Raw genomic sequence first — 57671 nt, 5'->3', positions numbered from 1 at the left:
CGGCAGGGCCCGCAGGAGATCGGACACATCGGTGGCGACCACGGTGTTTGACGGGGCCACCGGGGTGGACGGGGCCACCGCAGACGGCACCGAGGGGATCGTGCTCATACCCGGCTCCCTTCTGCCAGTGGTCTTTGGCTGCCAGTGGTCCTTTGCGGCCAGTGGTCCTTTGCGGCTTGTGACCCGGTCAGGGCAGGGGGATCACTCCGCCAGCAGCTTGTCGGCAATCGTCTCCACATCCATCGCCGCTTCGGCGTTGGGGGAGCGGATCAGGATCGGGGTCTGATTGCGGATCGCTTCCCGCACCCGCATATCCCGGCGGACGATGCCGACCAGCGGCGGGCTGAACTTCAGGAAGCCTTCGCAGGCTTTGCGCAGGGTGGCGTAGGTGCGTTCCCCTTCGCGGGTGGAGTTGGCGGCGTTGACCACCACCCGGATATCCGCCCCCGGCCGTTCCAGCGCCGTCACCTTGATGAAGGCATAGGCATCGGTCAGCGAGGTCGGCTCGTCGGAGGTGACGACCAGAATGGTCCCGGCGGCGCGGGCCAGCTGGCGCACGCTCTTTTCCACCCCGGCGCCCAGATCAATGATCACCTTGTGGTAGGCGGTGGCCATCATCGACAGGTCTTCGGCCATCAGTTGCAGGCGCGACAGCGGGATGTTGGCCAGTGACCCGGAGCCGGACCGCCCGGCGATCACATCAAAGCCGCCGCGTTCGTAATGGCTGCATGCCTGCGTCAGCGTCACCTTGCCGGTGACGACACTGCCCAGATCCAGCTGCGGCATCAGGCCCAGCTGAATATCGACATTCGCCAGCCCGAGGTCGCCGTCGAACAGCAGGGTCTTACGACCCCGCAGCGCCAGCGCATGGGCCAGCGTGATCGAGAACCATGTCTTGCCGACCCCACCTTTGCCGGAGGCGACAGCCAGAACGTTACGGCCACGCGAGCGCACGCTGGACCCGGGCGCAAGCGACGGCGCCATCATCTGGGTTTGGTCATTGGGGAGCTGGGTGCTCATCCGCGTGCCTCGTTGGTATCTTTGTCGGTATCAAGGAAAGAGAAGAAATCCGGGCTCTTTTCCGGTTCCGGGTCAGGCATATTACTCATGTCTTCACCCGCTCCGCCATAGCCGGAAGAGATCGGCTGCGGCTGCCGTAACCGGGGCAACGGCGCTGCGGCCCGCGGGCGCTGCGGCCCGGCCGCCGGGGCCGGGGCTAGGGGCTCGGCGGTTGAACGCAGGCGCGGCATCCGGGGCGGATCGGCCTGTGGTGCGGGTTGCGGGGCCTGTGCCGGGGCGAATGCCGCACTGCGTTGACGCGGTGCAGCATAGGAATCCGCCGCCGCCGTCGGTTGCGGATAGGCTCCGCGCCCGCTGGCGGGCTGCCCCCGGCCCGCCGCAGGTGAATTGGTATATCCTGCCGGATCATACCCGTTCTGGCCATAGGGTTGTTGCCCGTACCCGGCCGAGTCGTAATCCGAAGGGCTATAGCCCGCTGCTGCCGGGGCCGCATAATAATCACCGGCATAGGGCTGCGGATCGTCGTGCAGGTCCGGGTCGGCGTAGGTGCGGTCCGCCGGGGGCAGAGGGGGGCCCCCGTAGGCGGTGTCATAGCCCTCTGCGGCATACCCGTCTCCGGTATACCCTTCTCCGGCATATTCGTCCTCGGCATAGCCGGTTTCGCCATACCCGGTCTCGGTGGCATAGGCCTGTGCCTGCTGCGCCGACGACGGGATCGGCGCGGCGGCGGAGCGGCGGGCCGACCAGTCATCGGGGGCGGCGGCCACCGACTCTTCGGTCGGCGGCACCAGCAGGCGGGCCATGGTCACCGGGGTGATCGAACACAGGCCGTTGGCCACATGCGGGTTGATCGACACGTCGCTGAACATGAACTGCCCGGCATCGGCGGCGGCCAGCACCGCGCCCAGACGGCGGGTCATATCCAGCCGGGTGGCCAGCAGGCGGGTGGCCCCGGCCTGTGCGAAGATTTCCGCCACCTCGGTGGCTTCCATCGGGTCGCCCCCGGCGGCCAGCACCAGCACCGCCTCGACGCTGACCGCATGGGTCAGGGTGTTGAGGTAGCCGATATCCTCGCTGCTGAACGGGTTCAGGCCGGGGGTGTCGATATAGACCAGATCGCTGGTGGTGGCGGCTTCGGCGGCCATCGCTTCCAGACTGGAGGCCCCGCGCGCCTTTTTCAGCTCCACGCCGAGGATGCTGGTGAAGGCCGACAGCTGTTCCATCGCCCCGGCCCGCACCGAATCAGCGGTGATGACGGTGACGCTGCGCCCGGCCAGCCGGGCCCGCGCCGCCAGTTTGGCGACGGTGATGGTCTTGCCCGATCCCGGCGGACCGACCAGCATCACCGGCATCGGCGACTTGCGCGACGGCAGCGGCGCGAAGGTGAACAGCTCGTCCATCGCCCCGGCGGTGGCCATGGTGGCGTCGGTGGTGTCGATGGAGCGGGCGGCGGCCAGCATCCGTTCGCACAGGCGCGGCGGCACCCCGTGGTAGACCAGACAGTCGCGGATGGTCTCGTTGACCGGCGACAGCGGCGACCCGTGCAGCACCTCGGCGATTTCCTGATCGCTGGTGTGTTCCTCCAGCGCGGCGGTGATGCGGACGCCCTGTCCGCCGCTGGCGCGCTGGGTGGAGACGATGATGGCATCATCCCCCAGCTCGGCGCGCACCATCGCCATCGCTTCCGACATGGTCACGGCGGAATAACTCTTCAGGCGCATCGGCGGTCTCCCGGTTCCGTCCCCCGCTCAGGGCGGGGGGTGCGCTTGCAGGGCACCGGCATCAGCCGGATCAGGGTCCACGGCCCGGGCATCAGATCTGTCCCAGCGTCTTGATGCGGGCCTTGGGGTGAATTTCGTTCTGGCTCATCACCACCGTCATCGGGCGGAACCGTTCGACGATGGAGCGCACATAGGGCCGCACCACCGGGCTGGTCAGCAGCACCGGGGTTTCCCCCTGCATGGCGAACCGCTCGAAGGTCTGGCGGGTGGAGTTGATGAATTCGTGCAGCTGGGTCGGTGGCATCGCCAGCTGTTTTTCCTCGCCCTGACCGATCAGGGAGTCCGAGAAGTTCTGTTCCCAGTCCGGCGACAGGGTGACCAGCGAGATCACGCCTTCCTCGTCGGCATTGGCATCGCAGATCTGGCGGGCAAGGCGCATGCGCACATGTTCGGTCATCAGCATGACGTTCCGGGTCATGCCCGATCCTTCGGAAATCCCTTCCAGAATGGTCGGCAGATCGCGGATGGAGACCCGTTCGGCCAGCAGGTTCTGAAGGATGCGCTGGACGGCGTTGACGCTGATCTGGGCCGGGATCATGTCGGCGATCAGCTTCTGGTGTTCCTTGTCCAGCTCGTCCATCAGCTTCTGGGTTTCGGCGAAGGACAGCAGTTCCGACATGTTGTCGCGGACCACTTCCGTCAGGTGGGTGGTGATGACGGTGGCGGGGTCCACCACCGTATAGCCACGGAACAGCGCTTCCTCGCGGTTGGATGCCTCGATCCACACGGCGGGCAGGCCGAAGGTCGGTTCGCGGGTCTTTTCGCCGGGCAGGGTGATGTCCTCGCCGCGCGGATCCATCACCAGCAGCATGTTGGGGCGCAGGTCGCCGCGCCCGGCCTCCACTTCCTTGACGTAGATGACATAGGCGTTGGCGGCCAGCTGCATGTTGTCCTGAATGCGGACGCTGGGCATGACGAAGCCCATTTCCGTCGCCAGCGCCCGGCGCAGCGATTTGATCTGGTCGGTCAGGCGCTGGTTGCCGCCGCCGGAGATCATCGACAGCAGGCCATAGCCCAGTTCCAGCCGCACCATATCCAGCCGCAGGGCGGTGGCGATCGGCTCTTCCGCCACCGGGGCCTTCTGCTGTTCGGCGACGGCGGCGGCCTCGGCGGCCTGCATCCGTTCCCGGGTCTGTTTGCGGTCGGTGTAATAGGCGGCGGCACCGGTCAGGCCTGCCAGCAGCAGGAACGGCAGCGCCGGGGTGCCGGGCAGCACCGCCAGCAGTCCGGCAACGGCGGAGGCCATGCCCAGCGCCTTCGGGTACTGGGTCAGCTGCCCGCCGAGGGCCTTTTCCGTGCTTTCCGACAGACCGGCCTTGGAGACCATCAGACCGGCGGCGACCGAGATGATCAGGGCCGGAATCTGGCTGATCAGGCCGTCGCCGACGGTCAGACGGGTGTAGACATCGGCAGCCTGAGAGAACGGCAGGCCGTTCTGCGCCATGCCGATGATCATGCCGCCGATGACGTTGATGGCGGTGATGATCAGCCCGGCGACGGCATCGCCGCGCACGAACTTTGATGCCCCGTCCATCGACCCGAAGAAGTCGACTTCCTTCTGGAGGTCAAGGCGGCGCTGGATCGCCTGCCGCTCGTCGATCACCCCGGCCGACAGGTCGGCGTCAATCGCCATCTGCTTCCCGGGCAGGGCGTCGAGGGTGAAGCGGGCGGTCACTTCGGCGATACGGGTTGACCCCTTGGTGATCACCATGAAGTTGACGAGGACCAGGATCAGGAAGACGATCACCCCGATCACGAAGTTGCCGCCCATGATGAACCCGCCGAACGCCTGAATGACGTGACCGGCGGCGGCGGTGCCTTCATGCCCGTATTGCAGGATCAGGCGGGTGGAGGCGAGGTTGAGCGCCAGACGGAACAGGGTGGTGACCAGCAGCAGAACCGGAAAGCTGTTCAGCTCCATCGCCTTCTGGATGAAGATCACGGTCATGAACACCAGCACCGAGATCGTCAGCGACAATGCCAGCATGATGTCGAGGAACCATGGCGGCATCGGGACGATCAGGATGACCAGCACCATCGCCATACCGATGGCCAGCGCCAGATCGCCGCGCTTCAGCACGCCCATCGCCATGCCGCGCAGGGCTCCGGCGTTCAGCGAAAAGCGCCCGCCACCCGCTGCCGGGGCGCCGCCTTCTCCTGTGGTGCCGGTATCGTCGGCCATTCGGTCCTCATCAACTGTCTGACCCCGGGAGCGGGGTGTTTAAGGGCAGGTCCCGCACAGGGGGCCGGAGCGGGTGGGGATCGGAAAGGTGCCGTCTTACAGGCGGGCGTCCGGGTCACTGCTGGGCGGCGGCGGCACGGTCATGCCCTGATCGGAATAGAGCTTCAGTTTGTTGCGCAGGGTGCGGATGGAAATGCCGAGGATGTTGGCGGCATGGGTCCGGTTGCCCAGCGTGTGGCGCAGGGTGTCGATGATCAGGTCCCGTTCGACATCGGCCACGGTCCGCCCGACCAGCGCCGAAGCCAGCCCGGCCCCGCCCGCTGCCATGGCCGGAGCCGCCGGGGCGGCGGCGGGGGCGGACGGGCTGCCGAACAGGCCATCATTATAGGGGTTGGCGAAGGCAGGGGTTGCCGTATGGCTCTCCGCCGCGCCGAACCCGCTGAGGGATCCGTCCTCGCTGGTCAGCAGGATGGCGTCGGCCTCAATCTCCGGCCCGCTGGCCAGCAGCACGGTGCGGTGCATGGTGTTTTCCAGCTCCCGCACGTTGCCGCGCCACGGGTGACGCAGCAGCAGCGACAGGGCCGCCCGCGACAGCGGCCGTTCCGGCACCCCGTTCAGATCGGCATACTTGCGGATGAAGTGGGTGGCCAGCGCCTCGATATCCGCCGGGCGCTCGCGCAGCGGCGGCAGGGTCAGGGTCACCACGTTCAGGCGGAAGAACAGATCCTCGCGGAAGGTGCCCTTGCGGACCTCGTCCTGAAGATTGCGGTTGGAGGTGGCAAGGATGCGGACGTTGACCTTCACCGGCTGGTTGCCGCCCAGCCGGATGATTTCCTTCTCCTGAATGGCGCGCAGCAGCTTGGCCTGAAGCCGCACATCCATTTCCGAGATTTCGTCCAGCAGCAGGGTGCCGCCGCTGGCTTCCTCAAACTTGCCGATGCGGCGGGCGACGGCCCCGGTGAAGGCGCCTTTCTCGTGGCCGAACAGTTCGGATTCCATCAGGTTTTCCGGGATGGCGGCGCAGTTGACCGCCACAAAGGTCTGCCCGGCCCGCCGCGATTTGCGGTGCAGGTAGCGGGCCATCACCTCTTTCCCGGTGCCGGATTCGCCGACGATCAGGATCCCGGCTTCCGACGGGGCGACCTGATCGGCCAGCCGCATCGACCGTTGCATCACCGGATCGCGGAAAATCAGGGAATTGTCCTGTGCCACCACCGCTTCCAGCACGGCGGCAATCAGGTCGGCATCCGGGGGCAGGGGCAGGTATTCCTTGGCCCCGGCGCGGATGGCGGCAACGGCGGCGCGGGTATCATTGGCGATGCCGCAGGCGACGACGGGCACGGCGAAGCGTTCCGCCTCCAGGCTGGAAACCAATCCGCTGATGTCCAGCCCGACATCGATCAGGATCAGATCCGCGCCTTTACCGCTGCGCAGCAGGTTAAGGGCCGCCGGAATATCGTCCGCCTGGCTGACCTTGGCCCCACGCCGGATCGCAATCTGGCTGGCCGCGCCGATCTGTCCGCCGAGAGAACCGATAATCAGTAACCGCATCCGCACCACTCCTGAACCCAAGGAACCGGTCATCCTGTCGCTGCGCCGCCGCTGCCGGAATCCGGCAGGCTGAGGCCGGAGTCGGGCGGATGCGCAGGCATACAGTCCTGATCCTAGCGTCCAATCCTGAAGAAAGTCTTAGAGACCGGCAAAAAATGCCGGGGGAGCGGAGGCTTACCGGCGGTTACTGGGTGATCGGGCCGGGGGCGGGGATGGGGCTGGCGGGCGGGGTCAGCGCATCCAGCCGGTTCAGGAAGCGGCGGGCGCGGTCGGAGGTGTGGCAGGTGATGACCAGATGGGCGGTCCGGGCCGGGGCCAGCCCGGGGACCGGCACGATCTCCCCGGTCTGCACCTCGGGGATCGCAGGCATGTTTCCGGGGTAAACCAGAATCGTATCGACCCGCCGCGCCTTCAGCAGGCTGACGGTCTGCACCACATCGTTGGTGCCGATCAGCTCGGCGTAGGGGATGCCGTTCAGGCTGGCGGGCCAGTCGGCCATGCCACGGTGCCGGGCCACCCGCACCGGGCCATCCGGCAGCGGGCTGTCGCGCAGGTGGTAATACAGGTACTCAATCCGCATCTGCTCGCGGCTGGACAGGGTATCCGGCCGGGGGCGGGAGGTGTCAAACCGCAGGTCGATCAGGCAGTCGTAGCGTCCGGCCTCAAACAGCGGAACGGCGCGGACCGGCAGTTCCTCCGTCATGGTGACAAGGGGCGACAGCCGGTTGAGGCGGTCGAGCAGGCCCTGTTCCTCCGGGGTGGCGGCTTCCGGTCCGCGCAGTCTGCTGCCATCAAAGAACACCAGCCGCAGGGGATCTTCTTCCCCGGCCATGGCGGGCAGGGACAGCAGCAGGACCGTTGCGACTGATACCGGAAGGACTGAGGTGAACGCCATAACGCCGTGCCCCATCACAGGGATCCCGTAGCGGGATCACCCGCACAGTCTGGACCGCTGCGGCCAGAAAGCAAGCGGCAGGCGGTGGGCTGTGACAGCCGGGCAATAGGGCGGGCAATAGGGCGGGGGGAGGGAACGGTAAAGCGGATTATTGCAGTCCTTCCACCCGCTGGTCAGCGGGCAGCAGGCTGTTGACCTGCATTTCCAGACGGCGCGGGCTGTCCTTGCGGCAGATCGACAGCACCCCAAGCAGATGGATGTGCTGGATCAGCTGGTCTTCGGCGCTGTTGCGTTCCATCTTCGAGGCCAGCGGCGAAAACACCATGTTGGACAGGATGGCGCCGTAGAAGGTGGTCAGCAGCGCCACCGCCATGCCGGGGCCGATGGCGGAGGGGTTGGACAGCTGGCTGAGCATCTGCACCAGACCGATCAGGGTGCCGATCAGGCCCATCGCCGGGCTGATTTCCGCCGCCCGGCGCAGCACGGTGGCCGATTTATCAATGCGGCTCTGCTGGGCGGCGATATCCCGCCGCAGCAGGACTTCCACCTCGGTGTCCGGGGTGCCCTCGATCACCAGCTTCAGGCCGTTCTGGAGCACCGGCTGGTCCTTCAGGGCCCCGACGATGTTGCCCTGAAGGGTCAGGATGCCGTGGCGGCGGGCAAAATCGGCCAGCCGCAGCACATCCCGTGCCGCATCGGGGCCGGAGCGGGTGCGCTGGCGCACGGTCTGGCCCAGATCCTGCGCCGCCCGCAGCATATCCCCCCACGAGAAGCTGGCGGTGGTGATCAGCACCGTACCGCAGATGACGATCAGCACACTGGGGAAGTCGAAGAACGCCAGCACTGATCCGCCCAGCACGATCGCCAGAGCCATCAGCAGGAAGGCCCCGGCGATGCCGAACAGGGTGGCACCGTCGATCAGGCCCCAGCGCCGGCCAATCCGCAGAATGGGGGGGCTGCTGGGGCGGGTCTCTTCGGCCATGCCGGGCTCCTGATGGGACAGAGGAAAAACAGGGGAAAAACGGGGAGGAAAACGCGGAAACCGGCCCGGAAAGGGGCCGGTTGTAACCGGGTCAGTTACGGTCGGTCTTGATGATTTCCGTCATGGTGATCCCCAGACGGTCTTCCACCACCACCACTTCGCCACGGGCGACCAGACGGTTGTTGACGTAGATGTCGATCGCTTCCCCGACCTTGCGGTCCAGTTCCACCACCGCACCCCGGCCCAGCTTCAGCAGCTGGTTGACCTGCATCGACGACTTGCCGAGCACCGCCTGCACCTTGACCGGAATATCATAGACCGCTTCCAGATCCGCCGCCGAGCGCGGCTTATCGGGAACGGCCTCCCCCATCAGGGTGTTAGCCATTTCATCTTCGGCCGAGGGGGCAGCGGCACGGGATGCGGCTTCCCATTCATCCAGTTCAAGGTCCTGATCGGCCATTGTGGCATCTCCTGTAGGGTCTGTCCCGGGGGCGTCCGTGGAATATACGGGGCCGCCGGGGCGGTTTTCAGTCTGTTATGGCACGGAAGCCCGGCGGGCGTCACCGGGGTTGTCTCCGTGAACGTCTGTGTGAACGTCTGTCTGAACGTTTCTGGGGAAGCTCCGGCGGAGTCCGCCTGCGCGGGCCGGGGAAACGGCAGTGCGGTCATGGCGGTCCTCATTCAGCGGGGATGATCGGGGGCGGCTGATACCAGCGGCCGGTATCCATGGCGGGCCAGACGTCTTCGTCCATCGGCACCACCGGGGGGGTGGGGGCCGGTTCGGGGACCGGGTCCGGGGCGGCGTCAGCGTCCGGCTCCGGCAGGTCCAGCGCCTCGCCCCGGGTAAAGCGGGGGATGTTGCGCTCCACCAGCTCCTCCACCTGATCCCACAGGCGGGTGGTGTTGCGTTCGGCCCCGCCGTCAGCCCATTCCAGCCGGGCATCGGACAGCACCATCGAGGGGTCCTCGACGGTGACGATCCGGCCTTCAAAACCGGCGCGCTGGGCCACCTGCGTGATCTGGTCGCGCAGCAGCGGCACCATCTGCGGATGAACCCGCAGCATCAGGCGCGGATGGGCGTGCAGTTCCGGCATCAGGGCGGCGACCAGCGCGGTAATTTCCGCCGCCGCGTAATGGCTGCCGGTATGGGGCAGCAGCTTGCGGCAGACTGCCAGCGCCACCTGTGCCGCCAGTTCTGCGATCTCGCCGGTGGCGCGTTCCAGCCCCGGCTTCAGCCCGGCAATGCCTTCGGCGCAGCGGGTCAGGGCACTGACCATCGCCTGTTCCAGCGCGGCGGAGGCCTCTTCCAGCGCGGCGGTATGACCGGCGACATAGGCTTCCTCGCGCGCCAGCTCCATTTCCTCTTCGGTATAGAGCGGCGGCGGCGGTTCCGGCTCGGCATCATAGACGCCGTCGGCGGCCAGATAGTCGGCCTCGTCGGCCTCGGTGCCGACAAAGTGGCCGGTCGGCCCCGCATACAGCAGGTCCGAGGCCACGGTCTGCCCGGGATCCTCCGGCTCGTCGAAGCGGAGGTCAAAGGTAAACTTGCGGACGGTCGGAGCCGACATGAAGGGGATGGATCCTTCTCAGATAACAGGGACGGGGCAGGGAGACGGGGGCAGGGGGACAACGGCGGCGGATCAGTAGACCAGCTCGTCGTCGTCCTTGCCTTCGGAGATGACAATCTGGCCGGAGTTGGCGAGTTCCTTCGCCAGAACGACGATGACGTTCTGGGCTTCGTCCACTTCGCGCAGGCGCACCGGGCCAAGGGCTTCCATGTCTTCGCGCAGCATCTTCCCGGCGCGTTCGGACATGTTCTTGAAGAAGATTTCCTTGAGGCCGTCGGACGCGCCCTTGAGGGCCAGACCCAGCTTGTCCTTTTCCACATGGCGCAGCAGGGTCTGCACGCCTTGCGTATCGAGGCGGGTAAGGTCCTCGAAGGTGAACATGAGCTGTTTGATCTTTTCCGCGCTTTCGCGGTTGCGCTCTTCCAGCGCCCCCATGAAGCGGGCCTCGGTGTTGCGGTCGAGGTTGTTGAAGATGTCGGCCATCATCTCGTGGGCATCGCGGCGGGCGGTGCGGGCGAGGTTGGACATGAACTCGGTGCGCAGGGTCTTTTCCACGCCGTCCAGCACTTCCTTCTGCACCGCTTCCATGTGCAGCATGCGCATGATGACTTCCATGGCGAAGCCTTCCGGCAGCAGGCCCAGCACCCGGGCACCGTGGTCGGCCTTGATCTTTGACAGCACCACCGCCACGGTCTGCGGGTATTCGTTCTTCAGGTAATTCGCCAGCACCTGCTCGTTCACGTTGCCGAGCTTGTCCCACATGGTGCGGCCGGCCGGACCACGGATTTCTTCCATGATCGCATCGACGCGGTCCTTGCCGAGGGACTTCAGCAGCAGGCGTTCGGTGGTGTCGTAGGACCCGACCAGCGACCCGGTGTTGGAAATGGCATCGGCGAATTCGACGAACAGACGCTCGACGATATTGGACGACACCGTGCCAAGGTTGGCCATGATCTGGGAGATTTCCTTGATCTCCTCGTCGTCCATCATCGAGAAGATCTTCGCCGCGTGCTCTTCGCCCAGCGACAGCAGCAGGATGGCTGCCTTCTGGGGGCCGGTGAGGCTGCGGTAGTCTTCCTTTACGCGACCCAAGGCGCGAACTCCCTAAACTGTGGCCTCGGCTGCCGGGGCAGGGGGGCCGGAGATGACGGACGGAACCTGTGGGGCAGATCATGCCGGGCGGGGGACAGCGGCCCCGGCCCGGCGGTCAGCCTCAGGCCTCCTGATACAGCCAGTTGCGGACGATGGACAGGGCTTCTTCCGGATGCTTCTCGACGATTTCGCCGATCTTGCGCAGGCTGGAGGCCTTGACGCGGCCTTCGACCTTGTCGATGTCGATCAGCTCGTCGGAAATGTCTTCCTCTTCCGGGATCGGTGCCGGGCCGGTCAGCTGCGGGGTGCCGGGCAGGCCCTCGGCGGTCAGCAGCTGGTTGTCGGCCGACGCGGCGGCCCCTTCGAAGGCACGGGAAATCAGCGGGCGCACCACCAGCAGGATCACGAGAATGGCGACGATCGCCACCCCCAGCCCTTCGGCCATGCGCATGACTTCCTCCTTGGTGAACCCAAGGAACATCCACGGTTTTTCGCCTTCCAGATCAATCACCTGGAACTGCATGTTGACCATTTCAATCTGGTCACCGCGGTTGGCGTCAAAGCCGATGGCGGAGCGCACCAGCGCCGACAGCTTGTCCATTTCCTGCTCGGAGCGCGGCTGGTACTGCTTCTGCTCCCCGGTGCCGGTGTACAGGCCGTCAATCAGCACCGCCACCGACAGACGGCGCACGTTGGGGCCTTCCTTCACCTGATTGACCACTTTCTTCGAGATTTCGAAGTTGGTGGTTTCCTCGGTGCGGTTTTCGCGGCTGCTGGCCGCCGGGCCGCCGTTGTTGGTCTGGGCGTTGGGCAGGTTGTTGGCGACGCTGACGGTGCCGGGGTCGTTTTCGGTCGACTGGGTGTTTTCGTTACGGGTGACGGTGGAGCGGGCGACCTGCTGATCGGGGTCGAACACTTCCTGATTGGTCACCACCTTGTCGAAGTCCATATCGGCGCGCACTTCCGCCCGCACCTTGCCGGGGCCGAGCACGCTTTCCAGCAGCTGTTCCACCGACCGGGCCAGACGGTTCTCGGCCTTCAGGCGCATCTGCTCCTGATTGCTGATCATCGCCATGGCATCGGTATCATCGGGGGAGGACAGCAGGGCCCCGTGTTCGTCGATCACCGCCACATGGCCGGGCTTCATCTTCGGCACCGAGCTGGCGATCAGGCGCTGGATCGCCATCACCTGTTCACGCTCCAGACGGCCCCGGGCCATCTTGACGTAGACGGAGGCGGTCGGATCCTGCGTTTCGCGGGTGAACATCTCGCGCTTGGGCATCACCAGATGCACGCGGGCGGCCTTGACGCGGTCAATCGCCATGATGGTGCGCGACAGCTCGCCTTCCAGCGCCCGCACCATATTGATGTTCTGCATGAAATTGGTGGCACCGAGGCTGTCCATCTTATCGAACACCTCGTAGCCCACCGAGCCGCCGATCGGCAGGGCCTTTTCCGCCATCTGCACGCGCAGCTTCAGCACCTGATCGCCGGGGACCAGCACTTCGGTGCCATTGGCGCGCAGCTCGTAGGGGATCTTGCGGGCATCCAGATCGGCGATGATCGCCTTGGAATCCTGCGGGGCGAGGTCGCCGAACAGCAGCTCCATCGGCTGGGAGCTGAAGCGGGTGGCGAAATAGATCAGGAAGCCGAGCATCCCGATGGCAACACCGGCAAGGGCGGCCAGACGGGCAGGGCCGAGATTGCGCATCTGTGCAAGGAATGAGTCCACTGCTTCCGTTCCTGTTCGTTTACGCCGCCCGAAAGGGCTGGTCGGCGTCCCGTCACAACACTGGTTTGATCAGACCCTATGCCTGCACGGTGAAAAAGGAGTTAACGGTAGGCAAAACCTGCCGGGACAGACCGGAAAAATCCGCCGGAAACAACCGGCTGGACCGGCCCGGACCGGGCGTGGGCGCTGGATTTTCAGGGTGTTCCCGCCCGGACCGTGAATCAGCGAAAAAGCATACTGCGGTGCGGGGGAGGCCGGTAAAAATGCCCCGGGACTCGGCAGACTCTGACGGCATTTCTTTCCGTTCTGCCCCGCCCGGTCAGAAAGACTCCAGTGTGCGGTCTCCCCGCAGGGCAGGACCGGTTAACGGTTTTCAGCCGGCGTTTCGATCGACTGGCCGAATTTCAGCAGGTTTCCGGCGTTATCAAGAAAATAGAACTCCCGCATGCCCCAGTCCCGGTCAGCCACCGGGGAAAACCCGGGTTCGCCGCTGGCGGTCATCGCCCGGTGCCAGGCATCGACATCCTCGCAGCGGATATAGGAGGCAACACAGGGCGGCTGCGGCACGGCGCTGACCATGGAGAGGTGGAGTTCCACCGGCCCCAGCCGCAGGATGCCGTAGTTGCTGTCTTCATAAACCGGGGCAAACCCAAGCCGCCGGTACTGGCTGAGGGTCTCGGCAAAGGTGGCGGTGATCAGGATCGGCAGGGCAACGGCCACCGACGGGGCCGGGGGAACGGTGTGAAACATGGGGAGATCTCCGGAGAGAGGGAGGGGGGAATAAGGAATGGGGCCGCACCGGAAAGACCGGTGCAGCCCCACGCCGATGGGCAGGAGAAGGAAGATCAGAAGCGGACGGTGCCGCCGACCTTAACGGTGCGGCCCTGCTCCAGAGAGTCAGTCTGGAGGCGGTCGCGGTATTCGGTGTCGAACAGGTTATCGACCGAAGCCCGCAGGGTCAGGCGGTCATCCAGCTGCGGCGGGGTGTAGCTGACATACAGCCCATGCAGCAGGTAGCCGCTGGCCTGTGCGCCGTCGGCGGAATCATGCACATCCTGAAGGCCCAGACGGCCATCCATCTTCCAGCCGCCGTCAATGCCGTTGCTGCGGTCGCGGGCCCCGAGGGTCAGGCTGGCGCGTTCGCCAAGGCCGGAGGTCAGCTTCTTCCCGGTCTGGGTGTTCTTGCCCCGGGCACTGGTCAGGGTCAGCCCGGCATAGGCGAATCCGGCATCATAGACCAGTTCGGATTCAACCCCGTGCAGGGTGACTTCGGCTTCGTTGCGGTAGCCGTAGGTGGAGGCGGAGAAATTGGGCGCGCCACCGGCCCCGAACACCATGTTGAAGTATTCGCTGATGTAGTCGTCCACCTCGGAGCGGTAGACTGAGGTTTTCCACTGGAGGCGGTCGTTGGCGAGGGCGATGTTGTCAAACTTGACGTTGGTGCCGATTTCCATGTTCTCGGCGGTTTCCGGGCGCAGCCCCGGATTGGGGACGAAGCGGAACGGCGCCGGGGCCGGGTGGGTGCCGTTGATCAGGGTTTCGGTGATCGACGGGGCGCGGAAGGCCTGTGCCCACGAGCCGTAAACCTGCACCCCCGGCGTCACCACGTAACCCAGCGTCAGCTTCGGCGACACGGCGGTGTCTTCCACCGTCTGGGAGCCGCTTTCCATCTCGTAGGTGTCAAACCGCACCGCGCCGATCAGGCTCAGGCGTTCATTCAGGGCGATTTCATCCTGAATATAGGCCCCGGCGATGGTGCGTTCGCCGCCGGGGGTGAATTCCAGCGCCCCGGTGCCACGGGTGGCGGTGACCTCATCATGGAAGGCATCGCCGCCGATGGTCAGGGCGTGGCCGACGCTGCCGGTCTCAAACCGCGAGGTGTTGAACAGGTCGATGCCGGGGGTGGTGACCTGCACGTGGGTCTTGCGGCCGTTGGAGGTGCTGCCGGTCCGGGTTTCGTTCTGGTCGGTGTCGGTATAGGTCAGGTTGGTGGTCAGGTCGATCAGCCGGGTGCTTTCCGGCGTGAAGCGGTGCCGCAGGGTGAAGGTGTCGGTGTCGGTTTCCAGTTTGTCGGCGGTGGCACCGCTGCCGGCGGTGTAGTCGAAGCTGCTGCGCATGGCCGACACCCGCAGCTGGTGGGCGTCGTTCGGGGTCAGGGTCATCTTGGCCAGACCGCTTTCGCTTTCCCAGCCGGAGGCGTTGACCTTCACGCCGTCGCCGCCCTTGAAGTTGCCACGGTCACTGGCGGAGACGGAGGCGACGACATCCACCCAGTCGGCCACCGCATAGCCGCTGACCGAGCCACGCCGTTCGGCGGCGTTGTCGCCGTAAACGGCGGTGACCTGTCCGCCGAAGGTCTGGCCCTTGCGCAGCAGGTCCTTGGCATCCTTGGTCTGGAAATTGACGACGCCGCCGATGGCCCCGGAGCCGTAGACGACGGCGGACGGGCCGCGCACCACGTCCACCTGCCCGATCAGGTCGGGGTCGATGAACACCACGGTGTTCTGGCCGTGGCTGCTGCGCTGGAAGTTCTGGCGGGCCCCGTCAACCATCACGTTGACGCGGCCAAAATCCTGAAGACCACGGATGTTGATCTTGGTGCCCGGCTGCCCGGCGGTCTGATAGGCGGTGACGCCGGGAATGCCGCTGAGCATGTCGGAGACGCTGGAGGGCATGAACCGCTCCAGTTCCTCGTTGGTGCGGACGGAGACCGGGGCGGCGGTGTCGATCGCGGCCTTTTCCGTACGGTCGGCGGTGGCGGTCACCGCGCCCATCGAATAGGTCGGGACCGCCGGGGCGGCTGCGGTGGTGCTTTGGGCTGTGGTGCTTTGGGCAAGGGCCGGGGATGCGGCCAGCAGCGGTGAAACCAGCGCCATGGCAGTGGAGGCACGCAGGAGGCGGGAGAAGGGGGTCATGTCAGTTCGATCTCTTGACCAGACAAAGGGGGCGGGGGCTGCCTGACACCGCCGCGCAGGGGCACGGCAGACAGCAGGCGGCGGACCCGGCCAAAGGGAGGGCCGGGCGGTGATTGGTCTGGGAAGGGGTTGGGGCGGGCCGGGTCTCTCGTCCGGTCCGTGGCCTGAGACAGGGAATACCGGCCCCGGATCACGAATGCAAGTCATTTTCATTTGCATAACAGGAATGGCCTGATTACTATGCCCGACATCCCAGCCAGCCCGGACGCCCTGCGTCCTTCTGCCAGCCCGGATCAGGCCGCCGTCCGTTGAGGGGAGTCCCTTCCGGTGCGGTCTGAGGGTTTTCACCCCCGGACCTGCCGTGTGGCAGCCGGGATGGCACGGAGAGGCGGCAATGGCGCAGGCCATGGCGACGGCACAGGGATTTTCAGCACCGGCTTTTGGCGGTGCGGCGGGTTTGCCGCCGCTGGCCTGCCCGCTGCCCGGCGAGGCACAGGGCCGCAATCCGCGCATTACCACCGCCACGGCGCTGGCTTCGCTGCTGGTCCATGCCGGTGTGGCCCTGCTGTTGCTGCGGGATCCGCTGCCGACCCCGTCCGCCCCTGCCCCCCAGATCATTGCTCCCGCAATTTCCCTGACATGGACGGCACCGCCTGCTGCCACGCCCGCTCCGGCTTCTGTGCCGGTCCAGTCTGCCCCCGGGATCCCCCCGGAGCCGGTTCCGTCGGAGGCCGTTGAGCCTGCGGCCGAGGTGCCGCCCCCGGTGCTGACGGCGGCAGCGGTGACAGACCTGTCCGTCCCGCCGCCGGTCCCGAAGCCGCAGCCCCGGGATAAGGCGTCGGCTGAAAAGACTCAGGTTAAAAAGACTCAGGCTGAAAAACCCCCGGCCCGGCCCCGGCCCGTGGCAACGCCGGTGATGAAGACGGTTCCGCCGTCACCGGCTCTGGCCCCGGCTCCCGTTCCGGCCCCCGATCTTCCTGCCGCTGCGGCACCGTCGGCCCCGATCGGTCCGGTCGCCGCCGCGCCCTCTTCTGTTTCCCTTCCAGTCCCGGCGGAGCCGTCTCTCCTCCGCGGGGAGGACGGTGTCCCGGTCAGCCGGGATGCCCGTTACCTTGAACCCCCGAAGCCGCCGGAGTATCCGCGCCGCGCCGTTCAGCTTGGTCTGGAAGGAACGGTTGTGGTGCGGGCTCTGGTCGAAGGGGGCGGGGTGCCCCGGACAGTCCGTATCGTGACCGGCAGCGGGGTGGACAGCCTCGACGCCGCCGCCGTCAGGGCGGTGTCCGGCTGGAAATTTGCCGTCTCCGACCACGGAAGCCTGTGGGTGGAGATTCCGGTGCAGTTCCGTCTGCGCTGATCCGTTCCTTCCTTTCTTTCCTTCTCATCAGACAGGACCCGTCATGACTGCCTCTGCCTTTATTGCCGCGCCCGATGCGGCCCTGACCGCCACCCTGACCGGCCTGTGGACCGCCGCCGCCGCCGGAACCGGCAATGGCCGCCTGCGCGATGTCGCCGCCCAGCATCACGTTTCCGAAGCCCATATCGTCGCCTGTGGCTGTGCCGATGGTTCGGTCCGCCGCCTGACCACGGAGTGGAAGACCCTGCTGGAAGGCCTGCCGGCCTGTGGCGATGTGATGGTGCTGACCCGCAATGAATGGGCGGTGCATGAGAAGGTCGGCACCTTCGGCAACATGACCATTTCCCCGGCGATGGGGCTGGTGCTGAACCGGACCATTGACCTCCGTATGTTCCTCGGCAAGTGGGCGGTGGCCTTTGCGGTGACCACCCAGACCAAGACCGGCCCGCGCCACAGCATTCAGGTGTTTGACGCCCACGGCGATTCCATCCTGAAGATTTTCGCCCGGGATACCACCGATCTGGCGGCGTTTCAGGCCCTGACCGCCGCCCATGTGGCGGACGACCAGACCCCCGGCTTCATCGCCGATCTGGTGCCGGACCGCGCCGCTGATCCGGCGGATGACGCGGTGGATGTCGATACCCTGCTGTCGGCGTGGCGCGGCATGACCGATGTCCATCAGTTCCATGGCATCGTCAAGAAGGCCGGTGTCGGCCGCCATCAGGCCCTGCGGCTGGCCCCGGAATTTGCCGAGGAAGTGCAGCTGGATGCCCTGCGGCAGGTGGTACAGGGCGCGGTGGACGCCGAAGTACCGATCATGGTGTTCGTCGGCAACCGCGGCAACGTGCAGATCCACACCGGCGCGGTGAAGACCGTCCGCATCATTGATAACTGGTTCAACATCATGGACCCCGGCTTCACCCTGCACCTGCGCGAAGACGGCATCGCCTCCGCCTGGGTGGTGCGCAAGCCGCATGCCGACGGCCATGTGACCTCGCTGGAACTGTATGACGCCAACGGGGACAACTTCTGCATCCTGTTCGGCGAGCGCCGGGAAGGGGAGCAGGAGCGGGACGACTGGCGCGCCCTGCTGGCCGCCCTGCCGCGCCGCGCCGTGGCGCAGGCCGCTGAGTAAGGAGGGTACCGCGATGACCGTCTCCACCCGGCGGGATCTGTCCCGTCTGTCTCTGCTGAACCACAGCCTGTCCCGCCGGTCCCTGCTGGGGCTGGCGGCGGCCGGGGGCGTCCTGCTGGCGGGCGGCGGGCTGTCTGCCCGTTCTGCCCGGGCGGCGGTGGCCCCGCAGCGGGTTGTCACGCTGGGGGGGCCGGTCTCGGAAATTGCTGAGGCGCTGATCGGGGCGTCGCGGATTGTCGGGGTGGATACCACCACCACCACTCCGGCGACGCTGGCCGACAAGCCGCGCACCGGCTATCTGCGCCAGCTGGCGGCGGAAGGGGTTCTGGCCCTGCGGCCGGACCTGATTCTGGCCCAGCATGATGCCGGTCCGCCGGAGGCGCTGGCGCAGGTGCGGGCCGCCGGGGTGCGGGTGGAACAGTTGCCCCCCGCCGTCGATGCCGCCGGTCTGGTGGCGGTGGTCCGCCGCTGCGGCGCGGTTCTGTCGGCTGAGGCGGCGGCGGCGGCGCTGGCGACCCGGATCGGGGCTGATCTGGCCGCCCTGCCGGTGGCCGGGGCCACCGGGCGGTCGGTGCTGTTTCTGCTGATCGGTCATTCCACCCCGATGGCAGCCGGGGCCCAGACCCCGATTGACGGCCTGATCAGCATGGCCGGGGCCCGCAATGCCTTTGCCGGACAGGGCGGCTGGAAGCCGGTGTCGGCGGAAGCCCTGCTGCCGCTGAACCCCGATGTGCTGCTGGTGTCGGATCAGGCCCTGAAGCAGATGGGCGGTCTGGCCGGATTGCAGGCGCTGCCGTTGCTGGCGGGCAGTGCCGCCGCCCGGGCCGGGCGGGTGCTGACGGTGGAGGCCAGCCTGTTGCAGGGCCTTGGCCCGCGCACCCCGGCGGCGGCGCGGGATCTGGCCGAGCGGCTGGCCGAGGTGCCGGTATGACGGCGCTGGCCTTTGGCCGCCGCTCCGGCGGCGGTCTGGCCGCCCTGCGGTCCCCACGCGCCTGGGTGATCCCCGGGCTGGCGCTGGGGGTGGTCGTGGTCGTGGTGGTGGCGGGCATGACCGGGGCGATGGCGGTGCCCGCCTCGGCGGTGCTGCACATGCTGTTCGGCTGGACCGGCCTGTGGGCCGGGGCCCCCTTGGATGAAGCCACCGTCACCGTGCTGTCGGTGATCCGCCTGCCGCGTGTGGCGATGGCCGCCCTGATCGGGGCGACGCTGGCGGTGATGGGGGCGGTGATGCAGGCGCTGTTCCGCAATCCGCTGGCCGACCCCGGGCTGATCGGGGTGTCGTCCGGGGCGGCGGTGGCGGCGGCGGCCTCCATCGTGCTGGGCAGCAGCCTGCCGCTGTTCGGGGCGCTGCCGTCCGGGATGGTGCTGCCGGTGGCGGCCTTTGCCGGGGGGCTGGCGGTGACGGCGCTGGTCTATACCTTTTCGGTCCGCGACGGCCAGCCGTCGCTGTCGCTGATGCTGCTGGCCGGGATTGCCATGAACGCCCTCGGCGGCGCGGTGATCGGCCTGTTCGTCTATCTGGCCGATGATGCGCAGATGCGGCAGCTGACCTTCTGGACCATGGGCGGGCTGGGGGCGATGACGCCCGGCACCCTGATTCCGGCGGCGGTGCTGATGGCGCTGGCGCTGGGCGGGGTGCTGTTCACCGCCCGGGCCCTGAACCTGCTGCTGCTGGGCGAAGCCGAGGCCTATCACCTTGGCGTGCGGGTCGAGGCTCTGAAACGGGTCTGCATCGTGCTGGTGGCGCTGGGCGTCGGGGCCGGGGTGGCGGTGGCCGGGACCATTGCCTTCGTCGGTCTGGTCGCGCCGCATCTGGTGCGGCTGATGGCCGGGCCGGACCACCGCCGGGTGCTGCCGGGGGCGGCCTGCATGGGGGCGATCCTGCTGACCGGATCAGACCTGATCGCCCGCACCATCGCCGTTCCGGCGGAAATGCCGGTCGGGCTGGTGATGGCCGGGATCGGCGGACCGTTCTTTCTGGTGATGTTGCTGCGGGTCCGTGCCGCAGGCGGGGTCTGAAAGGGCCGGACGATGCTGACAGTACAGGGTGTGACGGTGCGCCGGGGTGGCCGGGCGCTGATCGAGGACCATCACTGGACCGTGCCCGACGGGGCGGTGACGGTGGTCCTTGGCCCCAACGGGGCCGGGAAGACCACAGCCCTGAAGGTGCTGTCCGGCGACCTGCGGCCCGATGCCGGGCAGGTGTGGCTGAATGACCGCCCGCTGCCGGACTGGCCGGTGCAGGAACTGGCCTGCCGCCGGGCGGTGGTGCCGCAGGCCGGGGCGCTGGCCTTCCCCTTTACGGTGGAGGAGGTGGTGACCATGGGCCGCGCCCCGCACCGCAGGCGGTCGTGGGCGGCCCGCGATGCGGCGGTGGTCGCCGATGCGCTGTCCGCCACCGACCTGACCGCACTGGCGCAGCGGCCCTATCCCGGCCTGTCCGGCGGCGAGAAACAGCGGGTGCATCTGGCCCGGGCGCTGGCCCAGTTGGATGGGGCTCCGGACGGGCAACGCACCCTGCTGCTGGATGAGCCAACGGCGGCGCTGGATCCGGCGCACCAGCACCAGTGTATGCGGCTGGCGCGGCGGATGGCCGATGACGGGGCGGCGGTGGCGGTGATCCTGCACGATCTGGCGCTGGCGCTGCGCTATGCTGACCGGCTGGTGCTGCTGCGGCAGGGCAGAGTGATGGCGGAAGGCCCGGTGGCCGACACGGCGACGGCAGACATTCTGTCGGCGGTCTATGACTGCCCGGTCCGCCTGCTGCGGGTGCCCGGCGAGGCGCTGCCGGTGGTGGTGACCGGTTAACGTTGACCGCCCGGTCACTCTGTCCCTATGGTTTCTGTCAGGCGGTGGAGACTGCCTGCTTCATTGTCTGTGGGGGCCCCGGATGGTGACCGTTGGCATCATTGGGTGCGGGGTGATCGGCCGCACCCTGTATCAGGAGTTTCTCGCCCATCCGGCGTTCCGGGTGGTTGCGGTCTGGGATCCGTCCGCTGCGGCGGTGGCCGCCCTGCTGACGCAGGGGCCGGAGGATGCCGCCGCCTGTGCCGTTTCCGGCCCGGAGGCGGTGGTGCAGGCGGCGGATCTGGTCTATGTGGCCTCGCCCCCTGCGTTTCATGTGCCGCAGGCCCTGATGGCGCTGGCCGCCGGAAAGGCCTGCCTGTGCGAGAAGCCGCTGGCGGTGGATCTGGCCGAAGGGGCAAGGCTGGCGGCGCAGGTGGCAGCGGGAAGCGCCCCGGTTGCCGTACATTATCCACTGGCGACGGCCCCGGCGGTTCTGGAGATCCAGCGCCGGATTGCCGCAGGCGGGATCGGCACCGTGACCGGGGTGCGGATTGAGGCCCGCTTTGCCCGTTGGCCCCGGGGCTGGCACACCGGGGGCGACTGGCTGACGGGGCGGGCCGAGGGCGGTTTTATCCGCGAAGTGCTGTCTCACTTCCTGTTTGTCACCCTGCGGACCTTTGGGGCCTTGTCCATCCACTCTGCCAAAGCGGTCTATCCGGCTTCCGGCGGCTGCGAAACCCGGCTGGATGCGCTGCTGTCCGCCGGGGGCATCCCGGTGGAGCTGACGGCCTGCGTCGGCGGGGACGACGATGATTATAATGTCTGGCAGATCGACGGCACCATGGGGCGGTTGCGCACCACCGGGTGGTTTACCGGACAGGTCTGGCAGCAGGGGCACTGGCAGCCGCTGCTGCCGGGAACGGTGGCGGAGGGGGATGCCCTGACCCAGCGGGCGGTCCTCGACGGGCTGGCGGCGATGATGGCCCGGCAGCCGCACCGGCTGGCGACGGTGGCCGAGGCACTGGACGTTCAGCGCTGCGTTGAGGTGTTGCGACAGGCGGAATAGGCTGTTTTCTGGGTGGGCACCCTCCGGCCTGCGGTGACATGGCTGTTCTTTATAAAGAGGACGGGGAAAGAGATCTGGCCGAATTCAGCCGCAGAACCGCTGTTGCGGCGATGGCAACAAAAAACCCCTCCTCCGTTGCCGGGGGAGGGGTTTTCCGCGTGAGGGGCGGAAGATGTCACCAGATCAGGCGACAGCGTCCTTCAGGGCCTTGCCGGGCTTGAACTTCGGCTGCTTGGAGGCAGCGATTTCCAGCGGCTCGCCGGTGCGCGGGTTCTTGCCGGTGCGGGCAGCGCGCTCGGACACAGCGAAGGTGCCGAAGCCGACCAGACGCACTTCGTCGCCCTTCTTCAGGGCGTCGGTCACAGCGTTGAACAGCGCGTCAACGGCCTTGGCGGCATCCGCCTTGGTCAGACCGGACTCAGCAGCGACGGCATCGACCAGATCGCTCTTGTTCATGCTCAAGGTCTCCTTGGGTTTATCAACCAAATGGAAAAGAAAAATCTGAAACCCGGAAACGGTCCCGCAGGATGATCTCCCCTCTGCGGTCCGGCCCTGCCCAGCAGTGCCGTCCGCAGTATCCTGTCCTGCGTGCCCCAGATCCCCGGTGCGGCCGGAGTTTCATCCGCTTCCCGCCCTAAAGCAAGCGTTTCCGCCATTCCTGCCTGCGCTTTATTTTCTTGACAGGTCCGCGCAAACCCGCACAGCAGGCCGGTTTGCGGGGAAGAGGCGGTGTTTTTCTTCGCGGAGGAGGGCAGGTTACCTTCTTCATAAAAATATCAGGCCCCGGATACTCTCCGCGCGATGAAAAAGCAATGAAAAGGGGACTGTATTCAGGCGGCCCCACCGCAGGATCCGGCCTGCGGTGACATATTCCTTTCTGCGAAACGCGGGGTCGGGGATTGACCGTCTGTTTTCGTTCGCTCCCCGCCCACTCTGCCTGAACCATTCAAAGCCCTTCCGGGCGGCGTTACCGGACAGTGCCCGGCGTGGCGCAAAAGCGGCCCCGGAGGCGGGGCAGCGGTGGATAACTGGCGGAAATCCACGTCTGGCCCGGAATTTGCTTATCCGGTCTGGCTCTTTCTTTTATCTGTGGCACCGGGGGTCCGGCCGCCGCTGAAGCATACAGCGAGGATATGACCATGACCATTCGTGGCATCCAGCGTGGGCAGCAGAGTGTTCCCGGCCTTCTGCCGACGGACGCAACCGCCGACGCACAGGCGTCTGAGGGCGCGACCGCCGAGTTCTCCGCCCTGCTGTCACAGATGGCGTCTCAGGTTGGCACGTCGGTTCCGGACAGTGCCGGGGCGACGCTGATGAACACCCTGAAGGCGACGGCGGCCACCCGGCAGGATGCCAAGGCGGCGGAACCGGCCCGTCCGCGGGCGGACCGCGACCGTCCGGAGCGGGCGGAACCGGCGGCCCGGTCTGCTGACAAGGCGGCGCGCAGGGATGACCGTGCGGATGCTGAGGATGCGGCCCCGGCAGAGCAGGCCGCTGATGTTCCTGCAACCAACAATACGCCTGCGGTTGATCCGGCGGCGGCGCAGGTTGCTGTTCCGGTTGTACCTGTTGCGCCGGTGGTGACCGACGCAGCCGCTGCCGCTGCGGCGGCTGCCGTCACCGATCAGGCCGTGGTGCCGGAGCAGGCGGCTGCCGCTCAGGCGGTGCAGGCGCAGACGCAGACCGTGTCTCAGGATGCCAAGGCGGCGGGGCCGGCCCAGCAGGGTCCGGCGCAGCCGGGCCGGGGGGCGCGGGATGAGGCTCAGACCCAGACCGCGCAGGCGGTGCAGGCTGTTTCCGACGGCCAGCAGCAGGCCCAGTCGGGGCTGACCGATGACGGGGCCGCCGGGCAGGATCCTTCCGCCAACCGGTCGCCTCTGGCGGACCATCAGGCCAAGGCGGCAAAAACTGCCCTGACCGCTGAGCAGGCGGCAACTAATGCCGGTGCAGCGGCGGAGGCGGCCAAGCCCGCCGAAGGGCCGCTGACCACGGTGAATGCTGAACAGTCCAAGGGGCTGGCCAAGGCGATCGGCGATGACCGTCCGGTTTCGGTGCAGGTGCAGACGGATACCGCCGTGCGTCAGCCGGTGGCGCAGGCCGATGTGGCGACCGATAGCGGTCCGACCAACTGGTATGATCTGGCCAAACAGGGGCCGCAGACCCCGGCCAACGGGACGGCGGCCTCTGCGCCGTCCACCGATGGATCGCAGCAGCAGCCGTTGCTGGGCTTGAGTGCCATTGCGGCGGCGGCCTCTCCGGCCGGGGCGGCAAATTCTGCCGTGATGGCCTCGGCGGCTGAGGGCGTCAGCGGAGTTGACGGGGTCAAGGGGACCTCCGGCACCGGCCAGACCGGCGCAACCTCGGCTCCGGCGGCGGCGCAGTCGGCGTCCGGGCCGCAGCAGGCCCAACAGGCGGCGAAGGCGCAGGCTGCCAAGGCGACCGCCCGGCCGCAGGCGGCTGAGGAGCAGGATCCGGTCGAACAGATCCGGGTCCGCATTCAGCAGGATGCCACCAAGGGCGAGACCATCAAGATCGCCCTGCGCCCGGATAACCTCGGCAAGGTCGAGGTCAAGCTGGATATCCGGGACGGCAAGGTGAACGCGCAGGTGGTCGCCGAGACCTCCGAGACGCTGGAAATGATGAAGACCGACGTCAAGGGGCTGGAAAAGGCCCTGAATGATGCCGGGCTGCGGGCCGATCCGGGCAGCGTCACCTTTTCGCTGAAGGATGGCGGGGCCCAGCAGCAGATGGCGCAGCAGGATCAGGGCCAGAATGGCCGTCAGGGTCCGGGCACCCCGTATGACAGTGTCGGTCATTCGCTGGAAGACGATCTGTCCCCGGAAATTGGCACGATTGATGCAATGCGGTCTGCGCAGGCTGCCGCCCGTGGCGGGGTTGACGTCAGGATCTGACGCCGCTTCGCCCGGGGCCGGAGTTGCCCCCGGTTTTTTTAAGGCTGGTTTTTAAGGCCGGTTTTCAGTCCTTGCCGTTTTCGCCGCTTTTAAGGAATTCGTCCCATGCCTTCAGTCAACGCATCCGCAAACGACAAGGCCCTGTACGATCAGGTCACCAAAAGTAATGGCGGGACCTCCAGCGATTCCCGGAATAAGCTGGCGAAAGACCTGAATACCTTCCTGACCCTGCTGACCAATCAGCTGAAAAATCAGGATCCGACCTCGCCGATGGACTCTTCGCAGTTCACCCAGCAGCTGGTGCAGTATGCGCAGGTCGAGCAGCAGATCAGCCAGAACGAAAAGCTGGATAAGATCCTGACCGCCAACAACAACACCCTGTCGGCGATGGGCGTGAATTACATCGGCAAGTATGTCGAGGCGGAAAGCTCTGCCGTGCCGTTGCAGGACGGGCTTGGCCGCTTCGCCTACGGCGTTGCCTCCACCGCCAATACGGTCGGCATCCTGATCAAGGATTCCACCGGCAAGGTGGTGCGTGGCCTTGACGGCGATCCCTCGGCCGGGGTGCATGAAGTGCGCTGGGATGGCAAGGACGACAGCGGCAAGCAGCTGCCGGACGGGTCCTACACCCTGTCGGTCACCGCCCTCGGGGATAACGGTACCATTGAGACCTATACCACCGCCTTCGGCCGCGTCACCGGCGTGACCAATAAGGATGGTGAGGTCAACCTGATCATGGACAAGCTGGCGGCCCCGATGTCGAAGATCCTGTCGGCCTCTGACAGTGTCGCCGCCAACACCCAGTCTCTGGCCAGCTCGGCGATCCAGTATATCGGCAAGACCGTGGAGCTGAAGACCAACGTCCTGCCGTTGCAGGATAAGGCCGCCACCTTCCACTACACCATGCCGGACCGCACCGACAAGACCACGATTCTGATCAGGAATGCCGCCGGGAATACCGTCCGCACGCTGGAGGGCAGCACCAGCAAGGGGGATGCCTCCGTCACCTGGGATGGCAAGGATGATGCCGGGAACCAGCTGGCCGATGGCAGCTACTCGGTCTCGGTGTCCGGCAAGCTCGGCGCCCAGACCCTGACCCCGAGTGTGCTGACCACCTTCGGCAAAGTCACCGGTGTGGTCAGCCGCAGCGGTATCGCCACCTTGCAGATGGGTACGGCAGAATCTGCCGTGTCGTCGGTCGTCGGGGCCACCTGATCCGCAGCCTGAGCCATCTGGCACGGTTTGTGCTTAGAAAATAACACGATAAATAAAAACTGCGGCAGGCCCAGAAGGCAGCGTCCCCGGAGAAACCGGCCCCCCACGGGTATGACGTGACCGCGCAGAACCAAAAGAATTCCTTGGGCAAGGAGCCACACGATGTCGCTTTACGGAGCCTTGTTTGCCGGCGTTTCCGGGCTTGCTGCGCAGTCCAGCGCCATGGGGGCCATTTCCGATAACGTGACCAACGTCAACACCATCGGTTACAAGGGGTCGAAGGTTAACTTCCAGACTCTGGTGACCAAACAGGTGTCCACCACCGCCTACAGCGCCGGGGGCGTGCAGTCCCGTCCGCGGGCGGGGGTTGACGTGCAGGGTCTGTTGCAGGCGACCACGTCGTCCACCGACGTCGGCATTTCCGGCAGCGGCTTCTTCATCGTGTCGGAACAGGCCACCAGCCCGGTCGGTTACGCCTATTCCCGCGCCGGGTCGTTCAAGGTCGACAAGGACGGCTACCTCCAGAACGTCGGTGGGTCTTACCTTCAGGGTTGGCCGCTGGACAACTGGGACGGCACCGCCACCGCTTCCATCGTCAATAAAGACGGCAGCGTGTACATGAAGTCGTACAAGAACGCCGCCGGTGAAACCTACTACATGAACGACAACGCGGTTGACAGCGTCAACCTGCAACCGCTCAACCTGACCAACATCGGCGGCACCGCCCGTGCCACCTCGACGCTGGGGGTTGCCGCCAACCTGCCGTCCGGGGCGCTGGTCGGGGCGACGGAAAAGACCAACGCGCTGATTTATGACAGCCTTGGGAACGCCCATAACCTGAACTACACTTGGTCCAAGCGTGCCTCCAACTCGTGGGACTACGAAGTGATGCCGCCGGCCGGGTCCACCTATGTGGCGCTGGATGATCAGACCTCGGCCCGCCAGACCTCCTTCGCCGCCGGGCGTCTGGACTTCAACAGCGTGCCGAAGGCCGGGACCAATATGACGCTCAAGCTGGGCGGTCAGGATTACACGTTCAACTTCGTCAACACTGACGACAGCAACAACAACTATCTCCAGAACGGTGGTACCAACGCCAGCACCGTCGGCACCACCGGGGCTGCCGGGGATACCGTGGTGATCGGTGGCGTGACCTTCACGCTGGTGTCGGGGGCTGCCTCCAACACCACCGAAATTGATATCACCGGTGTCACTGCCGCCACCGACCTTGCCAGCCGTGTTGCGCAGGCTGCTGAGTCGTACTTTGATACCCGCCTTGGCGCCGGGAACTGGGTGAAGGCCAACGGCGCGGTGATCCAGAGCTCGCTGCCGCTGACCGCTGTCACCGGTACCACTTTCGGTGCCCCGGCGACCGATGCCACCATCAACGACAACGCCACCAACTTCCCCGGCGACCGCGTTTTCAACATCAACGTCACCGCCAAGTCGCTGAGCCAGGTGCTGGATCAGCTGGGGGCGCAGGTCAACACCGCCTTTGCCTTTGAGTCGATCAACGGCGGCTATGGCCTGCCGCCGAGCCCGCCGTCCAACCTCGGTGGCCGCGTCGCCGGTGAAAACGCGATCTGGTTCCGTCAGTTCTCGTCCAACAGCAGCCAGGGCATTGAGGTCAACGCCTCCGGCCTGACCGATGTCAACGGCGCCAAGTCGGTGCAGCAGAACGTCACCTACACCGTTCCGCCGCTGTCCAGCAACGTTGCCTGGAACCGCACCAGTGTGACCGGTAATAACGCGCTGAAGTTCAACGGCGACGGCACCATCGACAAAATCCATGGCTACGATGAGACCTCGGCCAACGATCCGCGTCTGCGGGTGCGCATCGGCTGGTCCAACGGGGCGCTGAACATGGACGGCTCGACCGTCACCTCCGGCGGCAGCCCGGCGATCAGCCTGTTCCTCGGGAACTACAACTCGTCTGCGGGCGGGATGCAGCAGAAGGCCGGTGACTATCAGCTGACCAGCCTGACCCAGAACGGTAACAAGTTCGGGAATTTCGCCGGGGTGACCATCGGTGAGGACGGCATCGTCATCGCCCGCTTCGACAACGGCGTGACCACCCCGATCTTCATGATCCCGGTTGCCACCTTCGTCAACCCGAACGGCATGTCCTCCTCGACCGGTAACGTCTTCAACCAGACCAGCCTGTCCGGCCTGCCGACCGTGCGCGAAGCCGGGTCGGGCGGATCCGGCAAGATTGCCGGGGGCTCTCTGGAAAGCTCCACCGTCGACCTCGGGGAAGAATTCACCAATATGATCACCACCCAGCGCGCCTATTCGGCTGCTGCCAAGATCATCACCACCTCTGACCAGATGCTGGAAGAGCTGGTGAACATCAAGCGGTAAGTCCGGCGGTTTCGCTGACCTTTCTGATCTTTTTGCTCAAGCACAGACTGCCCCGGAGGGAAACCCCCGGGGCTCTTTTTTGGACTTGGTTCTTTTTTGGCGGGGCTCTTTTTTGGTGGGAGGGGCCGCTTTCAGCGCCCGGCTTCGTCCATCAGCCAGCGCCGCATCAGGTCGGCCTCTGTGGTGGGGGCAGGGCGGCCCAGCAGCCAGTAATCCTTGGCGGTGTCGATGGCGTGGTCAGACACCAGCACCAGTGATCCGTCCCGCAGCTGGTCCTCCACCAGCGCGGTGGGGCACAGCCCGATGCCGAGACCGGCCAGCACCGAGCTGACCAGCAGGCTGAAATCGGCAAAAATCGGCCCGGTGCCTTGCGGCATCATCAGCCCATGGCCGGAAAACCACGACCGCCAGGCCTCTTCGGTGGCGTCATGCAGCAGTTCCGCCCGCAGCAGATCGGCCGCAGTGTCGAGGGGGCCGCTGCGGTGCAGATAGGCCGGGGCAGCGGTCGGGCGGGTGGCTGCCGACAGGATGGCATCGGCGGAGCGGTCAGGGCGAGGGCCGTGGCGGATCAGCAGGTCTGCCCCGGCGTCCTCCGGGGTGCGGGCCCCCAGCGGATAGACGATGGAAACCTGAATGTCCGGGTGCTCCGCCCGGAAGCGCGGCAGGCGGCGGGCCAGCCACAGGCTGACGATCGACGGCTGACAGGCCAGACTGACCCGCCGGGCCCGGCCACGGCTGTTCAGGCGCTCGGCGGACCGGGCAATCTCTTCCAGTCCCCGGTGGCAGGCGGCACCGAACTCCTGCCCGGCGGCGGTCAGGGTGACGCCGCGTGGATGGCGGTCAAAAAGGGCAAGCCCCAGCCAGTCCTCCAGCGCCTTCACATGCTGGCTGACGGCGGCGGCGGTCATCCCCAGCTCCTGCGAAGCCCGCAGGAAACTGCCAAGGCGGGCGGCGGCCTCAAACGGGCGCAGATGGGTCAGGGGCGGAAGTTTCATCCTGATATGGCTAAGTCAGGCTTGGTCATCGGTCAAGCAGAAACCCGGTTGTCAGACCCGGTCCCGGCAGGCAGGCTGAAGGACATGACGATGCACACCGGACTCCCCCGGTTTTCTTTCTCCCCCCAGTTTCCTTTACCAAGTTTCTTCCCCGAACCCTGCCCGGAGACCCCCCCATGACCGTTTCTTCCCGCGTGACCGAGCCTGCTGATGCCGCTGCCCGCCGGGCCGTCAAACCGGTGGTGGTCTACCCCAATGGCACCCTGCCGCAGCCGGATATGGCAACGCTGGAGCGGGTGCGGGCGACGCTGGAAAAGACCGATGAGGTGATTGTGCCACCGCGCAGTGGCCGCACCTTCCGGGTGCCGAAGGGGCACTTCTTCCGGATTGTCAGCATCGAAGGGCCGCAGGTCGGCGACCTGAACCTGTGGAATGCCGATAACCTGTCGGAACGTTTCTTCAGCGGCAAGACCCGTGCCCTGCATGCCACCCACGTTTCCACCGGGGACCGGCTGTGGAGCAACATGCCCAGCCTGCGGCCGATGGCGACCATCACCCACGATACCCTCGGCTGGTACGGCTTTGATGCCGATGGCGGTGGCGTGCATGATGTGATCGGCACCCGCTGTGACCCCTATACCCACCGGCTGCTGTCGGGTGGCACTTATGACCACTGCTGCCATTCCAACCTGACCGATGCCCTGTCAGAGGCAACCGGCCTGCCGTTCAAGGAGGCCGAACCGTTTGTGCATGATGTGCTGAACGTCTTCATGTGCACCGGTTTCACCAAGGACACCAAGCAGTACTTCATGAAGGCCAGCCCGGTGCGCCCGGGGGACTTCATCGAGTTCTTCGCCGAGATTGATCTGTTGGGCGGCCTGTCGGCCTGTCCGGGCGGCGATTGCAGCAGCACCCATTCCAGTGATATCGCCGCCTGCTATCCGCTGAAGGTGGAGATCTTCCGCCCGGATCTGTCACTGCTGGCCGACTGGCCGTTCCCGGAGGTCAACGGCTATCAGCCGCCGTCCTGCCGCTGATCCGGCAGCCTTCCCGCTTCCGGGTTCCGGGTCCGGCGCTCCTGTGACCGTTGTGTGCGCGTTGTGACACGGAACCGGCCCGGTGGGGGTTTTCCCCATCGGGCTTTTTATGGTTCAGCCCCGGCTGGTGGGGACGGGAGGGGCTTGCTGCCTCAGAACAGCTCCCGCTGACCGCCGAAGCTCAGGCGGTGGTGTGGGCTCAGGCCATGGATCCGCATGGCCTCGCGGTGTTCGGCGGTGCCGTAGCCCATGTTCTTTGCCCAGTTGTAGACCGGGAAGGCGGCGTGCAGGCCCAGCATCAGCCGGTCGCGGTGCACTTTGGCAACCACCGAGGCGGCGGCGATTGACAGGCTGAGGCCATCGCCCTTGATCACCGCCTGCACCGGGCAGGGGAAACTGCGCGGCATCTGGTTGCCGTCGATCAGGGCCACCGTCGGGCGCACGCTCAGGGCTTCCACCGCCCGCTGCATGGCAAGGTGGGTGGCGCGCAGGATGTTCAGGCTGTCGATTTCGGCGACGCTGGCCTCCCCCAGTCCCCACTGGACGCCGGGGGTGGCAGGGTCGGTCAGCAGGGCGAACAGCCTCTCCCGCTTTTTGGCCGACAGCTTCTTGGAATCATCCAGTCCGTCGCGCAGGGCGTCCGGCAGGCGGGCCGGATCCAGCACCGCCGCCCCGGCCACCACCGGCCCGGCCAGCGGGCCGCGTCCGGCTTCATCGACGCCGCAGACCACCACCGGGTCAGCGGAGGCCGTGCGGCAGGCGTCTTCCAGTGAAAAATCAGGCATCGGGGGATCGGTTCCTCTCCGGGGCAGGGGGCGCGGCCTCTGGGGCCGCCGCACTGTTGCCGGAGGAGAGGGTGGTGTCCAGTGTTTCTCCTGCGGGGGGCGGAGAGGGCAGGGCGGCCGGATGTTCCAGCCCCGGATATTCCAGTCCCGGGCGGCCGCGCCAGCGCTGCCGCAGGCGGACCAGCAGGCGGCGGGATCCGCCCCACATCAGGCCAACCCGGCGGGCTTCCGGCCCGTAGACGGCACCCAGCAGCTGCCCGAGGGTGGAGAAGCCGTTGCCGGAGGCCTCCAGACGGCGGGCACTGGCCAGCCACAGCGGACTGATCATCAGCGACAGCACCGTCACCGCCACCACCAGCTGGGCCTCGCTGCCGGTGATCACCTTGCGGGCGACGCCGGTGCTGGCCAGCAGGAACGAGAATTCCCCGATCTGGGCCAGCGCCACCCCGACCAGAAAGGCCTCGCTCCAGCCAACGCGCTGCACCCGCAGGGCGGTGATGTTCAGCACGGTCTTGAACAGGGTGACCGCCGCCAGCATCAGCAGCACGGTGCCGAGGTTGTTCCACAGGAACTTCAGGTCCAGCAGCAGACCGACCGACAGGAAGAACACCATCAGCAGCAGGGCCTGAATCGGGTGGGCATGATGGCGCAGGCGTTTGCCGTCGCCGGAATTGCCCAGCACCATCCCGGCCAGAAAGGCCCCGTAGCCGGGCGACAGATCCAGCAGCCCGGCCAGCGTGGCGGCCCCGAAGCAGGCGGCAAAGGCGGCCAGCGGCCCGAGGTCGGAATGGGTGGAAATCATATGCATGAACGGCAGGCGCACCGTGCGCTTCAGCAGCAGGAACACCACGGCGGCCAGGATCAGCACCGATCCGGCAACGCGCAGGCCGTCCATCGGGTCCAGCCCCTTGCCGGTCAGGGCCGACAGGGACAGCAGCATCGGCACCACCGCCATATCCTGCGCGATCAGGATGCCGACGGTCATCCGCCCGGCCGGGCTGTTGGTTTCCCCCAGCTGCTCCAGAAGTTTGATCACCACGGCGGTGGAGGACAGCGCCACCGCAAAGCCCAGCAGCACGGCGGCCCCGGTGCTCCAGCCCAGCAGGCTGCGGGCCAGCAGCATCAGGCCGACGCTGCCGCCGATCTGGAGCAGTGTGGTGGCCAGCGCGATCCGCCAGACCTTGGAAAAGCGCTGGACCGACAGTTCCAGCCCGATGACGAACAGCAGCATGATGACGCCGAGTTCGGCCAGCAGGGAGATGCTCTTGCGGTCGGACACCAGCCCCAGCAGCGACGGCCCCAGCAGCACCCCGGCCAGAATATAGCCGACAATCGCCGGCTGCTTCAGGCGCACGAACAGAATGCCGCAGGCCATGGCGGCCATGGCGACCGTGGCAATGCCGGTGAAATCGTGATGAACGTCCATGACCCCCGTCCGGTCGGTTGATCCTGCGGGTTGGGTGCCGCCGGATCCGTATCAGTCTGACGCAGCCGTCAGGCCGGTGTAAAGGCAGCCCGGCAGGGCCGGGGCCGGAAAAAGCGGCAGAATGCAGACCACCGCAGAAAGGTGGCGGCAGTATGGCGGCTTTTTCCCGGCTGTCTGTGATGGCGGTTACGCAGGGGGGGGGCTTTGAGGGAAAGGATCAGTGGGCGTCCTTGCCGGCCGCCCCCAGATCAACCTTGCGCATCAGCGGAATGAACAGAAGGCCGGTGACAAACGGGATCGCCATCAGCTGGAAAATATCGCCGAAAGACAGCACCCAGGCCTCGCGTTCCGCCAGCCGGGCCATGGTTTTCACCGCCACCTGATGGGCATCGCTGCCCACCGCCGGGCCGAGCATCATCGTCATGCTGTTCAGGGCGTTGACGACGCTGTCGCGGGCGGCGGTCAGGTTTTCCTTCAGGTGCCACAGGTGCAGGTCATGGCGGTTGGTCAGCAGGGTGTTGATCACCGCCAGACCGATCGCTCCGCCCAGATTGCGCATCAGGTTATACAGCCCGGCCCCGCCCTTCAGCAGATGCGGCGGCAGGGTGCCCAGCGCCAGCGCGTTGACCGGGATGAAGATGAACATCAGCGAGATGCCGCGCACCGCCTGCGGCAGGAAGAATTCCCAGTAACTCCAGTCGGCGGTCAGGGTGTGCGACAGGTACAGGCCCAGCCCGAAGAACACCAGCCCCAGCCCCAGCATCAGCCGGGGATCCAGCTTTTTCGACAGCGCCCCGGCCAGCGGTGCTGACAGAAACTGGAAGCCCCCGGTCACCATCAGCACCCAGCCGATTTCCAGCGCGTTGTAACCGCGCACCATCGACAGGAACAGCGGCATCACATAGACCGATCCGTACAGGCCGATGCCGACGATGAAGCTGAACAGGCAGCCCAGCGCAAAGTTGGGGTTGGCGAAGGCCCGCAGGTCCACCACCGGGTGTTCGGTGGTCAGCTCCCGCCAGAAGAACAGCACCGCCGACACCGCGCAGACCAGACACAGCAGGGCGATTTCATCGGATTGCAGCCAGTCGTCGCCGGGGCCTTCTTCCAGCACATATTGCAGGCAGCCGAGGAACAGGGCGACAAACAGGATGCCCGGCAGGTCAAAGCCCTTCAGCAGGCTCAGGTTGGGGCGGTCCACATCCAGCTGGGTCCACACCACGATGGTGACGATGATGCCCGGCACCACGTTCATCAGGAACAGCCAGTGCCACGAGAAGGTGTCGGTCAGGTATCCGCCCAGCGACGGGCCGATGGTCGGGGCCATGGTGGCGACCAGACCGATGAACACCGTGACCATCCCCTGTTTGGATCCCCGGAACAGCAGGTAGGAGGTGGCAAACACGGTGGGAATCATCGCCCCGCCGAGGAAGCCCTGCAACACCCGGAACAGCACCATGCTTTCCAGATTCCACGCCACCGCACAGGCCATGGAGGCGATGGTGAACATCCCCGCCGACACCGCGAACAGCACCCGGGTTGACAGCAGGTGCGACAGCCAGCCGGACAGCGGGATCATCACCACTTCGGCGATCAGGTAACTGGTCTGTACCCACGAGATTTCCTCGCGGCTGGCTGAAATCCCGGCCTGAATTTCTGACAGGGAACTGGCGACGATCTGAATATCCAGAATCGCCATGAACATCCCGACCACCATCGCCACGAAGCCAAGGGTGTTGGAGGATTTTCCCTCCGGGTGATCGACAAGGATCGTGCCCTCGTCGTCGGTATGAGTGGCCGCGGCGGTGTCGATGGCGGTCATGACGGCGCTCCTGCCGGGAGAAGAGGGGGATTACCGTTCCGAGGCCTGGGCGCTGCCGCCCTTGCCGGTCTGCACATCCACCACCACCGACAGGCCGGGGCGGAGCTGGCCGCGCAGCGGATTGTCACCGGACAGGCTGATCCGCACCGGAATCCGCTGCACCACCTTGGTGAAGTTGCCGGTGGCATTTTCCGGCGGCAACAGGCTGAACTGCGCCCCCGACGCCGGGGAGAAGCTGGCGACGGTGCCGTGCAGCGGCCGGTCGGGGTAGGCATCAACGGTGACGGTCACCGGCTGGCCGGGGCGCATGGCACCGATCTGGGTTTCCTTGAAGTTGGCTTCCACCCACACGGTGTCCAGCGGCACCACGCTCAGCAGGTGGCTGCCGGAGGCGACAAACTGGCCGAGCTGCACAGCCCGGTTGCCGACCACGCCATCGACCGGGCTGGTCACTTCGGTATTGGCCAGATTGATTTTGGCGGCGTCCAGCTTGGCGCGGGCTTCACCGACGGCGGCCTGCTGGCGCAGACGGTCGGCTTCCAGCACCGCGATCTGGGCGCGGGCGGATTCCACCTTGGCGCGGGCCTGATCCAGACCGGCCCGGGCCTTCGACAGGGTTGCCTGTGTGGTGTCCAGCCGCTGCCGCGATGCCGCCTCTTCCCGCACCAGACTGACGGTCCGGCCCTGTTCCCGCTGGGCGAGATCCAGTTCCGCCTGCCAGGTCCGCAGCCCGGCTTCGGCCTCTTCGACGGCGGTCTTCTGGGCGGCAATCCGCTTGTCAGTGCCGGTGATGGCGGCCTCGGCCCCCAGCAGGACGGCCTCGGATTCCTCCACCTTTACCTGAAAGTCACGGGCATCAATGCGCAGCAGGATCTGACCGGCGCGGACCGGCTGGTTGTCTTCCACCGCCAGCTCCACCACGTGGCCGCTGATCTTCGGGCTGATCACCGTCAGATCGCCGTGGATGTAGGCATTGTCGGTATGTTCATGCCCCTGCCGTGACATCCAGAACCAGCCGGATCCGCCGATCAGGGCGGTCAGCACGCCGGTCAGAACCAACACTCGTACAGCACGCTTGGCCATCTGTTTGCTCGCGGTGGCATCCGGCGGGAGGGCCGGGGGAGGAAAGGGGGAGTCCGGTTCCGGCCTGCCTCCTCCGTCCGGGGTCCCCGCTGCGGGGGATGCGTGAAGACGGTTGACAGGTGAAACTGAACGGTTCAGTTTTGTCGACAGTGCCGATTCACATGCCAACAGTCAAGGAAAACCTGAACTGATCAGTTCAGTTTGACGAAAAATTCCCTCAGTCTTCCCGATCCGGACCCTTTCGCGAAAGCCGGGGATGGATTCGCCGGAGGGCAGATGTCATAACGGAGGGAACCCGTCCGCAGGCTTTTACATCTGCGCCCGTTCCCCAGACAGGAAAGGAAACGCCCGATCATGGCGGAGTCCACGCCGAATCCCGATTTTCCCGCAGCGGATCCGCAGCGGGATGACTGCTGCGGTGATGATGCCGGATCGGTCTCGGATTCAGCCGCTGCGGCGCTTGACTGCGGCGGCAGCCGCCCGGCCCGGCGTTCGAAAAAGCGCGAGGCGATTCTGGATGCCGCGCGGGCCCTGTTCTGTCAGGAAGGGGTGACCAATACCAGCATGGACGCGGTGGCGGCCCGGGCCGGTGTCTCCAAGGCGACGCTGTATGCCCATTTTCCGTCGAAAGTTGATCTGTTTGGCGAGGTTCTGCGCGCGTTTTCGGCAGCGCGGATGCCAGTGTCGGAAGACCTGCTGTCCCTGCCGCTGGAAGATGCGCTGCGGCGTCTGGCGTGGCGGTTCCTTGATCTGGTGCTGACGCCGGAGGCGCTGGCGACCTACCGCACCCTTTTGGTTCAGGGGCAGCATTTCCCCGAGCTGGTGGCCGCCTACCGGGCCGCCGGGCCGGAAATCGTCTGCGCGTCGGTCGGGCGTTTCTTCGATGCGCTGGTTCAGCGCGGGGATCTGGTGCTGGAGAACCCGGTGCGGTCGGCTGAGATTTTCCTGCATCTGGTGAAGGGTAATCCCCACGCCCATGCGTTGGTCGGCGCGCCCCTCAGCCGCGAACAGACGGCCTGCTGGGTCGATGAAGCGGTCTGGGTCTTCCTGCGCGCCTATGCCACCAAACCCGCCTGAAGGCGGGTTTGGTTTTTTGTTCGGCCCCTCAGGCGGCGGGCGCGGGCAGTCGGTCTGCTGCGCAGCCCTCCATTTGTCTGTCCCTCAATCGCCGGGCGCGGGCGTCCGCCCGCTTGGCTTACGTGCCCACGCGGGCACGGGGCCTCAATGGCCCAGTCGCTGCGCTCCGCTTTTTTTGTTCGGTGTCTCACGCTGGGGGGATGAGAGGAGCGCATGAAAAAAGCGGACCTGCGAGGGTCCGCTTTTCTTATGTCTTGCACCGAACCCCACGACGGCGAACCGATCTCAGGACGCGGCCTCCACTTCCCGGCGGGCGGCGCTGATCGCCTTGGCGCGGCTGTTGACGCCAAAGGCGCGCAGGATGGCTGTCACATGCACCTTAATGGTTGCTTCTGCCACCTGTAGGCGGTCGGCAATTTCCTTGTTCGACATGCCTTCAATGATCAGGTCCAGCACATCGCGCTGACGCGGGGTCAGCGAATGAACGCCCCGGCTGCTGCGGGTGCCGCTGTCGGCAGCACCGCCGCGCGGCATCAGGCCGGGGATTGAGGTCGCCACGGCCGGGGCGGTGGCGCGGCTGGTCACCAGCGGCGGAACATAGGTTCCCCCCGCCAGAACCAGCGACAGGGCCGCCCGCATCACGTCTTCCGGCAGCGATTTCGGCAGATAGCCTGCGCCGCCAAGGGCCAGAACCTGAAGGGCAATATCCGGGGATTCTTCCGCCGACACCACGGCAACCGGGGCCGGGGCGGCGACCCGCAGCATTTCCTTCACCCCGTCAAGGCCGGAGGTATCGGGCATTGACAGGTCCATCAGCACCAGATCGATGTCCGGGTGCTGACCCACCACATCCAGCGCAGCCTGAAGGCTGTCGGCCTGGAGCAGGGTGACATCCGGAGACACCTTTTCCAGCGTCAGCGCCAGCGCCCGCCGAACCAGAGGGTGATCATCCGCAACAAGAAACTTCATCTGTTTTTCCCCACTTCTCAGCCCGGACCCTTAACCATTGTGCCATCCCGGAAACCGGAGCCCGCCGGATGTCCGCAACTGCTGACTGCCCCCTCAGGAAAGACCTACCGCCACGATCCGTCAAGATCAGCCGAACGGCCTATATCAAGCAGCAGAGTCTTTTGCATATTGAGAAAATTATTGTCAGACAATATCAGGACTCTCCGATCCGCATCCGCGCCGGAGGCAGCGGGAAGAACAACCACGGATTCATAATTCTCCTGTAGGTCGGGCGTGGACAGGCGGAAAACCTCGGGACCATCCAGAACGCCGTTGCTGTCTTCCCAGACCGAAGGGCCGAGTCGCCGCACCCGGGTGATGAAGGTCAGCGGAAAATCCCAGTCCCGTTCCACCAGCAGCACCGCCCCTGACGGCAGCACCGTTGCCCCGCTGACATCAAAGCTGCCAGAGGCGGCAATCCGCCGGGATTTCCAGCGGTAATGCAGGGGGGCTCCGGGTTCGGGGGTGCCGACCCAGCCGCGCAGTTCATCGGTGCCGTTGGGGCCGGTGATGTGATCCTCCTGCACCAGCAGCAGGCGTCCGTCCGGGTGGACCGCCATTGCCTCGATGCCCCGGTTATTCGGAACGGTTCCGAAATCATCGGGCAGGGGAACGGGCACCGGGGGTGTGGCCGGATCGGGGCCGTAAGCCCACAGCCGGTGCTTCTGTTCAAAAGAAATCAGCAGGGTGCCATCAGGCAGGGCGGTGATTTCTTCAGCATCGCGGAGATCATTTCTCAACACCGGTTGAAGATCGGGGCCGGTCAGCGGGGTCACCACCGGCAGTGTTTCCGGATCCGGGCTGCCATCGGCGCGCAGGAAAAACCGGACCAGTGCCCCCCGGTCGGACACCGCCAGCAAAGCCTGCCGTCCGGGGGGATCGGCGGGCAGGGGCGGGGGCAGGGTGATCCCGGAGAGCCCGCCGAACCGCAGGGAAGGGTGATGCAGATCCCAGCCGCGTCCGGGAGGATCGTCCGGCCGCAAGGCGTTGACCACAGGCACGGTGGCCCGGGCCTCCCACGGCTGGGTGGCCGGGCGGGGGGCGAGGGAGGTCGGCAGGGCGCAGCCGGAGAAGGATGACAGCGTCAGCCCACAGGCCATGACGGTCAGAAGATGTGCCAAGGCCCGCAGGCGGTGCGGCCGGGGAGGGCAGAGTGGCATCAGCGTTCCTCGACGGGGCCGGTCCGGAACGGGCGGCTGTTCAGGGGGCAGAATACAGTTTAGCGGTTCTGAAAAACAGAAACCCGGCCCAAAAAACAGAAACCCGGCCCAAAAAACAGAAACCCGGCACGGAGACGGACCCCGGCCGGATTTCAGATGCCTCTCTGTCCGGGCATACCCGGGGCAGCGGCTTACTTGCTCAGGGCGGCCAGACCTTCGTTGAAGCCCTTCAGCGAGATCGTCGCGTTGACGGTCTGCTGGTTGGCCAGCGTGAAGGTGAAGTTCATCTGCTTTCCGGCCTTCATGCGGTCAATGGCCTGGGGGGCCAGCGACACCACGGTGGAGCAGCCGCCGGGCAGGCAGGTGGTGAACGGCAGGTTGGCCGGTTCGTTGCCGTCGATGTTGATCACCAGCGGCTTCAGCAGCAGAACGCCCAGCGGGGCGATGACCCGCAGCGACGGCGACGGCGGATTGCCCTGCATGGCGATATCAACCCGCAGCATCGGGGTCTTGCTCTTGGCGTCAACATAATCCTGTTGCAGCAGGCAGGCCTTTGGCTGCTTGGGATCGCAGCCCATCGACCAGCTGCCGAACTTCTGCACCTTGGCACCTTTATCGTCTGCGGCGAAAGCCGGAACAGCGGCGCAGAGAACGGCAGAAGCAATAAGGGATACGCGGAGAGCCTTGGAAAACACGATGCAATCCTGAGCTGGGGCCGACAAGGGCAGGCCAGAGAGCGGGGGTGAAACAGGCTGCCGGGATCAACCCGCCAGCCCGGGAAAACCTGACCGGGGAAACCTGACGCAGCTGCCGTTCGGGCCGCATCGGGCCGCCTGACCGGCGACATGACGCAGCGCCGGGTCGGACAGCCCTGATCCCCCGGTGAGGGCGGAGCCTGCGACGGAACGGAACGGAATGCAATCATCATTTTTGCATACGACATGCGCTTTGTGTCGGTTTTATGCCACCGGATCGCGCAGATGTGAGGCCCGCTCCCCTCGCAACCATGGCAGTCTGCCCCCATACCAGATGGGGCACCGGACCGTTCTCCCCATTCTGATACCCCGTCCGGTGCCTTTCCCCCTGATCCGATCATGCCGGAGTCCTGATCATGCTGCTGCGTCACCGCCGCCCCTGGGATCTGACAGAAAACGACACCACGCCGGAGGCCCTGTGGGCCAGCCGCCGGTCCTTCCTGCACGGCGGGGCGGCCCTGCTGGCCGGGGCGGGGGTGGTGGTGGCGGCCTCAGCGCGGGCGGCAACGCCTGCGGGAGCAGGGGGGATTGCCGATCCCGGACCGGGACTCGGCGGGCTGCCGTTGCCGGGGATCACTCCGCGCCCCGATCTGGCGGCCCCGGAGCCGCTGACGCCGTGGCAGGCGGTGACCACCTACAACAACTTCTATGAATTCGGCACCGGCAAGGACGATCCGGCCCGCAATGCCGTTGGGTTCAAGACCGAACCGTGGACGGTGACGGTTGACGGCGATGTGGCGAAACCCGGCACCTATGATCTTGGCCGCCTGCTGTTCGGCATCGGGCAGGAGGAACGGATTTACCGGATGCGCTGCGTTGAAGGCTGGTCGATGGTGATCCCGTGGGTTGGCATTCCGCTGGCGGAGCTGCTGAAGCGGGTGGAACCGACCGGCGATGCAAAATTCGTCCGCTTTGAGACCCTGCATGACCCCAAACGCATGCCGGGGCAGGCGTGGAAGGTGCTGGACTGGCCTTATGCCGAAGGGCTGCGGCTGGACGAGGCGATGAACCCGCTGACCCTGCTGGCCACCGGTGTTTATGGCCGCAGCCTGCCGCCGCAGAACGGGGCACCGCTGCGGCTGGTGGTACCGTGGAAATACGGGTTTAAGTCGGTCAAGTCGATCGTGCGGATTTCGCTGGTGCGGGAAATGCCGGGGACCTCGTGGGCGCGGCAGGCCCCGCAGGAATACGGCTTTTATGCCAACGTCAACCCGCAGGTGGACCATCCGCGCTGGAGTCAGGCCAAGGAACGCCGCATCGGCGAGTTCTTCCGCCGCGATACCCTGATGTTCAACGGTTATGCGGATGCGGTGGCCGGGCTGTATGCCGGAATGGACCTGCGGAAATGGTACTGATCCGCCGTGCCCCGGCCCGTCCGCTGATTGCGGCGGGGTGGTTTCCCCGCTGGCTGAAGCCGCTGGTGTTCCTGCTGGCCCTGTCGCCGCTGCTGTGGTTCGTGCTGCGGCTGGGGCTGCTGCGGCCGGGGGATCCAGTCGCGGTCAACCCGATTGAAACCGCCATCCGCTTTTCCGGCGATCAGGCCCTGACCCTGCTGCTGGTCTCGCTGGCCGTCAGCCCGCTGCGGCGGCTGACCGGCTGGGCCGGGGTGATGCGGCTGCGGCGGATGCTGGGCCTGTTTGCCTTCTTTTACGCGGCGGTGCATCTGCTGATCTACGCCGGGGTCGATCAGTTTTTCGATTGGGCGGTGATCTGGGCCGACGTGCTGAAGCGGTGTTACATCACCGTCGGCATGGTTGCGGTGGTGATCCTGCTGGCCCTTGCCGTCACCTCTCCGAAGGGGATGGTCCGGCGGCTGGGCGGGCGGTGGTGGAAACGGCTGCACGCATTGGTTTATCTGGCGGCACCGCTGGGGGTGTTGCATTATGCGATGATGGTCAAGGCGGATCTGCGGACACCCCTTCTCTACGCAGGGATATTGGCGGTTCTGTTGCTTCTGCGGCTTCCGGTCCCGCTCCGGCGATGACCGGGTATCGCATCCATCGGTTGTGATCTGGTGTGTTAAACCGTGTCCGGAAAGGTTGCAACGCCGGTCAATGCGTCGTACCTTCCGGCTGTGTCACTTCCCCATATGACAGAATAAAGTCCGTGCCCTTAAGCACGGCAGGGGAGAGGGTCAGGGAGACGAACGGTCCGCGCGGGACCGGGAGTCTGAGTGCAGGGTCCGCTGGCGGGTGCCGTTCCGGTGCCGCGGCGTCGTATCCGCACAGGGGATTAAGGGGGGAAGCCGCTGTCGCCGATGACGGTCCTGTCGCACATATATGCATCGTACCGGCATCTGATGGGGTGCCTGCCTGACCCGGCTTTTCTGTGTCAGGGCGGGCAGATTCTGTCGGTGAATGCGGTGGCGTTGCAGGCCCTGCGGGTCACGGCGGAGTCGGACCTGCTGGGGCGCAGCTTTGCCGAACTGACCGGCGGCGATTACCGCCCGGTGTTCGAGGACGGGCTGGCCGATGTGGCGGGGGAGGGGGCAATCCCGATGCTGCTGCTGCGCAATGACGGCAGCCAGATGGAGTGCGAGGTCCGGGTCACGGTGCTGGAGGGCGAGTCCGACCTCTACTTTGTGCACGCCCGCGACCTGACCGACCGCATGAAGACGATCCGCGAGGTGATGGCCAGCGAGCAGCGTTACCGGGCACTGGTCGATCTGGCGCTGGATGCGATGGTGGTGATCACCAACGGCCGCATCACCATGGTCAATGCCTCGGCGGTGCAGGTGCTGCGCCTGCCGTCTCTGGAGTCGGTGGTCGGGCAGACGCTGGACCGGATCATCCACCCCGACTACCACGCCCTGCTGGACCTTGGGCTGGATACCCTGAGCGAGGAACCGGGTCTTCTGCTGCTGAAGCTGATGACCGCTGACGGTGAAGGGCTGGATGCCGAGGCCCGGGTGGTGGCCCTGCCGGGCACCCGTACCCATGTGCTGGAGGCCCGCGACATCAGTGCCCGGGTCCGCGCCGCCGAAGGGGTGCGGGAGCGCGAGGCCCGCCTGAAGGGAATTCTCAACACCGTTGCCGATGCCATCGTCACCATCGACAGTGCCGGGGTGGTGCAGACCTTCAACGTGGCGGCGGAGCGGATGTTCGGCCTGCGGGCGGATGAGGCGATCGGCTCCCCGGTCAGCCGGTTTCTGCCGGAACCGGACGATTCCGTGGTGCTGCCGATGCCGGGCATGGAACTGGACCACATGGCCCGCCGGGCTGATGGCACCCTGTTCCCGGCGGCGGTGACCTTCAGCGCCCTGCGGCTGGGCCGTCAGAGCTTTCAGACCGGGGTGATCCGCGACATCACCGACCGCCGCCGGGCGGAACAGGCCGAGCGCCGTTATACCGAGGATCTGGAACGGCAGGTGGAGGAACGGACCCGCGAGCTGCGTCGCCTGACCCATGAAAGTCAGGGCGTGCTGAATGCGGCCGGGGACGGGATTCTCGGGATCAACGCCGACGGCATCGTCACCTTCGCCAATCCGGCGATGACCGGCCTGCTGGGCTGGGTCCACGGTGATGTGATCGGCCGGTCGGCAACCGAGGTGTTCCGCCACGGGGATGGCGACCGGGCCGGGCAGCCGGTGCGGGTGCGGGCGGCCTTGCGGCGCGGGGTGTTCCACGACCGGGTGGAAATGACCCTGATGCGCCGCGACGGCAGCACCTTTATTGCCGAATATACCTCCAACCCGATTCCGGGTGGTGCGGGGGAGGACGTCACCGGCGCGGTGGTGGTGGTCCGCGACATCACCGAACGGCGGATGGTCGAGGAACGCCTGAAGATCGCCGCGACGGTGTTCGAAACCACCGCCGAAGGCATTCTGGTCTGTGGTCCGGATGGGATCATTTCGGCCTCCAACCCGGCGCTGGACCGTATTGTCGGGATTCCGGCGCGCTCCGGCAGCACGGTGGACCGGATTCTGTTCACCGGATCGGAATACGGCTGGGCCGCCCTGCTGGAGGCACTGGCCCGTGCCGGGCATGCCGAGGAGGAATTCTGGGCGGAACGTCCGGACGGACGGCGGTTTGCCGCCCGGCTGGCGGCGTCGGGCATCCGCTCTCCCGGCGGGGATATCCGCCACGTGGTGCTGGTGGTCAACGACATTACCCAGCGCAAGCTGGATGAGGAGCGGATCCGCTATCAGGCCACCTATGACAGCCTGACCGGCCTGCCCAACCGCGTGCTGTTCCACGACCGTCTGGGGCAGGCGGTGCGGACCATGCACCGCAGTGGCCAGCCGATGGCGCTGATGTTCATTGATCTCGACGGCTTCAAGGCGGTTAACGACACGCTGGGGCATGACGCCGGGGATGTTCTGCTGCGCGAGGCGGCGCGGCGGCTGTCCTCCAGCGTGCGGGAAAGCGATACCGTCGCCCGGCTGGGCGGCGATGAGTTCACCGTGATCATGGGCGGGATTGAGGATACAGCCTGCGTGCGGGATGTGGCGGACCGGATCCTGCGCAGCCTGTCGGTGCCGTTCGAGCTGGGCACCCACGAAGGCCGCCCGCTGACCGGGGCCGTTTCCGCCTCAATCGGGATCGCGCTGGCCCCGGAGCATGCCGGGGATGCGGAAACCCTGCTGCGGCTGGCCGATGCCGCCATGTACCGGGCCAAGGATCAGGGCAAGTCCCGCTATGTGGTCAGCACCGGTCCGGCACCTTCCCACACCTAAGGGCGGGGCGGGCGGAGGTTTCTCCGTGTGTGCAGCTTTGCTCATGCTGATCAGGGTGGAAACCCGGGGCAGGTTTAGGGTAGTGTACACCCTACCAAAGTGGGGAGGGGACCGTGCCGGGGCCGGTCCAGTGTCCGCTGCGGGGCAGGGTCAGGCCGGGTATCGGTGACTGGCCCGGCACCACCTGTTCTGGCCGCGCAGTCTTCCTGCGCCGTTTGGGTATGTGAAAGTTTATTGGGCATGTCCGAAGAAACGACCGACAGCACCCGGGATGGCTCCGGCAAGCGCCGCCGCCCTATCGAAATCGTCATCGCGGAAAAAAATCCGCTGCTGATGAGCAGCCTGATCAAACTGTTTGCCGGGGACGACCGCTTTGCGCTGGTCGGCACCACGCCGGACGGCGAACGTTTTCTGTCGTCGATTGACCGGGTCAGCTTTGATGTCGGCATCATCGGCTGGGAAATGCCGTATCTGGATGGCCGGGGAGTGTTGCAGGCCCTGCATGGCCGCGCCGATATGCCGCGCCTGATCGTTTACACGGGGTCGAGCAACCCGGATATTCCCCGGGTTGCCATGGCGCTGGGGGCGGCGGGGTTCTGCTCTAAATCCGACCCGCCGGCGCAGCTGCTGGAGACAGTGGCGGCGGTGGCCGACGGGCGGATGATGTTCCCGTTCGTCGATGTGTCGCAGCTGGCCTCTGACCCCTTTATCGGCCTGACCCCGCGCGAAAAGGAACTTCTGGCGGCGCTGGCCGGGGGGCTGACCAATGCCCAGATTGCCGCCCAGCTGGATATTTCATTGAACACCGTCAAGTTTCATCTGAAGAACCTGTATGATAAGCTTGGTGTTTCCAACCGGGCACAGGCTGTTGCGCATTACCTGAAAGGGCGCGACGGCCGCTGAAAAGGCGGCAGAGTGGCGGAGCAGGGCACAGGTGTGGCGCGGGATCCCGGTGCGGATTACCGGAAACAGCTTCGGGAACAGTCCCGGAAACAGCCAGGGGTCATGGCGGCGCTGCGACAGCGCTGTGGGTTTTGGGTTCTGCGTGCTGCGGCTGCCGGTCTGCTGGGTCTGCCGGTCTGGCCGGATGTCGCATCTGCCCAGACCGCTCCGCTCCAGACCTCTCCCCTTCAGGCTCCTCCGCTGCGGATCGGTCTGTCCGAAGGATCCGCCCCGCCCCGGGCCGGGATTGACGGGGACCTCGGTAACGGCCTGTTGCCGGATCTGATGCGGATGGTGGCGGAACGGCTGGGCCGCCCGGCAGAGGTGGTGCCGGTGTCGCGCAAGCGGGTGATTTCGGCGTTGGCCGGGGGGCAGGTCGATGTTCTCTGTACGCTGGCGGAAGGGTGGATCCCGGCTGACCTGCGGCCGGGGGTGGTGCTGTCGGTTCCGTTGTTCAGCGAGCAGAATGTGGTGATCACCATGGCCCCGGGGGCGGTGGTCAACGGCGTTCCGGCGGAAACGCTGGCCGATCTGGCCGGAACCATCGCCACCGTGCGTGGCTATCTGTATCCGGAGCTGGAGGAGGCCTTCGCCTCTGGCCGTCTGTCCCGGGCTGATGCCCCGGATGAAGGGTCCGCCCTGAAGATGGTGGCGCGCGGGCGCACCCGCTATGGCATTGTCAACCGGATGACGTACGGCTGGAGCAGCCGGTCGGTTCCGCCGCAGGAGCCGTTTCCGGTGCCCTTGCTGCTGATGCGGCCGGAGCCGGTGTCCTGTGCGGTTCCGGCGCAGGGGGAAAGCCGGGAGGCGGTGCTGGAGGCGCTGCGCCAGATTGCCGCCAGTGGCCGGATTGAAAAGGCGGTGCAGGCCCTGCGCGCGGTATCCCGCTGATCCGGTGGTCTCCTCTGACCGGGCCTCCTGTGACCTTTGGGTCCTGTGACCTTTGGAAAAGGATGGTTTTTTGTGGCATCCTGCCCGATGGTGTGGTTCTCTCCCACCCGGATGGGGTCTTCTACCTGATGGTGTGTGTCTGGTCCTAAGGAGTTTGGCGTGAGCAACGCGGAACTGTCGGTTCTGGGGTTCCGGATGCGTGCTGCCACCGAGGCGGCGGCGCGGGCGGCCTATGACTGGATCGGGCGCGGCGACAAGGTGGAAGGCGACCGCGCCGCCATGGCCGCCATGCGGGCGGAGCTGGCAAACCTGCCGGTGCGCGGCACCGTGGTGGTCGGTGAAAGCGGCAGCGACGGGCAGGGCGACGACGGCACCAGCCTGCTGGCCGGGGATGTGATCGGTGCGGCTGGCTGTCCGGCTTTTGACATTGCGGTTGATCCGGTCGAAGGCACCTCCTACCTCGCCCGGGGGATGACCAATGCACTGGCGGTGCTGGCGATGGCCCCGCAGGGCACCCTGTTCCGCCCCGGTCCCTGCTTTTACATGGAAAAGTTCGTCGGTCCGCCGGCGGTGCGCGGCCGGATCGACCCAGCGATGACCGTGGCGCAGAAACTGGCGGTGCTGGCCCGCGAAACCGGTAAGCCGGTGCACGACCTGACGGTGTTCGTGCTGGAAAAACCCCGTCATCGGGATCTGATTCAGGATATTTACGCCGCCGGGGCCCGGGTGGCCCTCTATCCGGCCGGGGACATTGCCGGGGCGCTGATGGCGGCGATCCCCGATTCCGGCATTGATTGCCTGATGGGCACCGGCGGCACCCCGGAAGGGATTATCACCGCCTGCGCCATCCGGTCGCTGGGCGGGGTGTTTTATGGCCGGATGAATCCGCAGCTGAACGGCGAGCGGATGGCGGTCAAGGACGCCGGAATCGACACCAACCGCTGGTACGCGGCGGAGGATCTGGCCCGCTCCGATCAGGTGGTGTTCTGTGCCACCGGCATCACCACCGGCCTGCTGTTGCAGGGGGTGGAACGGCAGGGCCGCAGCGTGCGGACCGAAACCCTGCTGCTGTGTGGCGAAGGCAGCGGGCGGCAGGTGGTCAGCAACTGGCAACCGGTGGCCCCTGTTTCCGTGGCTGCTTCTGGAGCCGGGATGCCGCAGCCATGATGTCCTCGCGTCTGCCCCCACAGCTGCCGCTCTCCACCCTGCCGGTCCGCCCGGCCGGACAGCCGGTGATTCTGGGGATCGTCGGCGACTCCGGGGCCGGGAAGACCACGCTGGCCGCCGGGATCGCCGCCATTTTCGGGCCGGAGCGGGTGACCCTGCTGTGCACCGATGACTACCACCGCTATTCCCGCATGGAACGGGCGGAGCGCGGCCTGTCGCCGTTTGATCCGCAGGCCAATTACATGGACATTCTGGAGCAGCACCTCCAGCAGCTCCGCGCCGGGCGGGCGATCCTGAAGCCGGTCTACGACCATTCCGACGGCACCCTGCGCGCCCCGGTCTATGTGGAGCCGAAGGACTACATTCTGGTCGAGGGGCTGCTGACCTATTCCACCCGGGCCATGCGCGACTGCTTCGACGTGAAGGTCTATCTGGAGCCGGAAGAGGAACTGCGCACGGCGTGGAAGCTGCGCCGCGACATCGCCAAGCGCGGCTATACCGAGGACGAGGCCCGCCGCGAGCTGGACCGCCGCCTGCGCGACTCCCTGACCCACATCCGCCCGCAGCGGACCTTTGCCGATCTGGTGCTGTCGTTCCGCCGCCGCGACGGCTCGGTCAGTCCGGTGCGGACCAACAACCTCAATGCCCGCCACATTCTGCGCCCGACCCTGCCACACCCGGATCTGACGCCGATCGTCGAAGGGGCCAAGAACGGTATCCGGCTGGAACTGGCCCGCGACATCGACGGCAAGCCGGTGGATGTGCTGGAGATTGAGGGCGATGTCGAGGACCGCCGCGCCAAGGCGATGGAGGACCTGCTGTGGGATCTGATCCCGGAGGCCGGGCATCTGCGCGCCAACCTCGGCCAGTATCTGGACGAGGACCAGCACACCCGGATGAGCCATCCGCTGGCCCTGTCGCAGCTGCTGATCACCTATCATTTGATCAAAGCGGCAATGGGGCACTATGCGATCTGACCCGAATCCGGTATCAGACCGCACAAACCGTCTTCATGACGCCATAATCAAGACTGCACACTCAGCGCAGATCCGCCAACCGACACGCCGCGTTTTTCCGCCCGCACCCTCCGCACCAGAGAGTCACTGAAGAGCCCCCGGACAATGACCATGCAGACCCTGAACGCCAAGATGGCCAACGCGATCCGTTTCCTGTCCGCCGATGCGGTGCAGAAGGCCAAGTCCGGCCATCCCGGCATGCCGCTCGGCATGGCCGATGTGGCCACCGTTCTGTTCACCCGCTTCCTGAAGTTTGACGCGTCGGCCCCGCGCTGGGCGGACCGCGACCGCTTCGTGCTGTCGGCGGGCCATGGGTCCATGCTGCTGTACAGCCTCGGCTACCTGCTGGGCTATTCCGACATCACCCTCGACGAAGTGAAGAACTTCCGTCAGCTGAACGCCAGGACCGCCGGTCACCCGGAATACGGCCATGTCTCGCTGGCCGAAACCACCACCGGCCCGCTGGGGCAGGGCATCACCAACGCCGTCGGCTTCGCGCTGGCGGAAAAGATGCTGGCCGCCCGTTACGGCAAGGCTGCGGTGGATCACTTCACCTATGTCATCGCCGGGGACGGCTGCCTGATGGAAGGCATCTCGCAGGAAGCGATTGCCATGGCCGGGCACTGGAAGCTGAACAAGCTGATCGTGCTGTGGGATGACAACTCGATCTGCATCGACGGCGACGTGGCGCTGGCCACCTCCGAAGACCAGCATGCCCGCTTCCGCGCCGCCGGCTGGAACACGCTGGCCGTTGACGGCCACGATCAGGACGCTGTGGCCGCCGCCATCGAAACCGCCCGCAGCTCCGACAAGCCGACCATGATCGCCTGTAAGACCGTGATCGGCTTCGGCGCCCCGACTCTGGCCGGGACCGAGAAGACCCACGGCGCGCCGCTGGGCGACACCGAACTGGCCGGGATGCGTGATAAGCTCGGCTGGCCGCATGCCCCGTTCGAGATTCCGGAAGACGTGCTGTCCGCCTGGCGGGCTGCCGGGGCCCGTGGCGCTGCCGCCCGTGCCGAATGGGATGCCCGCGTGGCGGCCCTGCCGGCCGACGTCAAGGCTGCCTTCGATGCCGCCCTGTCCGGGGCCCTGCCGCAGGGCTGGGATGCCGGTCTGACCGCGCTGAAGGAAAAGGCCATCGCGGAAAAGACCAAGGTCGCCACCCGCAAGGCCAGCCAGATGGCGCTGGAAGTCATCGTTCCGGCCCTGCCGACCATCGTCGGCGGCTCTGCCGACCTGACCCATTCCAACCTGACCGTCACCAAGGACATGAAATCGGTCCTGCCGGACGCCATGGGTGGCAATTACATCCACTACGGCGTGCGCGAACACGGTATGGCCTCGGTGATGAACGGTCTGGCCCTGCACGGCGGCTTCATCCCCTACGGCGGCACCTTCCTGGTGTTCACCGACTATGCCCGCCCGGCGATCCGCATGGCGGCGCTGATGGGCATCCGCACCATCTATGTCATGACCCATGACTCGATCGGTCTGGGTGAAGACGGCCCGACCCACCAGCCGGTGGAACATGTCGCCAGCCTGCGCGCCATGCCGAACCTGCTGGTGTTCCGCCCGGCTGACGTGGTGGAAACCGCCGAGTGTTGGCAGATCTCGCTGGAAAACGCGACCGGCCCCAGCCTGCTGGCCCTGTCGCGCCAGAACCTGCCGTGCCTGCGCGATGACGCTTCCGTCAACCTGTCGGCCAAGGGCGCCTATGTGCTGTCCGAAACCGACGGTGCCCGCGATGTCACCCTGCTGGCCTCCGGCTCTGAAGTGGAAATCGCCGTGAAGGCCCGCGATCTGCTGGCCGCCAGGGGCGTGAAGGCCGCTGTCGTCTCCATGCCGTGCTGGGAGCTGTTTGATGCCCAGCCGGTGGCCTACCGCAAGGCCGTGCTGGGCGATGCCCCGCGGGTGGCGGTGGAAGCCCTGTCCACCTTCGGCTGGGACCGTTACACCGGGCTGGACGGCGCGGTGATCGGCATGACCGGCTTCGGCGCTTCGGCCCCGGCGGAAAAGCTGTACGAGCTGTTCGGCATCACTGCCGACGCCGTCGCCGCCAAGGCGGAAGAGCTGGTGAAGGCTTAACGTTACAAAACCGACATCCCGGGGCGGAGGCCATGCCGCCCCGGGGTGCATAAACCGCAGACCGCTTTAGGAGAGACTGCAATGCCCGTCATTACCCTGCGCCAGCTGCTGGACCATGCCGCCGAATATTCTTACGGCATGCCGGCGTTCAACGTGAACAACATGGAACAGGTGCTGGCGATCATGAACGCCGCGCGCAAGACCAACGCGCCGGTGATTCTTCAGGCCAGCCGCGGTGCCCGCAAGTACGCCGGCGACATCATGATCAAGCACATGATTCTGGCGGTGACCGAAATGTACCCGGAAATCCCGGTCTGCATGCATCAGGACCACGGCAACAGCGGCTCCACCTGCATGTCGGCGGTGATGAGCGGCTTCACCTCCGTCATGATGGACGGCTCGCTGGAAGAAGACGCCAAGACCCCGGCCTCCTACGACTACAACGTCACCGTCACCGCTGACGTCACCCGCATGTCGCACATGGTCGGTGTGTCGGTGGAAGGCGAACTGGGCTGCCTCGGCTCGCTGGAAACCGGGCAGGGCGACAAGGAAGACGGCCACGGCTTCGAAGGCACCCTCGACCACTCCCAGCTGCTGACCGATCCGGATCAGGCCGCTGACTTCATCGCCCGTACCAAGGTCGATGCGCTGGCGGTGGCCATCGGCACCAGCCATGGCGCCTACAAGTTCACCCGCAAGCCGACCGGCGATATCCTCGCCATGAACGTGGTGAAGGCGATCAACGCCAAGTGCCCGAACACCCATCTGGTGATGCACGGGTCTTCCTCGGTGCCGCAGGATCTTCAGGACATCATCAACCAGTACGGTGGTGAAATGCCGCAGACCTTCGGCGTGCCGCTGGAAGAAATCGAAGAAGGCATCAAGTACGGCGTCCGTAAGATCAACATCGACACCGACAACCGCATGGCGATCACCGGGGCGATCCGCAAGGTCTTCGCCGAGAAGAAGTCGGAATTCGATCCGCGCGGCTACATGAAGCCGGCGATGGACGCCATGGAAAAGCTGTGCGCTGACCGCTTCGAACGCTTCCAGGCGGCCGGTAAGGCCTCCAAGATCAAGGCGATCCCGCTGGCGGATATGGCCAAGCGGTACGCTGACGGTTCTCTGGATCCGAAGTTCGCCTAAGGGTCCGGTTCCACGGGAAAGGGCTGCCCCCTGCGGGGCGGCCCTTTCGCCGTTTCAAGTCTGACCCTATATCCCGTTTCTCCCCGACGCCGGATCCTGCCATGACCGTCAAGATTTCTCCCAGCATCCTGTCTGCCGATTTCGCCCGTCTGGGCGAGGAAGTGCGCGCCATCGACGCCGCCGGGGCCGACTACATCCATATCGACGTGATGGACGGCCACTATGTGCCCAATATCACCATCGGCCCGGCGGTGGTGCAGGCGCTGCGCCCGCACACCGCCAAGGTGTTTGATGTGCATCTGATGATCGACCCGGTTGACCCCTATGTCGAAGCCTTCGCCAAGGCGGGGTCGGACATCATCACCGTGCATGCCGAGGCCGGAAAGCACCTGCACCGCACCCTTCAGCTGATCCGCTCCTTCGGCAAGAAGGCCGGGGTGTCGCTGAATCCGGCGACTCCGGAATCGGTGGTGGAATACGTGCTGGATTCCGTTGATCTGATTCTGGTGATGTCGGTGAACCCCGGCTTCGGCGGCCAGTCGTTCATCCACTCTCAGGTGGAAAAGATCCGCCGTCTGAAGCAGATGATCGGCGACCGCCCGATTGAGCTGGAAGTGGACGGCGGCGTGACGCCGGAGACCGCCCCGCTCTGTACCGCTGCCGGGGCCAACGTGCTGGTGGCGGGCAGTGCCGTCTTCAAAAACGGGACCTATGCCGCTAACATTTCGGCGCTGCGTGGCTGAGGCCTTGCCGGAATCCCGGCAGGGCTGCCGTTGCGGCGCTGACTGATCATAGTGCTTCCGGGCCGGGGTTGTGCGTCTCCCGGGTCCGGCGGACCACCCTGACGGCCGATCTTTCGGGATTGGCCCCGGGGATGGGAAACGGCCCCGTACTTTGGCCAGTACGGGGCCATTTTCATGGCCCCGTACATGGTTTTTCAAAGGACGCGGCCCGTGGGGCCGCCGGACGGGGCCATTTTCATGGCCCCGTACAAGGTTGGTTTAGAGTGACCGTGGATCTTCGGAGAAGACGGTCCTTTCGCTGTCGCGAACGGGCGACTGCCCGGACCCGTCTGGAGGCGGAAGCCTCCAGACCTCCCCTTTGTTTTCTGAAAAAAGAAACAGGGATCTGGGGATATCATCCCCAGAAGGGATCGGGCGGTTGTCCGACGCAGGCCCCTCCCGGTCCCGCCCTCAGAACGTGGTGACAACCGTGGTGCCGGTGCCCCGGAACGAGTCCATGCTGATCAGGGCGTCGATGGACTGTTCCAGACTGATTTCCGCCCCGATCAGCCGTTCCGGTTTCAGTTTCCCGGACAGGATCATCGGCATCATCACGTCATAGCGGTGGGCCTGCATGCCGTGGCTGCCGAGAATTTCCAGCTCATGGGCAATCACCCGGCTCATCGGCACCGCCGGGGTGCTGTGGTCGGCCAGCATCAGCCCGACCTGCACATGCTTGCCGCGCCGCCGCAGCGACAGGATGGAGTTGAAACAGGTGGTCGGGTGGCCGAGGGCGTCGAGGGAGACATGGGCACCGCCGCCTGTGGCTTCCCTCACCGCCTCGGGGACCGAGGCCACCGTACCGGCATTGACGGTGATATCGGCACCGACGGCTCTGGCCAGCGCCAGTTTGTCTTCGGCGATATCAACGGCGACGACATTGGCCCCGAGGGCGCTGGCGATCATGATCGCGGACAGGCCGACCCCGCCGCAGCCATGCACCGCCACCCATTGCCCGGCGGCAACCTTGCCCTGATCGACCACCGCCCGGAACGAGGTGACGAACCGGCAGCCCAGACTGGCCGCCGTGGCGAAGGAGACAGAGTCCGGCAGGGCGACCAGATTCAGGTCGGCCCGGTGGATCGACACATATTCGGCAAAGGATCCCCAGTGGGTGAAGCCGGGCTGAAACTGGTCATGGCACACCTGCTGGTGTCCGGCGTGGCATTCCGGGCAGTGCCCGCAGCCGCCGACGAAGGGCACGGTCACGCGGTCCCCGACCTTCCAGCGCCGGACATCCTTGCCCACCGCCTCAATCACCCCGGCCAGTTCGTGCCCCGGCACATGCGGCAGGGCGATATCCGGGTCATGGCCGACCCAGCCGTGCCAGTCACTGCGGCAGACGCCGGTGGCCATCACCCGCACCACCACGCCATGCGGGTCCGGTGTCGGGTCCGGCAGGCGGGTGATCTGTGGGCGTTCGTTGAAGGCGGTATACAGCACGGCTTTCATCTGGGGGGTCTCCTGTCCCGGGTTCGGCAGATCCGGACAGGATATCTGGAATCGGCCGGAAGGGTCTTGCCGAAGGGGCTTCCAGCGGCCCGCTTTCAGGGGCATTCTTCCTGAAAGAAGCCAGCAGAAGAAAGAGTTTGCCGAAATGTCTGAAATAGACAGAGTGGATGCCGAGATTCTTGCCCGGTTACAGAAAGATGGTCGTCTTTCCAACGCCAGACTGGCCAGTGACCTCGGTCTGAGTGAGACGCCGTGCTGGCGACGGCTGAAGCGCCTTGAGGAGGCGGGGATTATTGAAGGCTATCAGGCCGTTCTCAACCGCCGGAAGCTGGGGCTGGGGGTGATGGCCTTTGTCCAGATTGGCTGCGTCCAGCATGATGAAAAGGCGACGCGGGCGTTTCATCAGGCGGTTCTGGCCAGCGCCAACGTCCTCTCCTGTCACAATACAACGGGAGAGGCCGACTATCTGCTGGTGGTGGTGGCGAAGGATCTGGATGATTACAGCCAGTTCGTCGAAACCGTCCTGCGGTTTCTGCCCGGGGTCACCAGCATCCGCTCCAACCTGTCCCTGCGTGAGCTGAAAGCCTCCAACCTGCTGCCGATTGAGCCCTGAGGGGGTGGCCTATTCCAGAGACTGGCTCTGTTCCTTGATCCGCAGCGACGCGCCGTGAATATCCTTCAGCCCGTCGGAAACTTCGGTAATCCGGCTGGAGATCCGGTTGACCGTCTCCGACGCTGACTGCATGGACTCCCTCATGGTCCGGGCTTTGTCCCCCTGTGCCGTGATGGCCCCGGCCAGACTGGTGGACAGGGTGCTGATCTGGCTGATGCTGTCGGCTACGCCGCCGATGGCCCCGGCGACATCCTGTGTATCCTTTTGCACGCGGGTGATCTGGGTGGCAATCTCGGCCGTGGCCTGCCGGGTCTGCTGAGACAGGGCTTTCACCTCCTCGGCGACCACGGCGAAGCCTTTCCCGGCATCTCCGGCCCGGGCCGCTTCGATGGTGGCGTTCAGGGCCAGAAGATTGGTCTGGCTGGCGATGGCCGCAATCATGTCCAGCACCGTACCGATCCGGTTGCTGGCGTCCATCAGGGCGGTCACGGTCCGGTCGGTGTGCTGGGCCCGGTCCACGGCCTCGGCGGCAACGTGTGCGGCCTGTTCCATCTGCCGGGTAATCTCGGTCAGGGTGGTGGCAATCTGCCCGGAGTCCGCTGTCAATCCGGCGACAGTCCCCGATGACCGGGCGGCATCTTCCGCCACATCGGCGGATTGGCCGGTGGCGCGGTCAAGGATGGAAATGACGGTGGCCAGCTCCTGATCGATCCGCTGCTGGACCAGCGCCCGGCGCTGGCGTTCTTCGACGTCGGCGGTGATGTTGCTGGCGATTTTGACCACCTTGATCACCCGCCCGCCGGAATCACAGACCGGGGTATAGGTGGCATGAATCCAGATCTGCCGTCCGTCCCGGCCCATCCGTAGAAACTCGGCGGTTTCCGCCTGTCCGGTCCGCAGCGATGCCCAGAACTGTTGATAGGCCGCAGAGGTGGCGTCCGGGCCGGGGACGAACATGCGGTGATGCTGGCCGACAATATCAGCGAGCCCGTAGCCGAAGGTTTCCAGAAACAGCGGGTTGGCCTCCAGAATGATGCCGTCCGGCGAGAACTGGATCACCGCCTGCGACCGGCTGATGGCGCGGATCAGGGCCTCGCTGGCCAGCGAGGCCAGCTGTTCCGTGGTCTGGTCGGTGGCGGTTTTGATGATTTTGATGACCGTTCCGGATGGATCCCTGACCGGTGAATACACCGCCCGGATCCAGACATCGGCCCCGTGGCGGTTGCGGCGGCGGACCTGGTCGGTAACGCTCTCGCCCCGGTTCAGGCGCTGCCACAGGGTGCAGGTGCCGGGGTCATCCCGCAGGTCGTCCGGCAGCAGGACCGAATGATGACGCCCGCGCAGCTCCGGCAGGGAATAGCCCATCATGCCCAGAAAATTAGGATTGGCATCCAGGATGATGCCATCCGGGGCAAAGGTGATGATGGCGTGGGATTGATCCAGTGCCCGCAGGGTTTGTTTTTCGGTCTGGTTGCGTCCGAGCATGGTGCGCCTTCCCTCTTCCCGCGGTGGCATTTTACCGGCCAGTGTGAAGGGTTCCGGTACGGAAAGGGGGATATAAAAAGGTATAAAAATGCGTGAATACGTATGAATATTGGCGCCCCGCTGTTTCGGCGCCATCCGGCATGCTTTTCCTTACAGCAGCGAGGCACTCTGCCCCTTCACCCGTTCCGATGCGCCCAGAATGCTGTTGAGGCCGGTGGCGACCTGACCGATGTTGTCGGTGATGGTGGCAACCCCGGCGCTGGTGCTTTGCATGCTGGCGGACAGGTCACGGGTGACGGCGGTCTGTTCTTCCACGGCGGCGGAAATCGCCGTCGAGATGGCATTGATCCGGGCGATGGTCCCGGCAATGCCCTGAATGGCGGCGACAGCTTCGCGGGTGTTCTGCTGGACCGTGCTGATCTGGCGGGAGATTTCCTCGGTGGCCCGGCCGGTCTGGGTCGCAAGGTTTTTCACCTCGCTGGCGACCACGGCGAATCCTTTCCCGGCTTCACCGGCGCGGGCGGCCTCAATGGTGGCATTCAGGGCCAGCAGGTTGGTCTGGCTGGAGATGGTGTTGATCAGCCCGACCACGGTGCTGATGTGTTCAGCAGCCTGCGTCAGGTCAGAAACCACCCGGTTGGTATGGGTGGCCTGTTCCACGGCCGCCGTCGAAATCTCCAGCGCCTGTGCCACCTGCTGGCTGATTTCGCCGACCGAGGCTGACAGTTCCTCTGCCCCTGATGCCATGGCCTGAACCGTTTCCGCCGAGCGTGTGGCGGCGGCGGAAATCTGCCCGGCCTGATCGGTGGCGGCGGTGATCGCCTGCACCACATCGGTCAGCTCGCCGTCGATCTGTTTCTGGGTCTGGGCACGGGCCTGCCGCCGCTGGATCTGCGGGGTGATGTCGGTGGCGAATTTGACCACCTTCACCAAAGTGCCGCAGTCATCGAAGATCGGGTTATAGCTGGCCAGAATCCACACATCGTTGCCGCCCTTGCCCCGGCGGCGGAATTCTCCGACGTGGTATTCCCCCCGGCGCAGGGTATCCCAGAAGGCGCGGTAGGCCGGGGTGTCCCGCTCCGCCGGATCGAGGAACAGGCTGTGGTGCTGCCCCGCCACCTCGGGCAGGGTGTAGCCAAGGGCGGCCAGAAAATTGTCATTGGCCCATTGGACGGTGCCGTCGGTGCTGAAGTGAATGACCGCCTGAGACCGGTTGATGGCGTCGATCTGCCCGGACTGGTCCAGCGTCTGCCGCCGGTCGGCGGTGATATCCGTGGCCAGCAGGACCACCTTATACGGGCGGTTGCCGCCGTTCATCACCGGCATGTAGCTGCCCCGGATCCACAGGGCGGCGCCGTTCCGGGTCATCCGGCGGAAGATCCCGGAACAGGGAATGCCCTGCCGCAGCTGATCCCACAGGCCGTACTCTTCCCCGCTGGCCGTCTGCGGCTGATCAGGGGTCAGCAGAGTATGGGACTGCCCGACGATTTCAGACAGACCGTAGCCGGTCAGTGTCAGGAAAATATCATTCGCAGTCAGAACTTTTCCTGACAGATCAAATTCAGCGATAGCATTGGATCGGCTGATAGCCGCGATAATGTGCCCGTTTTCTTTCAATGCGCCTGACCTGCCTCGAGAAAACTCCTCCAGTTTAAAGTAGAGTCCGCCCATCGAGAGGACGGACGATATGAAGCGCAGCAGATTTTCAGAGGAACAGA

At 65.9% G+C, this 57671-nt stretch carries 47 protein-coding genes (1 of these 47 running past the window's edge); 22 read left to right on the top strand and 25 right to left on the bottom strand.

The genetic code is table 11. From position 1 onward, the window contains the following. From FHS48_RS00235 to FHS48_RS00175, 13 genes are all read right to left on the bottom strand, one after another. Positions 1–108 carry the start of a hypothetical protein gene (locus FHS48_RS00235; RefSeq protein WP_184259830.1) on the bottom strand. 1785 nt of this gene lie to the left of the window's left edge, so only the first 108 of its 1893 coding nucleotides appear in the window; the start codon lies at positions 106–108; the stop codon falls past the left edge of the window. 93 nt (positions 109–201) lie between these two features. After that, positions 202–1020, bottom strand: coding sequence for a MinD/ParA family protein (locus FHS48_RS00230; RefSeq protein WP_184259827.1), 819 nt, complete (start codon positions 1018–1020; stop codon positions 202–204). After that, positions 1017–2741: a flagellar biosynthesis protein FlhF gene (locus tag FHS48_RS00225; RefSeq protein ID WP_184259824.1), complete on the bottom strand. Its 1725-nt coding sequence runs from the start codon at positions 2739–2741 to the stop codon at positions 1017–1019. The genes FHS48_RS00230 and FHS48_RS00225 overlap by 4 nt, the downstream gene beginning before the upstream one ends. Positions 2742–2832: 91 nt before the next feature. Then, positions 2833–4983, bottom strand: a complete 2151-nt coding sequence (gene flhA, locus FHS48_RS00220) for a flagellar biosynthesis protein FlhA (protein WP_184259822.1) — start codon at positions 4981–4983, stop codon at positions 2833–2835. 96 nt (positions 4984–5079) lie between these two features. Further along, entirely contained in the window at positions 5080–6534 is a 1455-nt protein-coding gene (gene flbD / locus FHS48_RS00215) for a sigma-54-dependent transcriptional regulator FlbD (protein WP_184259819.1), read from the bottom strand. A 184-nt stretch (positions 6535–6718) separates the two neighbouring features. Then, complete coding sequence (locus FHS48_RS00210) at positions 6719–7444, bottom strand: hypothetical protein (protein ID WP_184259816.1); 726 nt, start codon at positions 7442–7444, stop codon at positions 6719–6721. A gap of 133 nt (positions 7445–7577) precedes the next feature. Further along, the gene (locus FHS48_RS00205; protein ID WP_184259813.1) at positions 7578–8411 is read right to left on the bottom strand and encodes a motility protein A; all 834 of its coding nucleotides are present in this window, start codon (positions 8409–8411) and stop codon (positions 7578–7580) included. A 91-nt stretch (positions 8412–8502) separates the two neighbouring features. Further along, entirely contained in the window at positions 8503–8796 is a 294-nt protein-coding gene (gene fliN, locus FHS48_RS00200; protein WP_416046495.1) for a flagellar motor switch protein FliN, read from the bottom strand. A gap of 292 nt (positions 8797–9088) precedes the next feature. Next, positions 9089–9979, bottom strand: a complete 891-nt coding sequence (locus FHS48_RS00195) for a FliH/SctL family protein (protein WP_184259807.1) — start codon at positions 9977–9979, stop codon at positions 9089–9091. A gap of 72 nt (positions 9980–10051) precedes the next feature. Beyond that, positions 10052–11071 (bottom strand): flagellar motor switch protein FliG, encoded by a 1020-nt coding sequence (gene fliG / locus FHS48_RS00190; protein ID WP_184259804.1) that lies wholly within the window; start codon positions 11069–11071, stop codon positions 10052–10054. Between the two features lie 121 nt (positions 11072–11192). Continuing rightward, positions 11193–12782: a flagellar basal-body MS-ring/collar protein FliF gene (gene fliF, locus FHS48_RS00185; RefSeq protein WP_221443320.1), complete on the bottom strand. Its 1590-nt coding sequence runs from the start codon at positions 12780–12782 to the stop codon at positions 11193–11195. A gap of 384 nt (positions 12783–13166) precedes the next feature. Then, positions 13167–13553, bottom strand: a complete 387-nt coding sequence (locus tag FHS48_RS00180) for a bleomycin resistance protein (RefSeq protein WP_184259797.1) — start codon at positions 13551–13553, stop codon at positions 13167–13169. 95 nt (positions 13554–13648) lie between these two features. Further along, on the bottom strand, positions 13649–15718 hold the full coding sequence (locus tag FHS48_RS00175; protein WP_184259794.1) for a TonB-dependent hemoglobin/transferrin/lactoferrin family receptor: 2070 nt from the start codon (positions 15716–15718) through the stop codon (positions 13649–13651). A gap of 394 nt (positions 15719–16112) precedes the next feature. Here FHS48_RS00175 and FHS48_RS00170 point away from each other — a divergent pair, with 394 nt between their 5' ends. The 6 genes from FHS48_RS00170 to FHS48_RS20370 all read left to right on the top strand — a co-directional run bounded on the left by FHS48_RS00170 (position 16113) and on the right by FHS48_RS20370 (position 22060). Continuing rightward, a complete protein-coding gene (locus tag FHS48_RS00170; RefSeq protein ID WP_184259791.1) occupies positions 16113–17072 on the top strand; it encodes an energy transducer TonB in 960 nt (319 codons plus the stop codon). A gap of 43 nt (positions 17073–17115) precedes the next feature. Then, on the top strand, positions 17116–18207 hold the full coding sequence (locus FHS48_RS00165; RefSeq protein WP_184259788.1) for a hemin-degrading factor: 1092 nt from the start codon (positions 17116–17118) through the stop codon (positions 18205–18207). Between the two features lie 13 nt (positions 18208–18220). Next, positions 18221–19138 carry a heme/hemin ABC transporter substrate-binding protein gene (locus FHS48_RS00160; RefSeq protein ID WP_184259785.1) on the top strand — a complete coding sequence of 306 codons (918 nt, stop codon included), beginning with the start codon at positions 18221–18223 and terminating at the stop codon, positions 19136–19138. Next, on the top strand, positions 19135–20226 hold the full coding sequence (locus FHS48_RS00155) for a FecCD family ABC transporter permease (RefSeq protein ID WP_184259782.1): 1092 nt from the start codon (positions 19135–19137) through the stop codon (positions 20224–20226). Before FHS48_RS00160 ends, FHS48_RS00155 begins: the two co-directional genes overlap by 4 nt. A 12-nt stretch (positions 20227–20238) precedes the next feature. Next, positions 20239–21015 carry a heme ABC transporter ATP-binding protein gene (locus FHS48_RS00150; protein WP_184259778.1) on the top strand — a complete coding sequence of 259 codons (777 nt, stop codon included), beginning with the start codon at positions 20239–20241 and terminating at the stop codon, positions 21013–21015. A gap of 82 nt (positions 21016–21097) precedes the next feature. Beyond that, positions 21098–22060 carry a Gfo/Idh/MocA family protein gene (locus tag FHS48_RS20370; protein ID WP_184259775.1) on the top strand — a complete coding sequence of 321 codons (963 nt, stop codon included), beginning with the start codon at positions 21098–21100 and terminating at the stop codon, positions 22058–22060. Positions 22061–22243: 183 nt separating this feature from the next. Here the strand turns inward: FHS48_RS20370 and FHS48_RS00140 are convergent, their stop codons facing one another. Continuing rightward, positions 22244–22516 (bottom strand): HU family DNA-binding protein, encoded by a 273-nt coding sequence (locus tag FHS48_RS00140; RefSeq protein ID WP_184259772.1) that lies wholly within the window; start codon positions 22514–22516, stop codon positions 22244–22246. 683 nt (positions 22517–23199) lie between these two features. Between FHS48_RS00140 and FHS48_RS00135 the strand changes: the two genes are divergently transcribed. The 3 genes from FHS48_RS00135 to FHS48_RS00125 all read left to right on the top strand — a co-directional run bounded on the left by FHS48_RS00135 (position 23200) and on the right by FHS48_RS00125 (position 28548). Beyond that, a complete protein-coding gene (locus FHS48_RS00135) occupies positions 23200–24972 on the top strand; it encodes a flagellar hook-length control protein FliK (RefSeq protein WP_184259770.1) in 1773 nt (590 codons plus the stop codon). A gap of 105 nt (positions 24973–25077) precedes the next feature. Then, on the top strand, positions 25078–26187 hold the full coding sequence (locus FHS48_RS00130; RefSeq protein WP_184259767.1) for a FlgD immunoglobulin-like domain containing protein: 1110 nt from the start codon (positions 25078–25080) through the stop codon (positions 26185–26187). Between the two features lie 162 nt (positions 26188–26349). Next, positions 26350–28548, top strand: coding sequence for a flagellar hook-basal body complex protein (locus FHS48_RS00125; RefSeq protein WP_184259764.1), 2199 nt, complete (start codon positions 26350–26352; stop codon positions 28546–28548). A gap of 131 nt (positions 28549–28679) precedes the next feature. Here the strand turns inward: FHS48_RS00125 and FHS48_RS00120 are convergent, their stop codons facing one another. After that, positions 28680–29543 (bottom strand): LysR substrate-binding domain-containing protein, encoded by an 864-nt coding sequence (locus FHS48_RS00120; RefSeq protein ID WP_184259761.1) that lies wholly within the window; start codon positions 29541–29543, stop codon positions 28680–28682. A gap of 176 nt (positions 29544–29719) precedes the next feature. On the opposite strand from FHS48_RS00120, the gene FHS48_RS00115 reads away from it, so the two are divergent. Further along, positions 29720–30580, top strand: coding sequence for an urea carboxylase-associated family protein (locus FHS48_RS00115; protein ID WP_184259758.1), 861 nt, complete (start codon positions 29720–29722; stop codon positions 30578–30580). A gap of 152 nt (positions 30581–30732) precedes the next feature. On the opposite strand, the gene FHS48_RS00110 is transcribed toward FHS48_RS00115, so the two are convergent. The 4 genes from FHS48_RS00110 to FHS48_RS00095 all read right to left on the bottom strand — a co-directional run bounded on the left by FHS48_RS00110 (position 30733) and on the right by FHS48_RS00095 (position 35696). Then, positions 30733–31365, bottom strand: coding sequence for a ribonuclease HII (locus tag FHS48_RS00110; RefSeq protein ID WP_184259755.1), 633 nt, complete (start codon positions 31363–31365; stop codon positions 30733–30735). Next, positions 31358–32791, bottom strand: coding sequence for a cation:proton antiporter (locus FHS48_RS00105; protein WP_184259752.1), 1434 nt, complete (start codon positions 32789–32791; stop codon positions 31358–31360). The genes FHS48_RS00110 and FHS48_RS00105 overlap by 8 nt, the downstream gene beginning before the upstream one ends. A gap of 217 nt (positions 32792–33008) precedes the next feature. Beyond that, positions 33009–34613 (bottom strand): DHA2 family efflux MFS transporter permease subunit, encoded by a 1605-nt coding sequence (locus tag FHS48_RS00100; RefSeq protein WP_184259749.1) that lies wholly within the window; start codon positions 34611–34613, stop codon positions 33009–33011. A 30-nt stretch (positions 34614–34643) separates the two neighbouring features. Continuing rightward, positions 34644–35696 (bottom strand): HlyD family secretion protein, encoded by a 1053-nt coding sequence (locus FHS48_RS00095; protein ID WP_184259746.1) that lies wholly within the window; start codon positions 35694–35696, stop codon positions 34644–34646. A 354-nt stretch (positions 35697–36050) separates the two neighbouring features. Here FHS48_RS00095 and FHS48_RS00090 point away from each other — a divergent pair, with 354 nt between their 5' ends. Next, positions 36051–36773 carry a TetR/AcrR family transcriptional regulator gene (locus FHS48_RS00090; RefSeq protein ID WP_184259743.1) on the top strand — a complete coding sequence of 241 codons (723 nt, stop codon included), beginning with the start codon at positions 36051–36053 and terminating at the stop codon, positions 36771–36773. Between the two features lie 285 nt (positions 36774–37058). Here FHS48_RS00090 and FHS48_RS00085 read toward each other — a convergent pair whose 3' ends face one another. The 3 genes from FHS48_RS00085 to FHS48_RS00075 form a co-directional block, all read right to left on the bottom strand. Next, the gene (locus FHS48_RS00085; RefSeq protein WP_184259740.1) at positions 37059–37742 is read right to left on the bottom strand and encodes a response regulator; all 684 of its coding nucleotides are present in this window, start codon (positions 37740–37742) and stop codon (positions 37059–37061) included. Positions 37743–37846: 104 nt separating this feature from the next. Continuing rightward, positions 37847–38941 carry an esterase-like activity of phytase family protein gene (locus FHS48_RS00080; protein WP_184259737.1) on the bottom strand — a complete coding sequence of 365 codons (1095 nt, stop codon included), beginning with the start codon at positions 38939–38941 and terminating at the stop codon, positions 37847–37849. A gap of 191 nt (positions 38942–39132) precedes the next feature. Further along, positions 39133–39636 carry an invasion associated locus B family protein gene (locus tag FHS48_RS00075; RefSeq protein WP_184259734.1) on the bottom strand — a complete coding sequence of 168 codons (504 nt, stop codon included), beginning with the start codon at positions 39634–39636 and terminating at the stop codon, positions 39133–39135. A gap of 416 nt (positions 39637–40052) precedes the next feature. Here FHS48_RS00075 and msrP point away from each other — a divergent pair, with 416 nt between their 5' ends. The 10 genes from msrP to rpe all read left to right on the top strand — a co-directional run bounded on the left by msrP (position 40053) and on the right by rpe (position 52364). Then, entirely contained in the window at positions 40053–41051 is a 999-nt protein-coding gene (gene msrP / locus FHS48_RS00070; protein ID WP_184259732.1) for a protein-methionine-sulfoxide reductase catalytic subunit MsrP, read from the top strand. Next, complete coding sequence (locus tag FHS48_RS00065; RefSeq protein WP_311769051.1) at positions 41042–41680, top strand: protein-methionine-sulfoxide reductase heme-binding subunit MsrQ; 639 nt, start codon at positions 41042–41044, stop codon at positions 41678–41680. Before msrP ends, FHS48_RS00065 begins: the two co-directional genes overlap by 10 nt. Positions 41681–41953: 273 nt before the next feature. Next, complete coding sequence (locus FHS48_RS00060) at positions 41954–44371, top strand: PAS domain S-box protein (RefSeq protein ID WP_184259729.1); 2418 nt, start codon at positions 41954–41956, stop codon at positions 44369–44371. 240 nt (positions 44372–44611) lie between these two features. Continuing rightward, positions 44612–45274, top strand: coding sequence for a response regulator transcription factor (locus tag FHS48_RS00055; protein WP_184259726.1), 663 nt, complete (start codon positions 44612–44614; stop codon positions 45272–45274). Between the two features lie 102 nt (positions 45275–45376). Then, positions 45377–46204, top strand: coding sequence for a substrate-binding periplasmic protein (locus FHS48_RS00050; RefSeq protein WP_184259723.1), 828 nt, complete (start codon positions 45377–45379; stop codon positions 46202–46204). A 159-nt stretch (positions 46205–46363) separates the two neighbouring features. Further along, the gene (gene glpX / locus FHS48_RS00045; RefSeq protein ID WP_311769050.1) at positions 46364–47371 is read left to right on the top strand and encodes a class II fructose-bisphosphatase; all 1008 of its coding nucleotides are present in this window, start codon (positions 46364–46366) and stop codon (positions 47369–47371) included. Next, positions 47368–48348 carry a phosphoribulokinase gene (locus FHS48_RS00040; RefSeq protein WP_221443304.1) on the top strand — a complete coding sequence of 327 codons (981 nt, stop codon included), beginning with the start codon at positions 47368–47370 and terminating at the stop codon, positions 48346–48348. Before glpX ends, FHS48_RS00040 begins: the two co-directional genes overlap by 4 nt. A 144-nt stretch (positions 48349–48492) precedes the next feature. Then, positions 48493–50475: a transketolase gene (tkt, locus tag FHS48_RS00035; protein WP_184259720.1), complete on the top strand. Its 1983-nt coding sequence runs from the start codon at positions 48493–48495 to the stop codon at positions 50473–50475. Positions 50476–50556: 81 nt separating this feature from the next. Beyond that, positions 50557–51621 carry a class II fructose-bisphosphate aldolase gene (gene fba, locus FHS48_RS00030; RefSeq protein WP_184259717.1) on the top strand — a complete coding sequence of 355 codons (1065 nt, stop codon included), beginning with the start codon at positions 50557–50559 and terminating at the stop codon, positions 51619–51621. A 101-nt stretch (positions 51622–51722) separates the two neighbouring features. Continuing rightward, positions 51723–52364, top strand: a complete 642-nt coding sequence (gene rpe, locus FHS48_RS00025; protein ID WP_184259714.1) for a ribulose-phosphate 3-epimerase — start codon at positions 51723–51725, stop codon at positions 52362–52364. Positions 52365–52814: 450 nt separating this feature from the next. Here the strand turns inward: rpe and FHS48_RS00020 are convergent, their stop codons facing one another. After that, the gene (locus tag FHS48_RS00020; protein WP_184259712.1) at positions 52815–53855 is read right to left on the bottom strand and encodes a zinc-dependent alcohol dehydrogenase family protein; all 1041 of its coding nucleotides are present in this window, start codon (positions 53853–53855) and stop codon (positions 52815–52817) included. A 145-nt stretch (positions 53856–54000) separates the two neighbouring features. Here FHS48_RS00020 and FHS48_RS00015 point away from each other — a divergent pair, with 145 nt between their 5' ends. Further along, positions 54001–54468 carry an Lrp/AsnC family transcriptional regulator gene (locus FHS48_RS00015; RefSeq protein ID WP_184259709.1) on the top strand — a complete coding sequence of 156 codons (468 nt, stop codon included), beginning with the start codon at positions 54001–54003 and terminating at the stop codon, positions 54466–54468. 9 nt (positions 54469–54477) lie between these two features. Here the strand turns inward: FHS48_RS00015 and FHS48_RS00010 are convergent, their stop codons facing one another. Both FHS48_RS00010 and FHS48_RS00005 read right to left on the bottom strand, forming a co-directional pair. Then, complete coding sequence (locus tag FHS48_RS00010; RefSeq protein WP_184259706.1) at positions 54478–55953, bottom strand: methyl-accepting chemotaxis protein; 1476 nt, start codon at positions 55951–55953, stop codon at positions 54478–54480. Positions 55954–56103: 150 nt separating this feature from the next. Continuing rightward, positions 56104–57671, bottom strand: a 1568-nt coding sequence (locus tag FHS48_RS00005; RefSeq protein WP_311769049.1) for a methyl-accepting chemotaxis protein, incomplete at its 5' end; no start/stop codon positions are given.

The sequence above is a fragment of the Novispirillum itersonii genome (genome assembly GCF_014205675.1).
Lineage (GTDB): Bacteria > Pseudomonadota > Alphaproteobacteria > Rhodospirillales > Rhodospirillaceae > Novispirillum > Novispirillum itersonii_A.
Note: the sequence above shows the minus strand (reverse complement) of the source record. Positions and strands in the feature narration are given on the sequence as shown.

What these genes read in the sequence shown, in the direction of transcription:
- FHS48_RS00060 (WP_184259729.1), top strand. Translation starts at nt 41,954, where the DNA reads ATGACGGTCCTGTCGCACATATATGCATCGTACCGGCATCTGATGGGG.
- FHS48_RS00140 (WP_184259772.1), bottom strand. Translation starts at nt 22,516, where the DNA reads ATGAACAAGAGCGATCTGGTCGATGCCGTCGCTGCTGAGTCCGGTCTG.
- FHS48_RS00170 (WP_184259791.1), top strand. Translation starts at nt 16,113, where the DNA reads ATGGCGCAGGCCATGGCGACGGCACAGGGATTTTCAGCACCGGCTTTT.
- FHS48_RS00150 (WP_184259778.1), top strand. Translation starts at nt 20,239, where the DNA reads ATGCTGACAGTACAGGGTGTGACGGTGCGCCGGGGTGGCCGGGCGCTG.
- flbD (WP_184259819.1), bottom strand. Translation starts at nt 6,534, where the DNA reads ATGCGGTTACTGATTATCGGTTCTCTCGGCGGACAGATCGGCGCGGCC.
- FHS48_RS00100 (WP_184259749.1), bottom strand. Translation starts at nt 34,613, where the DNA reads ATGACCGCCATCGACACCGCCGCGGCCACTCATACCGACGACGAGGGC.
- FHS48_RS00040 (WP_221443304.1), top strand. Translation starts at nt 47,368, where the DNA reads ATGATGTCCTCGCGTCTGCCCCCACAGCTGCCGCTCTCCACCCTGCCG.
- FHS48_RS00095 (WP_184259746.1), bottom strand. Translation starts at nt 35,696, where the DNA reads ATGGCCAAGCGTGCTGTACGAGTGTTGGTTCTGACCGGCGTGCTGACC.
- FHS48_RS00155 (WP_184259782.1), top strand. Translation starts at nt 19,135, where the DNA reads ATGACGGCGCTGGCCTTTGGCCGCCGCTCCGGCGGCGGTCTGGCCGCC.
- FHS48_RS00210 (WP_184259816.1), bottom strand. Translation starts at nt 7,444, where the DNA reads ATGGGGCACGGCGTTATGGCGTTCACCTCAGTCCTTCCGGTATCAGTC.
- msrP (WP_184259732.1), top strand. Translation starts at nt 40,053, where the DNA reads ATGCTGCTGCGTCACCGCCGCCCCTGGGATCTGACAGAAAACGACACC.
- flhA (WP_184259822.1), bottom strand. Translation starts at nt 4,983, where the DNA reads ATGGCCGACGATACCGGCACCACAGGAGAAGGCGGCGCCCCGGCAGCG.
- fliF (WP_221443320.1), bottom strand. Translation starts at nt 12,782, where the DNA reads ATGCGCAATCTCGGCCCTGCCCGTCTGGCCGCCCTTGCCGGTGTTGCC.
- FHS48_RS00085 (WP_184259740.1), bottom strand. Translation starts at nt 37,742, where the DNA reads ATGAAGTTTCTTGTTGCGGATGATCACCCTCTGGTTCGGCGGGCGCTG.
- FHS48_RS00115 (WP_184259758.1), top strand. Translation starts at nt 29,720, where the DNA reads ATGACCGTTTCTTCCCGCGTGACCGAGCCTGCTGATGCCGCTGCCCGC.
- FHS48_RS00120 (WP_184259761.1), bottom strand. Translation starts at nt 29,543, where the DNA reads ATGAAACTTCCGCCCCTGACCCATCTGCGCCCGTTTGAGGCCGCCGCC.
- tkt (WP_184259720.1), top strand. Translation starts at nt 48,493, where the DNA reads ATGACCATGCAGACCCTGAACGCCAAGATGGCCAACGCGATCCGTTTC.
- fba (WP_184259717.1), top strand. Translation starts at nt 50,557, where the DNA reads ATGCCCGTCATTACCCTGCGCCAGCTGCTGGACCATGCCGCCGAATAT.
- FHS48_RS00160 (WP_184259785.1), top strand. Translation starts at nt 18,221, where the DNA reads ATGACCGTCTCCACCCGGCGGGATCTGTCCCGTCTGTCTCTGCTGAAC.
- FHS48_RS20370 (WP_184259775.1), top strand. Translation starts at nt 21,098, where the DNA reads ATGGTGACCGTTGGCATCATTGGGTGCGGGGTGATCGGCCGCACCCTG.
- FHS48_RS00050 (WP_184259723.1), top strand. Translation starts at nt 45,377, where the DNA reads ATGGCGGCGCTGCGACAGCGCTGTGGGTTTTGGGTTCTGCGTGCTGCG.
- FHS48_RS00015 (WP_184259709.1), top strand. Translation starts at nt 54,001, where the DNA reads ATGTCTGAAATAGACAGAGTGGATGCCGAGATTCTTGCCCGGTTACAG.
- FHS48_RS00165 (WP_184259788.1), top strand. Translation starts at nt 17,116, where the DNA reads ATGACTGCCTCTGCCTTTATTGCCGCGCCCGATGCGGCCCTGACCGCC.
- FHS48_RS00205 (WP_184259813.1), bottom strand. Translation starts at nt 8,411, where the DNA reads ATGGCCGAAGAGACCCGCCCCAGCAGCCCCCCCATTCTGCGGATTGGC.
- FHS48_RS00135 (WP_184259770.1), top strand. Translation starts at nt 23,200, where the DNA reads ATGACCATTCGTGGCATCCAGCGTGGGCAGCAGAGTGTTCCCGGCCTT.
- FHS48_RS00230 (WP_184259827.1), bottom strand. Translation starts at nt 1,020, where the DNA reads ATGAGCACCCAGCTCCCCAATGACCAAACCCAGATGATGGCGCCGTCG.
- FHS48_RS00180 (WP_184259797.1), bottom strand. Translation starts at nt 13,553, where the DNA reads ATGTTTCACACCGTTCCCCCGGCCCCGTCGGTGGCCGTTGCCCTGCCG.
- FHS48_RS00130 (WP_184259767.1), top strand. Translation starts at nt 25,078, where the DNA reads ATGCCTTCAGTCAACGCATCCGCAAACGACAAGGCCCTGTACGATCAG.
- rpe (WP_184259714.1), top strand. Translation starts at nt 51,723, where the DNA reads ATGACCGTCAAGATTTCTCCCAGCATCCTGTCTGCCGATTTCGCCCGT.
- FHS48_RS00125 (WP_184259764.1), top strand. Translation starts at nt 26,350, where the DNA reads ATGTCGCTTTACGGAGCCTTGTTTGCCGGCGTTTCCGGGCTTGCTGCG.
- FHS48_RS00225 (WP_184259824.1), bottom strand. Translation starts at nt 2,741, where the DNA reads ATGCGCCTGAAGAGTTATTCCGCCGTGACCATGTCGGAAGCGATGGCG.
- FHS48_RS00110 (WP_184259755.1), bottom strand. Translation starts at nt 31,365, where the DNA reads ATGCCTGATTTTTCACTGGAAGACGCCTGCCGCACGGCCTCCGCTGAC.
- FHS48_RS00195 (WP_184259807.1), bottom strand. Translation starts at nt 9,979, where the DNA reads ATGTCGGCTCCGACCGTCCGCAAGTTTACCTTTGACCTCCGCTTCGAC.
- FHS48_RS00105 (WP_184259752.1), bottom strand. Translation starts at nt 32,791, where the DNA reads ATGGACGTTCATCACGATTTCACCGGCATTGCCACGGTCGCCATGGCC.
- FHS48_RS00065 (WP_311769051.1), top strand. Translation starts at nt 41,042, where the DNA reads ATGGTACTGATCCGCCGTGCCCCGGCCCGTCCGCTGATTGCGGCGGGG.
- FHS48_RS00090 (WP_184259743.1), top strand. Translation starts at nt 36,051, where the DNA reads ATGGCGGAGTCCACGCCGAATCCCGATTTTCCCGCAGCGGATCCGCAG.
- FHS48_RS00010 (WP_184259706.1), bottom strand. Translation starts at nt 55,953, where the DNA reads ATGCTCGGACGCAACCAGACCGAAAAACAAACCCTGCGGGCACTGGAT.
- fliN (WP_416046495.1), bottom strand. Translation starts at nt 8,796, where the DNA reads ATGGCTAACACCCTGATGGGGGAGGCCGTTCCCGATAAGCCGCGCTCG.
- FHS48_RS00080 (WP_184259737.1), bottom strand. Translation starts at nt 38,941, where the DNA reads ATGCCACTCTGCCCTCCCCGGCCGCACCGCCTGCGGGCCTTGGCACAT.
- FHS48_RS00175 (WP_184259794.1), bottom strand. Translation starts at nt 15,718, where the DNA reads ATGACCCCCTTCTCCCGCCTCCTGCGTGCCTCCACTGCCATGGCGCTG.
- FHS48_RS00020 (WP_184259712.1), bottom strand. Translation starts at nt 53,855, where the DNA reads ATGAAAGCCGTGCTGTATACCGCCTTCAACGAACGCCCACAGATCACC.
- FHS48_RS00055 (WP_184259726.1), top strand. Translation starts at nt 44,612, where the DNA reads ATGTCCGAAGAAACGACCGACAGCACCCGGGATGGCTCCGGCAAGCGC.